50 protein-coding genes, 2 tRNA genes and 12 pseudogenes (1 of these 64 only partly in view) are annotated in these 56532 nt (G+C 69.0%); 30 read left to right on the top strand and 34 right to left on the bottom strand.

Features of this window, described 5'->3' with window-relative positions; translation table 11 throughout:
- A protein-coding gene (locus tag J1792_RS00315; RefSeq protein WP_207246384.1) for a S41 family peptidase crosses the window boundary here: on the bottom strand, positions 1–929 show its 5' end (the start). It extends 1003 nt beyond the left edge of the window; only the first 929 of its 1932 coding nucleotides appear in the window; the start codon lies at positions 927–929; the stop codon falls past the left edge of the window.
- 164 nt (positions 930–1093) lie between these two features.
- On the opposite strand from J1792_RS00315, the gene J1792_RS35640 reads away from it, so the two are divergent.
- Both J1792_RS35640 and J1792_RS00305 read left to right on the top strand, forming a co-directional pair.
- Positions 1094–1588 carry a hypothetical protein gene (locus J1792_RS35640; RefSeq protein WP_372446051.1) on the top strand — a complete coding sequence of 165 codons (495 nt, stop codon included), beginning with the start codon at positions 1094–1096 and terminating at the stop codon, positions 1586–1588.
- Positions 1589–2020: 432 nt separating this feature from the next.
- Positions 2021–2611: an NUDIX domain-containing protein gene (locus tag J1792_RS00305; RefSeq protein ID WP_207246383.1), complete on the top strand. Its 591-nt coding sequence runs from the start codon at positions 2021–2023 to the stop codon at positions 2609–2611.
- Positions 2612–3204: 593 nt separating this feature from the next.
- Here the strand turns inward: J1792_RS00305 and J1792_RS33800 are convergent.
- From J1792_RS33800 to J1792_RS00290, 3 genes are all read right to left on the bottom strand, one after another.
- On the bottom strand, positions 3205–3600 hold the full coding sequence (locus tag J1792_RS33800; RefSeq protein WP_242645400.1) for a hypothetical protein: 396 nt from the start codon (positions 3598–3600) through the stop codon (positions 3205–3207).
- 305 nt (positions 3601–3905) lie between these two features.
- Positions 3906–6779, bottom strand: coding sequence for a toll/interleukin-1 receptor domain-containing protein (locus J1792_RS35280; protein ID WP_307842849.1), 2874 nt, complete (start codon positions 6777–6779; stop codon positions 3906–3908).
- A complete protein-coding gene (locus J1792_RS00290; protein ID WP_242705221.1) occupies positions 6776–7423 on the bottom strand; it encodes a hypothetical protein in 648 nt (215 codons plus the stop codon). Before J1792_RS00290 ends, J1792_RS35280 begins: the two co-directional genes overlap by 4 nt.
- Positions 7424–8112: 689 nt before the next feature.
- On the opposite strand from J1792_RS00290, the pseudogene J1792_RS33785 reads away from it, so the two are divergent.
- From J1792_RS33785 to J1792_RS00270, 5 genes and pseudogenes are all read left to right on the top strand, one after another.
- Positions 8113–8573, top strand: a pseudogene (locus J1792_RS33785) (WGR domain-containing protein); the annotation flags it as partial.
- Between the two features lie 142 nt (positions 8574–8715).
- Entirely contained in the window at positions 8716–9426 is a 711-nt protein-coding gene (locus J1792_RS00285; RefSeq protein ID WP_207246382.1) for a FadR/GntR family transcriptional regulator, read from the top strand.
- Entirely contained in the window at positions 9383–10414 is a 1032-nt protein-coding gene (locus tag J1792_RS00280) for an MFS transporter (protein WP_242645399.1), read from the top strand. Before J1792_RS00285 ends, J1792_RS00280 begins: the two co-directional genes overlap by 44 nt.
- Positions 10323–13841, top strand: coding sequence for a carboxylic acid reductase (car, locus tag J1792_RS00275; protein ID WP_207246381.1), 3519 nt, complete (start codon positions 10323–10325; stop codon positions 13839–13841). The genes J1792_RS00280 and car overlap by 92 nt, the downstream gene beginning before the upstream one ends.
- Before the next feature lie 897 nt (positions 13842–14738).
- A pseudogene (locus J1792_RS00270) lies at positions 14739–15547 on the top strand (IS701 family transposase); the annotation flags it as partial.
- A gap of 328 nt (positions 15548–15875) precedes the next feature.
- Here the strand turns inward: J1792_RS00270 and J1792_RS00265 are convergent.
- Together J1792_RS00265 and J1792_RS33780 are read right to left on the bottom strand one after the other, a co-directional pair.
- On the bottom strand, positions 15876–16418 hold the full coding sequence (locus J1792_RS00265; RefSeq protein WP_207246380.1) for a GNAT family N-acetyltransferase: 543 nt from the start codon (positions 16416–16418) through the stop codon (positions 15876–15878).
- Between the two features lie 130 nt (positions 16419–16548).
- Positions 16549–16967, bottom strand: a pseudogene (locus J1792_RS33780) (IS5/IS1182 family transposase); the annotation flags it as partial.
- On the opposite strand from J1792_RS33780, the gene J1792_RS00255 reads away from it, so the two are divergent.
- Both J1792_RS00255 and J1792_RS00250 read left to right on the top strand, forming a co-directional pair.
- The gene (locus J1792_RS00255) at positions 16946–17308 is read left to right on the top strand and encodes a hypothetical protein (RefSeq protein ID WP_207246379.1); all 363 of its coding nucleotides are present in this window, start codon (positions 16946–16948) and stop codon (positions 17306–17308) included. The pseudogene J1792_RS33780 and the gene J1792_RS00255 overlap by 22 nt on opposite strands.
- Positions 17305–17592 carry a hypothetical protein gene (locus tag J1792_RS00250; RefSeq protein ID WP_207246378.1) on the top strand — a complete coding sequence of 96 codons (288 nt, stop codon included), beginning with the start codon at positions 17305–17307 and terminating at the stop codon, positions 17590–17592. The genes J1792_RS00255 and J1792_RS00250 overlap by 4 nt, the downstream gene beginning before the upstream one ends.
- Positions 17593–17677: 85 nt before the next feature.
- Here J1792_RS00250 and J1792_RS00245 read toward each other — a convergent pair.
- A pseudogene (locus J1792_RS00245) lies at positions 17678–17953 on the bottom strand (alpha/beta hydrolase); the annotation flags it as partial.
- A 202-nt stretch (positions 17954–18155) separates the two neighbouring features.
- Between J1792_RS00245 and J1792_RS00240 the strand changes: the two are divergent.
- From J1792_RS00240 to J1792_RS00220, 5 genes are all read left to right on the top strand, one after another.
- Complete coding sequence (locus tag J1792_RS00240) at positions 18156–18785, top strand: DUF6461 domain-containing protein (RefSeq protein WP_086566873.1); 630 nt, start codon at positions 18156–18158, stop codon at positions 18783–18785.
- Between the two features lie 224 nt (positions 18786–19009).
- On the top strand, positions 19010–20593 hold the full coding sequence (locus tag J1792_RS35275; RefSeq protein ID WP_086566872.1) for a NucA/NucB deoxyribonuclease domain-containing protein: 1584 nt from the start codon (positions 19010–19012) through the stop codon (positions 20591–20593).
- Between the two features lie 290 nt (positions 20594–20883).
- Positions 20884–21450: a hypothetical protein gene (locus J1792_RS00230; protein ID WP_086566870.1), complete on the top strand. Its 567-nt coding sequence runs from the start codon at positions 20884–20886 to the stop codon at positions 21448–21450.
- Between the two features lie 56 nt (positions 21451–21506).
- Positions 21507–21650 carry a hypothetical protein gene (locus J1792_RS00225; protein ID WP_372446050.1) on the top strand — a complete coding sequence of 48 codons (144 nt, stop codon included), beginning with the start codon at positions 21507–21509 and terminating at the stop codon, positions 21648–21650.
- Positions 21651–22117: 467 nt separating this feature from the next.
- Positions 22118–23065 (top strand): helix-turn-helix domain-containing protein, encoded by a 948-nt coding sequence (locus tag J1792_RS00220; protein ID WP_207246377.1) that lies wholly within the window; start codon positions 22118–22120, stop codon positions 23063–23065.
- An 88-nt stretch (positions 23066–23153) separates the two neighbouring features.
- Here the strand turns inward: J1792_RS00220 and J1792_RS00215 are convergent, their stop codons facing one another.
- Together J1792_RS00215 and J1792_RS00210 are read right to left on the bottom strand one after the other, a co-directional pair.
- Positions 23154–24176, bottom strand: a complete 1023-nt coding sequence (locus J1792_RS00215) for an outer membrane protein assembly factor BamB family protein (RefSeq protein WP_207246376.1) — start codon at positions 24174–24176, stop codon at positions 23154–23156.
- Positions 24177–24433: 257 nt separating this feature from the next.
- Complete coding sequence (locus tag J1792_RS00210) at positions 24434–24784, bottom strand: beta-ketoacyl synthase N-terminal-like domain-containing protein (protein WP_242645509.1); 351 nt, start codon at positions 24782–24784, stop codon at positions 24434–24436.
- A 1061-nt stretch (positions 24785–25845) separates the two neighbouring features.
- Here J1792_RS00210 and J1792_RS00205 point away from each other — a divergent pair.
- A complete protein-coding gene (locus tag J1792_RS00205; protein ID WP_307842848.1) occupies positions 25846–26670 on the top strand; it encodes a hypothetical protein in 825 nt (274 codons plus the stop codon).
- 27 nt (positions 26671–26697) lie between these two features.
- On the opposite strand, the pseudogene J1792_RS00200 reads toward J1792_RS00205, so the two are convergent.
- Together J1792_RS00200 and J1792_RS00195 are read right to left on the bottom strand one after the other, a co-directional pair.
- Positions 26698–26865 (bottom strand): annotated as a pseudogene (locus tag J1792_RS00200) (diiron oxygenase); the annotation flags it as partial.
- Between the two features lie 85 nt (positions 26866–26950).
- A complete protein-coding gene (locus J1792_RS00195; protein WP_207246374.1) occupies positions 26951–27991 on the bottom strand; it encodes a vWA domain-containing protein in 1041 nt (346 codons plus the stop codon).
- 385 nt (positions 27992–28376) lie between these two features.
- Here J1792_RS00195 and J1792_RS00190 point away from each other — a divergent pair.
- Together J1792_RS00190 and J1792_RS00185 are read left to right on the top strand one after the other, a co-directional pair.
- Positions 28377–28670, top strand: a pseudogene (locus J1792_RS00190) (transposase); the annotation flags it as partial.
- 18 nt (positions 28671–28688) lie between these two features.
- Positions 28689–29285: pseudogene (locus J1792_RS00185) on the top strand (amidase family protein); the annotation flags it as partial.
- A gap of 272 nt (positions 29286–29557) precedes the next feature.
- Here the strand turns inward: J1792_RS00185 and J1792_RS00180 are convergent.
- The 11 genes and pseudogenes from J1792_RS00180 to J1792_RS35635 all read right to left on the bottom strand — a co-directional run.
- Positions 29558–30417, bottom strand: a protein-coding gene (locus J1792_RS00180; protein WP_372446086.1) for an IS5 family transposase whose coding sequence is annotated in 2 segments (ribosomal slippage) — positions 29558–30051 and positions 30051–30417 — 861 coding nt in all. Because the reading frame shifts where the segments join, the coding sequence is not laid out codon by codon here.
- Between the two features lie 278 nt (positions 30418–30695).
- Positions 30696–31034 carry an HIT family protein gene (locus J1792_RS00170; protein WP_242705218.1) on the bottom strand — a complete coding sequence of 113 codons (339 nt, stop codon included), beginning with the start codon at positions 31032–31034 and terminating at the stop codon, positions 30696–30698.
- Positions 31035–31066: 32 nt separating this feature from the next.
- Positions 31067–31603 carry an AAA family ATPase gene (locus J1792_RS00165; protein WP_242705217.1) on the bottom strand — a complete coding sequence of 179 codons (537 nt, stop codon included), beginning with the start codon at positions 31601–31603 and terminating at the stop codon, positions 31067–31069.
- 5 nt (positions 31604–31608) lie between these two features.
- Positions 31609–32262: an HAD family hydrolase gene (locus J1792_RS00160; RefSeq protein ID WP_207246373.1), complete on the bottom strand. Its 654-nt coding sequence runs from the start codon at positions 32260–32262 to the stop codon at positions 31609–31611.
- Entirely contained in the window at positions 32259–32765 is a 507-nt protein-coding gene (locus J1792_RS00155) for an HIT family protein (RefSeq protein ID WP_207246372.1), read from the bottom strand. The genes J1792_RS00160 and J1792_RS00155 overlap by 4 nt, the downstream gene beginning before the upstream one ends.
- A 21-nt stretch (positions 32766–32786) precedes the next feature.
- A complete protein-coding gene (locus tag J1792_RS00150; RefSeq protein WP_086570940.1) occupies positions 32787–33266 on the bottom strand; it encodes an HIT family protein in 480 nt (159 codons plus the stop codon).
- A 40-nt stretch (positions 33267–33306) separates the two neighbouring features.
- Positions 33307–33795 carry an NUDIX domain-containing protein gene (locus tag J1792_RS00145; RefSeq protein WP_207246371.1) on the bottom strand — a complete coding sequence of 163 codons (489 nt, stop codon included), beginning with the start codon at positions 33793–33795 and terminating at the stop codon, positions 33307–33309.
- A gap of 55 nt (positions 33796–33850) precedes the next feature.
- Complete coding sequence (locus J1792_RS00140; protein ID WP_086574797.1) at positions 33851–34189, bottom strand: MazG nucleotide pyrophosphohydrolase domain-containing protein; 339 nt, start codon at positions 34187–34189, stop codon at positions 33851–33853.
- Positions 34190–34291: 102 nt separating this feature from the next.
- Positions 34292–35359, bottom strand: a complete 1068-nt coding sequence (locus tag J1792_RS00135; RefSeq protein ID WP_207246370.1) for an NUDIX hydrolase — start codon at positions 35357–35359, stop codon at positions 34292–34294.
- 105 nt (positions 35360–35464) lie between these two features.
- A complete protein-coding gene (locus J1792_RS00130; protein WP_207246369.1) occupies positions 35465–35800 on the bottom strand; it encodes a hypothetical protein in 336 nt (111 codons plus the stop codon).
- An 18-nt stretch (positions 35801–35818) separates the two neighbouring features.
- Positions 35819–35977 (bottom strand): annotated as a pseudogene (locus J1792_RS35635) (hydroxymethylbilane synthase); the annotation flags it as partial.
- A gap of 21 nt (positions 35978–35998) precedes the next feature.
- On the opposite strand from J1792_RS35635, the pseudogene J1792_RS00125 reads away from it, so the two are divergent.
- Positions 35999–36888, top strand: a pseudogene (locus J1792_RS00125) (IS5 family transposase).
- 123 nt (positions 36889–37011) lie between these two features.
- Positions 37012–37518 (top strand): DUF6624 domain-containing protein, encoded by a 507-nt coding sequence (locus tag J1792_RS00120; RefSeq protein ID WP_086575498.1) that lies wholly within the window; start codon positions 37012–37014, stop codon positions 37516–37518.
- Positions 37519–37595: 77 nt separating this feature from the next.
- Here J1792_RS00120 and J1792_RS00115 read toward each other — a convergent pair.
- Positions 37596–38355 (bottom strand): annotated as a pseudogene (locus J1792_RS00115) (IS630 family transposase); the annotation flags it as partial.
- Between J1792_RS00115 and J1792_RS00110 the strand changes: the two are divergent.
- Positions 38312–38968, top strand: a complete 657-nt coding sequence (locus tag J1792_RS00110; protein ID WP_207246368.1) for a magnesium transporter CorA family protein — start codon at positions 38312–38314, stop codon at positions 38966–38968. The pseudogene J1792_RS00115 and the gene J1792_RS00110 sit on opposite strands and share 44 nt — an antisense overlap.
- 848 nt (positions 38969–39816) lie before the next feature.
- On the opposite strand, the gene J1792_RS00105 is transcribed toward J1792_RS00110, so the two are convergent.
- Positions 39817–40299, bottom strand: a complete 483-nt coding sequence (locus J1792_RS00105; RefSeq protein ID WP_143587740.1) for a hypothetical protein — start codon at positions 40297–40299, stop codon at positions 39817–39819.
- A 281-nt stretch (positions 40300–40580) separates the two neighbouring features.
- On the bottom strand, positions 40581–41033 hold the full coding sequence (locus J1792_RS33775) for a hypothetical protein (protein WP_242645397.1): 453 nt from the start codon (positions 41031–41033) through the stop codon (positions 40581–40583).
- 1486 nt (positions 41034–42519) lie between these two features.
- Here J1792_RS33775 and J1792_RS00095 point away from each other — a divergent pair.
- From J1792_RS00095 to J1792_RS00080, 4 genes are all read left to right on the top strand, one after another.
- Positions 42520–42804, top strand: coding sequence for a helix-turn-helix domain-containing protein (locus tag J1792_RS00095; protein WP_207246367.1), 285 nt, complete (start codon positions 42520–42522; stop codon positions 42802–42804).
- A complete protein-coding gene (locus J1792_RS00090) occupies positions 42801–44408 on the top strand; it encodes a helix-turn-helix domain-containing protein (RefSeq protein WP_086572001.1) in 1608 nt (535 codons plus the stop codon). The genes J1792_RS00095 and J1792_RS00090 overlap by 4 nt, the downstream gene beginning before the upstream one ends.
- On the top strand, positions 44408–44983 hold the full coding sequence (locus tag J1792_RS00085) for a transcriptional regulator (RefSeq protein WP_086572002.1): 576 nt from the start codon (positions 44408–44410) through the stop codon (positions 44981–44983). Before J1792_RS00090 ends, J1792_RS00085 begins: the two co-directional genes overlap by 1 nt.
- Positions 44984–45050: 67 nt before the next feature.
- Positions 45051–45123, top strand: a tRNA-Met gene (locus J1792_RS00080).
- A gap of 895 nt (positions 45124–46018) precedes the next feature.
- Here J1792_RS00080 and J1792_RS33770 read toward each other — a convergent pair.
- Together J1792_RS33770 and J1792_RS33765 are read right to left on the bottom strand one after the other, a co-directional pair.
- Positions 46019–46279 carry a hypothetical protein gene (locus J1792_RS33770; RefSeq protein WP_242645396.1) on the bottom strand — a complete coding sequence of 87 codons (261 nt, stop codon included), beginning with the start codon at positions 46277–46279 and terminating at the stop codon, positions 46019–46021.
- A 12-nt stretch (positions 46280–46291) separates the two neighbouring features.
- The gene (locus J1792_RS33765) at positions 46292–46525 is read right to left on the bottom strand and encodes a hypothetical protein (protein ID WP_242645395.1); all 234 of its coding nucleotides are present in this window, start codon (positions 46523–46525) and stop codon (positions 46292–46294) included.
- 119 nt (positions 46526–46644) lie between these two features.
- Between J1792_RS33765 and J1792_RS00070 the strand changes: the two genes are divergently transcribed.
- Together J1792_RS00070 and J1792_RS00065 are read left to right on the top strand one after the other, a co-directional pair.
- Positions 46645–46779: an NUDIX domain-containing protein gene (locus tag J1792_RS00070; protein WP_307842846.1), complete on the top strand. Its 135-nt coding sequence runs from the start codon at positions 46645–46647 to the stop codon at positions 46777–46779.
- A 169-nt stretch (positions 46780–46948) separates the two neighbouring features.
- Positions 46949–47560 (top strand): annotated as a pseudogene (locus tag J1792_RS00065) (IS5 family transposase); the annotation flags it as partial.
- A gap of 12 nt (positions 47561–47572) precedes the next feature.
- Here the strand turns inward: J1792_RS00065 and J1792_RS00060 are convergent.
- Together J1792_RS00060 and J1792_RS00055 are read right to left on the bottom strand one after the other, a co-directional pair.
- Positions 47573–47878, bottom strand: a complete 306-nt coding sequence (locus J1792_RS00060) for a hypothetical protein (RefSeq protein ID WP_242705214.1) — start codon at positions 47876–47878, stop codon at positions 47573–47575.
- A 468-nt stretch (positions 47879–48346) separates the two neighbouring features.
- Positions 48347–48817, bottom strand: coding sequence for a TetR/AcrR family transcriptional regulator (locus J1792_RS00055; RefSeq protein ID WP_242705213.1), 471 nt, complete (start codon positions 48815–48817; stop codon positions 48347–48349).
- A gap of 351 nt (positions 48818–49168) precedes the next feature.
- Between J1792_RS00055 and J1792_RS00050 the strand changes: the two genes are divergently transcribed.
- Entirely contained in the window at positions 49169–49657 is a 489-nt protein-coding gene (locus J1792_RS00050; protein ID WP_207246365.1) for a YbaK/EbsC family protein, read from the top strand.
- A 25-nt stretch (positions 49658–49682) separates the two neighbouring features.
- Here J1792_RS00050 and J1792_RS00045 read toward each other — a convergent pair.
- Positions 49683–50292 (bottom strand): annotated as a pseudogene (locus J1792_RS00045) (LysE family translocator).
- Positions 50293–50389: 97 nt separating this feature from the next.
- On the opposite strand from J1792_RS00045, the gene J1792_RS00040 reads away from it, so the two are divergent.
- Positions 50390–50463, top strand: a tRNA-Met gene (locus tag J1792_RS00040).
- Between the two features lie 261 nt (positions 50464–50724).
- Here the strand turns inward: J1792_RS00040 and J1792_RS00035 are convergent.
- The 3 genes from J1792_RS00035 to J1792_RS00025 form a co-directional block, all read right to left on the bottom strand.
- Positions 50725–51102 (bottom strand): nuclear transport factor 2 family protein, encoded by a 378-nt coding sequence (locus tag J1792_RS00035; protein ID WP_180360588.1) that lies wholly within the window; start codon positions 51100–51102, stop codon positions 50725–50727.
- Between the two features lie 156 nt (positions 51103–51258).
- On the bottom strand, positions 51259–51492 hold the full coding sequence (locus J1792_RS00030) for a hypothetical protein (RefSeq protein WP_143587855.1): 234 nt from the start codon (positions 51490–51492) through the stop codon (positions 51259–51261).
- 109 nt (positions 51493–51601) lie between these two features.
- Positions 51602–52627 (bottom strand): helicase associated domain-containing protein, encoded by a 1026-nt coding sequence (locus J1792_RS00025; protein ID WP_242645393.1) that lies wholly within the window; start codon positions 52625–52627, stop codon positions 51602–51604.
- Positions 52628–52959: 332 nt separating this feature from the next.
- Between J1792_RS00025 and J1792_RS00020 the strand changes: the two genes are divergently transcribed.
- Together J1792_RS00020 and J1792_RS36070 are read left to right on the top strand one after the other, a co-directional pair.
- Entirely contained in the window at positions 52960–53499 is a 540-nt protein-coding gene (locus J1792_RS00020; RefSeq protein WP_207246364.1) for a hypothetical protein, read from the top strand.
- A gap of 76 nt (positions 53500–53575) precedes the next feature.
- Positions 53576–54639, top strand: a protein-coding gene (locus J1792_RS36070) for an IS630 family transposase (RefSeq protein ID WP_443742773.1) whose coding sequence is annotated in 2 segments (ribosomal slippage) — positions 53576–54023 and positions 54023–54639 — 1065 coding nt in all. Because the reading frame shifts where the segments join, the coding sequence is not laid out codon by codon here.
- Positions 54640–54670: 31 nt separating this feature from the next.
- On the opposite strand, the gene J1792_RS00005 is transcribed toward J1792_RS36070, so the two are convergent.
- Positions 54671–56065, bottom strand: a complete 1395-nt coding sequence (locus J1792_RS00005; protein WP_207246361.1) for a DEAD/DEAH box helicase family protein — start codon at positions 56063–56065, stop codon at positions 54671–54673.
- Positions 56066–56532 lie beyond the last annotated feature (467 nt).

Below are 56532 nucleotides of genomic sequence, written 5' to 3'. Positions count from 1 at the left end.
TCCTGTGCCCGGAACACACCCGGCATCGAGGTGGCCATCTCACCAGCGCGTACCTCGGGGGCGGCCTCGCCTGCTTCGAGAGCCTTCTTTTGGGCGACGACCTGCGGAGCGAAGAGCATCACCTTGGCACGGTTGGCTTCGTCCATGTCGAGGTCCAAGCCCTCGGCCAACGTGGTGCCCATAGGCGCCTGCTCCTTGACGAAGGGTGGGAGATTCTCCACGATCCGCCAGGTCTCCCGCAGCTCGCGCTTGGTGCCGCTGTCGTCGGTGTAGCTGACGGTCACCCATTCCTCGAACGGAGGAAGATGCATGACGAGCGGCCGCACGGTCAGCGACTGAGTACCTCGGCTGCGGCGGGCTGCGGTGTTGCTGCCCGCGAAACGGGCGGCGTTGAGATCAACGGCCTTGGCGATGGGGATGCCGCTCCAGTGGGTAATCTCGACGCCGGGTTCGAAGCCCGGAGCGGAGAATCCCTGGGCCACATGGGTGACCATGAAATGCTCGCCCTGGTCGTCTTCGTACCGCTCGACGAGGAACGGCAGGAAGGCGACCTTGCGAGCGTAGGGGTCGGGGAGCAGATAGTTGGTGTGGAGGTCCCTGACCGAGTGGAAGATCTCCGACATCTCGGCGTGGAACATCCACTCCGGGGGTTTTGTCGTCTCGGTCTGTCTTTCCAGCCGGCCGCGCAGTACCCGTAGACGCTGCACCGGGTTGACGGCGTGCATCGCCGTTTTGAGCGGCAGATGGACGTAGTTCTGGTCCAGCATGAGCTTCGCCTGGTCCGCGATCAGCCGGCGCTCGTCCAGCGTCAGGGTGCCGGCGCCGGCGAGGAAGTCGGCCAGGCCGGTGGAGGTGGCCAGGTGTTCCCGGACTGGATCGGCGGCCTGTGAGACGAAATCCGGGGCAGAACCGTCGGCTGGTTGGGCCATCGTGTCTCCCGAGGTTGTTGGAACGGGTCTCTGGAGCTTTCGGTCTCAGTTATCGGCCGACGTCCGCAGGAAAGTGAGTGTCACAACCATCATTCGCCTGAAAAGACGTCGAGGCGCCGGAGTGCGCATGGCTGGCGGCAGAGATCTCCCGAATCGCTCCCGGAGTGCAGGCGGAGCACGTACCGGTGACCACGGCGGGGGACCGGTGGAGCGGGCCCCCGGTCGAGCTCGGTGGGAAGGCCGCGTTCATCAGGTCGGTGACGCAGGACGTCCTCGACGGACGCGCGGACATTGCCCTGCACTGTCTGAAGGACATGCCGGGCGATCTCCCGGATCCGGAGAACCTGGTGTGCTTGTACCCGCAGCGGGATGAGGCGGCCGACGTCCTGGCACCCGGGCGGCTGCAAGATCGACGATCTACCGCCCGGCACCCGCGTGTGTACCGAGATCCTCGGCGCCGACCGGATGACGCCCGCGCTCGGCGCCGGCCAGCTGGCCATGCAGCTGCACGGGGACGACGCGGCCACCCTCGCCGTCCTCGCCCCTCTGGCGGACGCCCGCGCTACCCGGGCAGCGGTCGCGGAGCGCTCCCTGCTGAGGGCCCTGGCCGGCCACTGCCACGCTCCACGTATCGGCCGTCGCGGGTGGTGAATCCGTAGACGTGGTGCCAGCTGGTTCCGTTGTCGCTGGACTCCGCCGAGTAGCGGCGTACGCAGCGGCCCTCCACCGCTATGCCACCGAACAGAGAGAGCAGCCGGCTGACAAGCTGCCACGTGAGGAACCCGCAGAACGAGCCGAAGACCGCCAGGAACAGCAGGCCCATCGTGAGGGCTTCGTTCATGTGAACCTCCTTGCATCCGTGATTGCCCGGGACGCACACTGCGGCCCGACTGGATCTTGAACCATGATCGTCACGGGCGCCACTGACAAAAGTCCGGGAGCTCGGGCGCCCCACGCCGCCGGCGACCCGGGCCAGCAACCGTCGCGGCCTGCTCCGGAGAGTCGGACGCGGAGGGAGCAGCAGCCCGTGCTCGGCCGCCACTTTTCCGGCTCCCTTGTTGCCCCCGGCGATCGGCGGGCATGCTGACGGGATGCTGACGCCCGCTTCCCACAACGACGGTCAGCCGACCGCCGCGCCGTCCGCTTGGCGGACGGTGAGCCGGAGGGCGGTGTACGAGGGCCAGTTCATCCGGCTCTTCCGGGACTCGCTCGAGGGCCCGAGTGCCCCGGAGGTCTACGAGCACGTCGAGGTAGCGGATGGGGTCCGCGTCGTCGCCCTCGGCCAGGACGGACGAGTCCTGCTGGTCGAGGACGAGTTCTACCTGCCCGGCCGACGCATGCTCACCCTGCCCGGCGGCGGAGCTGAGCCGGGCGAGGAACCGCTGGTGGCGGCACGCCGCGAACTCGAAGAGGAGACCGGCTGGCGCGCTGACACCTGGCAGCACCTCAGTACGATCCACCCACTGCCCTCGGCTACGGCCGCCCAGACCCACCTCTTCCTCGCCCGCGGCCTTGCGCCCGGTCGGCTCGCTCGTGACACGACCGAGGCGGGAATGACAATGCGCTCGGTACCCGTAGCCGAGGCCGTCGCGCTGGTCCGCTCCGGCGCGATGACGGAGGCTGGCAGTGTCACCGCCGTGCTCCTAGCCGATCAGGTGCTGGCCGTGGAGCGGCTGCGGTGACGTCACCGGCCCGGGACCTGTACTTCGCCCTTCACGACCTGGCTGCCACCCGCATCGTTGGCGACCTCGGCAACCTGGACGCCGGCCCGCCACACGGCTGCCGAGGCTCTACCGGACCTGGCGGTGCTGGACGACAGCCTCGCCACCAGCGTCCAGGCGGTACTCAGCCAGGGGGAGAGCCAAGCCGACCGGAATGCCCTTCTGGCCGCTCTGGACAGCCTGGCCAAGATCAGCGGCGGCGGTCTTCCGCTCCCGCTGCCGCGATTCGGCGATCACCTGCAAGCCCGCCCCAGGACTCCCCCCACAGGGAAGGCCCCGTAGAGACTGCGGAGGCAGCCCGCACTTCGCGGCCGGAGGCCGCCTGACACAGGACGGCATTACGGTCACGGTGGTGACTCCGCCCAGCTCTCCGGTCGCCGCCGCGCCACTCGAAGACCGTCCGTTCAGTGAGAGCCACGCTGTCGGCGTCCTCGTAGCCGGCCTGCTGGACGACGGCCGCGACGTCACGGTCCAGATTCGGTTGTACGAGATGAAAACGTCGTGGTGGGCCCGGAAGCCCGCACGCTCCGTTACTCCCGTCGCGAGGTGCCCGGTCACGAGGTGATGCGGGGGGCACCGGGCGTCAGCCGGTTGCCCTCACGGGTCCAGATAGTGGTCGCGTCACCGCTCGGGCAGCAGTGCGCGTCGTTGGGGCGGTACCACTTCTCGTGCACGATGATCCGGCCTGGTGCGAACTCCGCTCGTGCGAGTGCCGTGTGGTACGCGGTGGACTTCTGCCGTGGGGTGATCGAGCCGAGGACGGCGAGGTCCTTCCCCGCATGCGCGTACACCACGTATTCGACGGCGATGTCTGCGTTCTGCGTGGCTCCGTTGTCGTCGCACCCGACGAAGGCAACGGCCTCGTCGCGGTGGTCGCCGTCGGTGTCGCCATAGAAGACGTTCTTCGTTCGCCTGAAGCGCACCGGTCCCCATGTCCGCGAGGTGGCCATGGCCTCACCTGTGGGGCCGAGTCGCACGAGCCCCGGCACGCCGCAGAACTCGCCAGGGACAGGAACGTCGGCCCAGTTCACGTCATGCAGATCCGCCGGCGCCGGTCCGACGACTGTGGAGGCGTCTGGCGGAGAGTCAGGCGGGGAATCAGGGGCGGAGGAAGTCGGCCGCTGAGCCGACGGGGTGATCGGGGGAGCGGGGTTCGAGGCATCGCACGCGCCGGTCATCAGCAGGATCGTCAGAAACGCGGCGAGCGGGATGGTGCGCTGTAAGCCGTTTGCCACGGTGTCCTCCGTCTCGTGCGTCAGGAGCAGGGTGGGTCGTAGGGCCGGTCCGGGAGATACTGGGCCCACTGGTCGGGGGTGATTCGTGGGGACTCGGCGCACATTTGCCGCAGGATGCCGGTCCGGTCCACCGTCCACAGTCGAATGCCTGTGCTGTCGCTGCCCGCCAGTAGGCGTCCATCCGGGCTGAAGCCCACGGTCGCGTAGGGGTACAGGCCGCCGCCGCTCAGTGCGGTCACCTCGACGGGACGGGCCGGGTTCCTGACGTCCCAAAGGCGGATGCGGCCGTCCAGACCGGCGGTGGCCATGAGTTCCCCGCCGGGATGGAAGGCGAGCCCGGTGATGGCGCCGGTGTGCCGGGTGGAAGCCCCCTGGCGCACAGGACGTCCGGGACGCGATACGTCCCAGGTGCTGATCGTTCCGGTCTCGTCCCCGACGACCAGGGTGCGGCCCTGCGGACCGAATGCCAGCGCGCGGGGCTTCCCCTTCGCCGTGGGGAGGTCGCCCACGGGCCTGGGCGGGGCATGCCGGGCGACCCGCCAGAGTCGTACGCCGCCCGACCGGGACGATGCCGCCAGCAGCGTACCGTCCGGGCTGAAGGCGAGGTCCTGGCGTTCGGCGCCGGCACTGTCGAGCGTACCGAGCAGGGTGGGCCGCGTCTTATCACCGATGTCCCACACCTGCGCCCGCTCGCCAGGGCCGCCCCGTGCTGCCGCCAACGGAAGGACGGGGTTGACGGCTAGACTCTCCGCTCCGACCGTGCGGGCCGCCCCCCGGGTCAGGGGCCGTGGGTGAGTCGGGTCGGTCATGTCCCATGCCTTCAGGGGCATACCGGAGAACAGGGTGCGCCGGTCCATGCCGAAGGCCGCGGCTTGGCCCCCGGGATTGACCGTCTCCACAGTCGACAGGAGACGTGGCGTGCCTGTGCCGTCCACCCGCCACACGGTCGTGGGTTCGCCGCCACCGGCCAGTGTGCGGCTGTCCGGACCGAATGCGGGCGGAAAGCTCCCCTTGGTCGGCAGGGTCGTGAACGCGGAGGCCCGCTCGCTTCCCGACACCGACCACAACCGGACGGTGCGGGGGCCTGTGCCGTCGTCGAGCAGCGTGTCGTAGGCGTCGGCCGAGGCCACGGTGTGCCCGTCCGGGCTGAAGGAGAGCCCGCCCACCGTCCTCGTGTGGCCGCTCAACCGGGCGCCGGAACGGGGGCGCAAGGGGTCGGAAACGTCCCAGAGGGCGACGGTGCCGTCACTGTCCCCGGTGGCCAGGGTCGTCGCGTCGGGGGAGAACGCCACGGAGTGGATGCCGAGCCTGCTCTGTGCGTACAAGTCTGCTCTGGCGACCGGACGGGCGGGGTCTGCGACGTCCCACATCTTCACCCTGCTGTCCTTGCTGGCGATGGCGAGCAGCGGACCGTTGGGGCTGAACACCGCGCGCTGCCGGGATTCGGAGACGTCCACAGGTGGCGAGGCGAGCGTGGCGACCGGGCGTGGCCGGGCGGAGCCGGACACGCTCCACAGCCGCAGGTGTCCCAAGTACGCTCCTTGCGTGTCTCGTTCCTCCGTGACGATCAGATCGCCACCCGGGCTTGCCGCTACTGGATAGTCCGGCAGAGACCCGAGGGACCTCGGCCGAGCGGGATCCGAGACGTCGAGGACGGCGCCGGTTTTCCATGTCATGGCGACCAGCTGCCCGCCAGAGGTGACGACGAGGACGAGGACCTCCCTGCGATCGCCCACCCCGGACGTCTCTGCCAGGGCCCTGGGGCGGCTGCCGTCCGTCACGTCCAGCAGCCGCACCGTGCCGTTCGCGCCGCCGAGGGCCAACTGCTTGCCGTCCGGGCTGAAGGCGACCGCGGTCGCCTGGCGTTTCACGGACTCCGTGAAGATCGGCTGTGTTCCGCGCGCGGGGTCGAACAGCCGCAGACCGTCGTCGTCGGCCACAGCGAGCAGGCCCCGGCTGCTGTATGCGGCCGCGCGCACCAACCCGCGGCCGTGGACAACCCGGGGAATCGCGTAGCTGTCGACGAGCGCGCCGACCGCTTCCGCCGTCGGCGCGAGCCGGTACGCCTGCACCATCAACTGGCGTGCCAGATCCGGTTGGGCGTCCCTGATCGACGAGGCCTCGGCAACCAGTTGCCTGGACTGCGCGACCAGGGTCTGGGCGCGGGCGGTGTTGCGCTGGGTGTAGGCGGTGACCCCGCCGGCCAGGGCCAAGAGGAACAGTACGGTGAGCGCGGCGAGCGTGGCCTGCACCAGACGGCGGGTCTGGCGGTGCCGACGTACATGGTCGCCGATCAACTCGTCCTTGGACCTGCCCGTCAGGGGTGCGACGAATTCCGCGACGCACTCGACCAGCCGGGGGTCGGCCGCACTGGCTTGCTCCGGACTGCGCAGCCAGCGCAGGTCCACCCAACGGGGCTCCGCTTCGAACGCCCGCTCCATCTCCTGCTTCGGCAGGGCGTCCGTACGCGACCAGTCGAATCCCGCCCGTTCGGGGTCCCAGAACAATGTGCCGTCGGTCCAGCCGATGAGCAAGGTGTCCGCAGACCGGTGGGCGAGCCACCAGCGGATCTCCTGCCGCACCCACGGGGACGCAGCTGCCGAAGGGCTCGCCATCACCACGAGCCACCGCGACCGGGTCAGCCCCTGCTCGATCTCCTGCCACAGATGGGGACTTGCCGCGAGATTGGTCTCGTCACGGAACAGCTTCAGGCTTCTCGGCCGGTACCAGGGGCGATCGAAACCCTGCAACGCGATCTGGAAGGCCTTCGCTACGTCCTTGTCCCAGGCGTGGCTGTACGAGATGAACGCGTCGTATTCGCCTGGCTCGCCGCGAGGGGTGCCGCCTGCACCACGCCCGCGGATCCGTCCTATGCCTGTCGCTGGGAGGCTCACCGCGTGGTCCGCCCGTCGCCGCCGGGCGGCGTAGTGCTCCCCTCGGGTCTGGCGTCGGGGGTGCGGGGGACGGGCACGTGCCCGATGAGGGTCTCGGCTTCACGGACACCGGCGAGGCGGGCGAAGCCGATGGCGTAGGCGTGGATGTCGCGCTGCACCCGCTGTAGTTCTGCCCGGCAGGCGGCGTTCTCCGGCCATTCGGACTCCGGGCCGTCGGGGTGGGCCTGCTCGAACTCCCGCAGCCGTGGGTGCCAGTGGGACAGGAACGGCCTCAGCTCGCGGTTCAGCATGGTGATCGCGAGGTACTCGACCGTCTGCCCGCCGGGGACCGGAGCGGAGGGGCGCGCTGCCTTCAGCGTCTCCCGCGTCGTGGCGAACAGCCCGTACATCGATGTGAGCGCCTCCCGGACGACTCCCTCGTCACTGGCCAGGGGCTGTGTCGATACACGGGTCACCGTTTCGACGAACATGCGCCAGGCGACCTGGCGGGAGTCGTTGTTGACAGCGAACGTGAGCTCGCTCAGCTGCGGGATGGTGACCCTCACCTCGGTGAGCTGGGCGAGGCGCCGGTACCACTGCACGGCGAGGACGGTCACCGCACCCAAGGCGCCGCCCGTGACGACGAACAGAATGCGACTGGTCACCTGAGTGAGGCTGAAGACGGCCAGTCCCGTGAGCGCGCCGGCGGCAGCCGCCGCGACGAGTCGGACGACTGAGCCACCCACGCTCCGCCACCGACGGTCCTGTCGTGTACCGGGACGCCCTAAGTGTGCGCTCATCCGCTCCTTCGCCCCCGTCGTGCGTCCGGGCACGGGACCGCCGGCCACGCGCCGCCTGCCGAGTTTCTCACCCGGGTGATGAGAGAAGAACATAGCGCCACCCCGGCATCAATCGACATAGACGAACTCTGTCGGCTGTCATGTACCTCGTCTTTCGGCTTCGACCGCTGGAAGGCCGACGCGGCCCGGAAACGCTGGGGCCACTGGAGGCTCGCCCGGCCCGACGAACGCCCCGGTCCAGGGGCCCGAGACTGGTAAGCGCGCATGTTGAGGTGTCACGTATTCGAGGCTGAAGCCAACCAGTCATCACGTTCAGTGAGCATCTTCAGTCGCCGCCGCACCGGTGCGGGCGTCATCCGGAGGCTGTCCGGAGAGCGAGACGCTCGGCCGGCGCTCGCTCCTACTGCCGAGAGCATCCACTTGCTTGTGCCGCTCCTGGTCCTGGCCAACAGCGTTCTCACTCCCGCCGTCATGATCGCCTTGGCCGCCCGGCACGTCCACCACGTCGGCTCGGGCCGCGGCCAAACCGCCCGACCAACCGCCTGACCACGGTGCGGCTGTCCAAGGCGAGTGGCGCGATCGAGGCGGTGTACGCCTGTGACAGCGCGGTGTACTCGTGTGCGACCTCGCCCGGCGGCCGGTTCGTGTTCGCCGGTGACGCCTCCTCCTCTGTCTACTACCTCGCCCAGGACAGCACGCGGCTGTGGAAACCCGGCTGCACCGTGCCGCCTGCCCGTGACGTTGAGCTCGCCGCCGCCCTGTTACGCGTCCGCGACCGCACCGACGGCGGTGGCCGCGGTGCACGCGGTTCCGGCCGGATCGATCGTCGTCGAGTGCGTCCAGGACGTCGGCCGGCTACATGTCCACGTCGTCTCCGAGGGCTGCGACGCCTCCTGGAACGTCCAGTTCCCTCGCGCGATACGCGAGGCCCGGTACCCGTTACGCCGTGGATGCCCTCCACCCGGCGGCAGGCGGCTTCTGCCGGGTCCGGGGTGACATCCGTCGTCTGTCCTGACCGGGCGAGGTGAGTCCGGTGAGGGAGGCCGTCGGCTGGCGCTTCCGCGGCGAGGGGCCAGCCACACGAAGCGCGGACGTGGCGGTCTGACCACGAGAAGTACATGATGTTCAAATGTCTGATGTTTGTGTAGAGTGCTTCCATGAAACGCATCAGCGCACCGCGGCGGACCGCCAGCCTCTCCGCTCAGCTCGTGGACAGTCTCCGCTCCCACATCGAGTCGGGCGGGTGGCCGGTGGGGACGCGGATCCCGCCGGAGCAGGCCCTCATCGAGGAACTCGGCGTCGGACGCAGCACGCTGCGGGAGGCGATCGGTGCGCTGGTGCACCTGGGTCTGCTGGAGCCCCGAGCCGGCGACGGCACCTATGTCCGCTCATCGAGTGAGCTTCAGTCGGTCATGGTACGGCGGGCGAGTTCCGCGCAGCGGGACAAGGTGCTGGAGCTGCGGACCGTTCTGGAGGAGTACGCCTCCGGAGCCGCGGCCCTGCGCCGCGACGAGAGCCAGTTGCAGCAGCTGCGGGACCTGCTGGCCGACGCCGACGCGGCCTGCGCCGGTGAAGACACGTCCGCGGCCACGAACGTCGACGCGCTGTTCCACCGGGCCGTGGTCCGGGCGAGCGGGAACGACCTGCTGATCGAGATGTACGACTACCTCGGTACGGCGCTCACCTCGTCCTTGGGGGGCCTGCCCTGGGACGCCGTCCACGCCGAGGAGCACGCCCGCCTGCACCGGCGGCTCGTCGACGCGATCGAGGCCCGGGACGCGGGCGGCGCCCGTGCCGCGGCGGCCGCGATCGTCCAGCTCACTCGTGACCACGAGACCGGCGCACCACGAGCAGTGGAGGACCGGTGAGTGCGCGGCCGGCTTCCATGTCCCGTCAGCACTCCGCCGCCGGCCACCGGCCCGCCCCGCCGTGTCGGCCGGGTTCGTCATCGCTATCTGCCTCGTGGCGGCGAACCTGCGCACCACTCTCACCGGTGTCGGCGCGCTGCTGCCGGAGATCGAACACGGCAGCGGCCTGACATCGAGCTGGGGCGGGCTGCTGAGCACTCTCCCGCTGCTGACGTTCGCCGCGACGTCGCCCCTGGTCGCCCGGGCCTCCCACAGGCGGTCCCGGCTCGCCTGGCAGGTCACCCTCTTCATGGGCCTGCAGTCCCTGGCTTTCTACACCGCCGTCACGTGGCTGCCCAGCATACTGATCGACCGCGGTACGAGCGGCACCGCAGCCGGATGGATGCTGTTCTACTACCAGGTCGTGTCTCTGGCGGCCAGCAGCCTCCTGCCCCTGCTCACCCGGAGCCGGCACGACCAGCGCTGGACCGCGGCCGGGGCCTCGCTCCTCGTGGCAGCCGGCTTCACCGTACTGGTCGCCGCCCCCGCGCTGTCCGTCCTGGCGTGCACCCTGCTCGGGCTCGGCGGCGGCGCGTGCCTCGTCCTCGCGCTGACGTTCCAGAGCCAGCGCGCCGACAGCGCCGGCGAAGCCGCCGCGCCGGCAGGCATGGCACAGTCCATCGGCTACCTCGTGGCGGCGGCCGGCCCCTACTCCTCGGCATCCTGCACGACACCGCGCACCGCTGGACGCTTCCGCTCATCGTACTGGCTGTCCTCGGCACCGCCACGACGGTCGCCGGACACGGCGCGGGACAGGACCGCCACCTGCGTCAGCCCTCCCGCTGGCACGAACACCCTGCCCACACGGCAACGCCGCCCACCCGAACAGGCTTTCACGGCCGCAAAGGAGATCACTCGTGTCCCACTCCCGACCCCTCGCCGTCGAACTCGGCGCACGTACCGACCGGCGAAACGCCCACCTGCACGCGACCGACGCGCAGTTTCGTGACACCGCGCCCCTGGACGCCGTCACCGAGGCGATCCGGCGGCCGGGACTGCCGCTCGCCGCCCTGGTGGCCACCGTGATGAAGGGGTACGCGGACCGTCCCGCCCTGGGCGAGCGTGCCACGGAGCAGGTCACCGACCCGCAGACGGGCCGTACCACGCTGCGCCTGCTGAAGCGGTTCGACACGCTCACCTACGGCGAACTCTGGGAACGGGTGGGTGCGGTGGCCTCCGAGTGGCGGCACCACCCCGAACACGCGATGGGACCGGGTGACCTCGTCGCCGTTCTCGGGTCCACGAGCGCCGAATACACCGTGGTGGAGCTGGCCTGCATCCGCTCCGGCGTGGTGTCCGTTCCCCTCCAGGCCGGTGCCTCGGCGTTACACTTGGCCCCCATCGTCGAGCAGACCGGACCGCGCCTGCTTGTGGTGGACGTCCACCACTTGGAGGTCGCGACCGAGGTAGCGGAGAACGCCCCCTCGCTGGGCCGGATCATCGTCATCGGCCACCGCTCCGAGATCACCGCCCACCAGGAGGAGCTGGACTCCGCGCGCGGCCGGCTCGCGGCGCAGGACCGGGGCGTCACTCTGGATACCTTGGCATCGGTCATGGACCGGGGAAGGACGCTGCCGTCGCTCGCCGAGGTTCCCGACGGGTCGGCAGCCGACGCGCTCAGCGCACTGATCTACACCTCGGGCAGTTCCGGTATCCCCAAGGGCGCCATCTACACCGAGCGCTTGGTCAGGCAGTTCTGGATCGATTTCGTACCCGGCCAAGCGGTTCGGCCCTCCATCGTGCTGAACTACCTGCCCTTGAGCCACATGATAGGGAGGGGCGTACTGTTCGGCACGCTCGCCAAGGGAGGCCTCGCCTGCTTCACGGCGTCCAGTGACCTGTCGACGCTCTTGGAAGACCTCTCGCTGGTCCGGCCCACCGAGTTCCTCATGGTTCCCCGCATATCCGACATGCTCTTCCAGTACTACCGGGCCGAGTTGTCCCGCCGGACCGAGCCGGACGGCGATGCGACCGAGCAGGTGATGGAGGAGTTGCGGGAGAAGATCATGGGCGGCCGCCTCCTGTGGGCCGTCAGCGCCTCCGCTCCGCCGAGCGACGAGCTGACAGCGTTCGTCGAGAACTGCCTCCACGTCAGGCTGCTCGACGGCTACGGGTCGACGGAAGCCGGGATCGTCTCCCTCGACGGCCGGGTGCTGCGCCCGCCGGTGACCGACCACAAGCTGGCCGACGTGCCCGAGCTGGGATACTTCGCGACCGACTCACCGCACCCCAGGGGCGAACTGCTGATCAGGTCCGACCGGCTTGTCCCCGGCTACTTCCGGCGCCCGGACGCCACCGCCGAGGCCTTCGACGAGGACGGCTTCTACCGCACGGGCGACATCATGGCCCGCGTCGGCCCCGACGCACTGAGGTACGTCGACCGCCGCTCCAACGTCCTCAAGTTGTCACAGGGCGAATTCGTCACAGTCTCCCGCCTGGAGGCGCTCTTCAGCGGCAGTCCATTCGTCCGGCAGATCTTCCTGTACGGCAACAGCGCCCGCGCCTACCTGCTCGCGGTCGTCGTGCCGACGAAGGACGCCCTCGACCGCGCCGACGGGGACCCCCGGCGCATCAGGCCGGTCCTGCGGGAGTCCCTGCAGAAACTCGCCACCGAGGCGGGACTGAACTCCTACGAGATCCCACGAGACTTCCTCATCGAGAGCGAGCCGTTCACCCAGGAGAACGGACTGCTCTCCGGAGTGCGCAAGCCGTTGCGGCCCGCCCTGACGAAGCGATACGGCGAGCATCTCGAAGCGCTGTACACCGAATTGTCCGACCGTGAGGCCGACGAACTGCGGGCACTGCGCCGGCTCGGCCCCGACCAGCCGGTACCGGAGACCGTGCTTCGGGCCGCACAGGCGCTTCTCGGGCGGCAAAAGGGTGACGTGGAACCCGGCGCACGCTTCCTCGACCTCGGCGGTGACAGCCTCACGGCACTGTCGTTCTCCCAGCTGCTGAAAGAGATCTACCGCGTCGATGTTCCTGTCGACGTGGTCATCAACCCGGTCAACACGCTGCGGCGGGTGGCCGACCACATCGAGCGGGCGCTCGCGTCGGAACACCGCCGCCCTACCGCCGACAGCCTCCACGGCCCTGACGCGACACCACTCGACGCGGCCGACCTACGGCTGGACGCGTTCCTCGACGCGCGGACCATCGCGCGGGCCGAAAGGCCGGCCGGTCCGCTGCCCGCGGCCCGGACCGTGCTGCTGACCGGCGCCAACGGCTACCTGGGTCGTTTCCTGTGTCTCGAATGGCTGGAGCGCGTGGCGGAGCGCGGTGGCACACTGGTGTGTGTGGTCCGCGGCTCCTCCGCCGAGACAGCCCGGGCACGGCTCGACGCGGCCTTCGACAGCGGCGACCCGGAACTCATAGAGCGCTACCGCAAGTCCGCCGCCCGGCATCTCCACGTGATCGCCGGCGACATCGGGGAACCGAACCTCGGACTCGATGACAAGACCTGGCAGCGACTGGCCGACACCGTCGACCTGATCGTCCACCCGGCGGCACTGGTCAACCATGTCCTGCCCTACGACCAGTTGTTCGGTCCCAACGTACGGGGAACAGCCGAACTGATCAGGCTCGCGGTCACCTCCCGAATCAAGCAGTTCACCTACCTGTCGACGGTCGCCGTCTTCGGGAAGGAGGCAGCGGCCGACGAGTCGGCGGACATCCGCACCGCCTGCCGGACACGCGACCTCGAAGGTGATTACGCCGACGGTTACGCGGCCAGCAAATGGGCCGGCGAGGTGCTGCTGCGCGAGGCGCACGAAACGTTCGGGCTGCCGGTGGCCGTCTTCCGCTCGAACCTGATCCTCGCGCACCCGCGCTACCGCGGCCAGCTCAACATCCCGGATGTCTTCACCCGCCTCCTGCTGAGCCTGCTGGCGACAGGCATCGCACCCGGCAGCTTCTACGCCCGGGGCACCGGGGACGGCAGTGCACACTACGACGCCCTCCCCGTGGACTTCACCGCGCGGGCCATCACCTCGCTGGGCGACGACGCACGAGAGGGCCACCGGACCTACAACGTTGTCAACCCTCACGAGGACGGCATCTCCCTCGACACGTTCGTCGACTGGCTGGTGACAGCCGGGCACCCCCTGACACGTGTCCAGGACCACGCCGAGTGGCTCGACCGTTTCGAGACCGCCCTGCGGGGTCTGCCCGACCACCAGAAGCAGCATTCGCTGCTTCCTCTGCTGCACGCCTTCGCCGAGCCGGAGAAGCCACTGCCTGGGTCCGCCCTGCCGGCGGACCGGTTCCGTGCGGCGGTACGGACCGCTGCCCTCGACGAGGAGAACGACATCCCTCGTCTGTCACCGGCCCTGATCACCAAGTATGTGGCTGACCTACGGGCGCAGCGCCTGATTTGACGCAGCCGTCAGCTGACGCAACCCGGCCACCCTCGCCTTGGGCTGGGTCGATACGTAGGACACGCTCCCAGGGGGACTCACTCGGAAGGCTGGTGCCGGTGCGTGGGCGGTGGCGGTCAGGATGAGGACGGCTTGGTCGTCGTTCGTGCCGTCGCCGCCGGCGAAGTCGGCCCTCGGACTGGTGGGCTCGCATGTTGAGGTGTCGCGTTCCTCGGTAAGAGCCGGTCTGGGTGCCACCGTGTGTGGTCGCCGGGGGAGTATTGGGCCCACGTGCCTCCGGCTTCGGTGACCACCGAAACGGGTCGTGCGGCCCAGGTCGATGGAGGTCATCCATAACCTCGCGGAGCGCATGAAGAGGCCCGGGTGAATGACTGGTTCAGTGAAGTTCAAGGGCAACTTCGCACGCGAACCAGATGACGCTCTCGGCCGACCTCGCCGACGCCCGGCACTACCTGTACTTCACCCGGAGTCCGTCTGGGCTCCCCATTACCTCGAAGGCGGTTGCGCGGTGTCGGTAGTCGTGGTTCCAGCAAGGGAGACGTCGGCGACCTTCGCGGTCAGCTTGTCGCTGCTGGCTCCGGCAGTGGTGTCGGCTTCACCCCGCTGCACGAGACGCTCGAGACCAGCAGCCTCGACCACTACCACCGCCTGACCGCCCTGTTACGCCGCCGCAGAGCCGTCACCAGCAACACTTCTCGCCCAGCTCCTAAACGTCACCCGCACCAACCTGTCCAACCAGTTCCAAGACGGCCACCGCCTCCTGGACCTGCACCGCGTCGCGGTCACTCCGCTGTCCGGAAGCCCAGCCCGCACCCTCGCCCAACTACTGGGCCGCCTACCGTCACGCGACAATACCTACACAGATCGATTCTGACAGTTATTCCGACATAGGCCCCGGGCCGGACCGAGAACTGCCAGGTCGGGGTGTTCCTCGCCTATGCCACCGACTGCGGCCGCACCCTCATCGACCGTAGGTTGTATCTCCCGGCCTCGTGGACCGATGACCGCGAACGGTGCCGCCAGGCCGGCATCGACGATGATGTCGGCTTTGCCACCAAGGTGGCTATCGCCAAGGCCATGGTCCGCCGGGCGATCGAGGAGAAGATCCCGTTCGGGTGGGTGACCGCTGATGACGCCTACGGTTTCTCCAAAGGATGGCGGACCGAGCTCGAGCGGGCCGACGTCTTCCACGTCATGGCCACCACCCGGCACGACACGGTCGTGACCCGCTGGGGCCATGGACCATCCCGTTCACGATCTGTTCCACGGCCTGCCGCGGCAGAGGTGGAAGCGACGCTCGTGCGGAACGGGCGCCCACGGACCCCGTGTCTTCGACTGGGCCCGCGTCGAGGTGCGTCCCTGGCACCGGGAAGACCGGCAGCACTGGGTGATCGCCTGCCGCAGCGTGAGCCGGCCGGACGAGGTCTCGTACTGCATCGCCTACTGCCCCGCGGGCACCACCCTGGACCAGCTGCATCGCCGGCGCCAGGTGGGCGGTCGAAGAGTGCTTCCAGACCGCCAAAGGCCAGTGCGGCCTGGAGGACTACCAGGTCCGCTGTTACCCCGGCTGGCACCGCCACATCACCCTTGCCATGGCAGCCCACGCTGCCCTGACCGTCCTGCGGGCTCGGGAACTCGACACCGGGAAAGCAGAAACGGATCCCCCGGCCTCATCCCGCTCAGCCTCCCCGAACTCCGACGCCTGATCCACCGCATCACCAACCGCCGACCCGCCTCGGTCGACCATGTCCTGCGCTGGTCCCACTGGCGCCGCTGCGGGGGAGTCGGCGACCCTGGGCGATGCCGAGCGCAGAAGCCAGACTTCGCTGACTCATGCCCATACGCAACCACAGACGGCACAGACGGATTGCGGGTCGTCCTCCAGAAGCGCCGAAGGCGGCACCTCCAAGGCGGAGACGAGAGCTGGCAGGGTGCGCAGCGCATGGGCAACGAAGCCGGCGGCATCACGACTGCCCACCGTGACTCGCCCTCCCCAGGACATCCGCTGCGAGGCTACCGTCCTCGTGGCCGCCATCAACGAGTGGTTGTGACGTACTGGTCCGACGACAACTCGAACACCCGTACTCGCCGACCGTAGGTGGGATTGACGGTCTCACGGACCGGATGCATTCCCAGTTTGGTCATGATCCGTTCGGAGGCGTCGTTGCCCACTTGAGCGATGCTGACGATCCGCTCCAGCCCTCGCTCTTCGAACCCGAACCGTACAGCGGCCGCAGCGGCCTCGGTGGCCAAACCCTGCCCCCAGTGGGAACGTCCCAGCCGCCAGCCGATCTCAACCGCCGGCAGTACCTCCGGCAAGAAGTCGGGCACTGAAAGGCCGGTGAACCCGGCCAGCTCGCCAGTGGACCGGATCTCCACGGCGAACAGGCCGAAGCCCTGTGACTCCCACTCGCTCTCCCATGCCTGGACCCCGCTGCGAGTCTGCTGTTCGTCACGGACGCTGCCGTCACGGATCCACCGCATGACCTCGCGGTCAGCATTGACGGCAGCCATGGGCGCAACGTCTTCCTCGCGCCAGCGACGCAGGATCAAACGGGGAGTCTCAAGCGTGACCATCCAATCATTCTGGATCACGAATGGGCTCTCCGCCATCCTCACCAGGCACTTACGATTCACGCTCTAAAGATCTTCTCGTAGCCGGGTAACTGTGCTGTGATGGCAAGGGTGTTGTGGCTCCCTGGTCGGATCAGCCGGTGAGGGCGAGGTTGTGCATGTGGGCGACGCTGCTGGTGGCCCAGCGGACGCCGTAGCCCTTGAGTCGGCAGTCGCGGAGGATCTTCCAGTTCTTCATGCGGGCGAAGACGTGCTCGACACGTGCCCGCACCCGCCGGTGGGAGGCGTTGTGTTCCTCCTTCCACCGCTCGAGTCGTTCCTGTCCGGCTTTGCGGCGGTGCAGTCGTTGTGGTTGCCGGGCAGGGGCCGGCCGACGGCGAGCGCGAGCTTGGCGTGGGCCTTGATAAGGACCTGCATGTTCGCCGGGTAGCGGTGGTTCTTCGAGGGGGCGGCGACCGACCGGTCCCGAGTGGGCACCAGCGTTCCGTCCACGACGAGCACGTCATTGCCGCCGGGCCTGCGCTTGGGGGGTGCGAGGGTTAGCAGCGGCCCGTGCCGTTGGGCGATCCGGCCGACCGCTGCCGGGCTGGACGCCGAGGAGAACCGCCGTCGCCGAGCTCGCGCCGGCGTTCGCGGCCGGGCCGGCGCTGGCGTACCTGATGCCGACCTTCCACAATCCCCTGGGCGCGCCGCCGCCCCCGCCGTTGGCCGCGTACGCGCCGCGCGGCGCGACCGTCCTCAGCGTCGGCTCGGTCACCAAGACGATCTGGTCGGGCCTACGGGTCGGCTGGCTCCGGGCCCCCGCGCCGGTCGCCGACCAGATAGCGCGACTGAAGACCCTCGCCGACCTGGGCAGCCCCGTGCTGGACCAGGCGCTCACCGCCCGGACTTGAGCCGGCCCAGGCCGCCGGACACCGAGCCGCTCCGCCGACTGGCCCACCTGGAGGCGGCCCTACGCGCCCGGTTACCCGACTGGCGGTGGCGCCGGCCGGACGGCGGCTCGGCGCTGTGGATCGAACTGCCCGACATGGACGCCCGGGTCTACGCCCAGGTCGCGCTGCGGCACGGGGTGGAGGTCGTGCCGGACGCGACGCACATCCGGGTGCCGTTCACCCTCCCGGCGGCGACGCTCACCGAGCTGGCCGAGCGGCTCGGCCGGCCCTGGGACAGCCGGTAAGTCCCAGGCCCTGCCCTCGACGTGCGGCGTCCTGGCCGACACCGCCTGCCGTTCTACCGTTTGCTGCCGGCCTGACGGCCCGGCCTCACGTCAGGTGCCGGGCGAAGAACCGGGCCGCGTCGTCCACCTCGAACCACGGGGTACCGGCGTGCCCGCCCAGATTGGCGTGCAGCGTCTTCTCCTTGGTGCCGAAGGCGTCGAACAGGTCCAGGGCCGACTACCGTTCCGTCCCTTCGTCCTCGCGCAGGGTGCCGGGCACGAAACCCCCGGCGAAGAAGGCGGCGGCCGAGATACGCGGCTCGACCAGCGCCAGCCGGATGCCGATGGCGGTCATCCCGTCGTACCCGACCGGGCCGCCGACCGGGCCGCCGAGTGGTCGCGGCAGCGGCAGCTGATCCTCGTTGCAGGCGTCCCGCATGTCCGTCGCGGACGTCCGGGCTTGCTGCGGGCGGGCAGTGCAGCCGGCGTCAGCCGGGCGGCGGCGATGGTTCCTCCCGGGCGTCCACGGCCGGTACGATCCCGACCGGCCTGCCCTCGGACGGCCGACATCAAGGAGGTCCCCGGTGAACGACCCGGACCCGCTGAATCTGGTCGAACGCTATGGGGAGGGTTGGTGCGTGACCCTGGCGCACCGTCCGCTCGCCGAGGCGCTGGACGCCATGGGTGTGCCCGCTGAGCGGCAGACCGAGGTGGACGCGCCGAACGGGGAGGGCACGGACGTCGATCCGCCTCCGCTGCTGGCCGCCCGTTCGCTCCCGGACGGCTGGACGCTGGTGGTGGAGACCTCCGGCATGACGGGCTGGAGCGGCGAGCGCGACGACGTGCTGGAAGCACTCACCGAGGAGGGCGGGCGGGCGTTGGCCGTCGTCGTCGACCCCTCGGTCGACGTCGTGCTCTACGCCGAGGACGGCGAGGTGGTCCTGCGCTTCGTGCCCTCGCTCGCGGAGCTGGAGGGCTCCGGGGCCGAGCGGTTCCGGGACCGGCTGGAGAAGGCCGGGTTCTTCCTCGACGAGGACGGCTCGCTGCCCCCGGAACTCGATGACCTGCCGGGTGGCCGGCTCGCCGTCCACGGCGCCGAACTCGTCTGGGGCCGTCGCCTTACCGCCGACATGTTCGACGGCGCGGCCCCCTGGATCGGGGGAGAGCCGATCACGGACACGGTGCCCCCAGCCGAACTGGCCGAAAACGACTGATTGACAACGGCGGGCCGCTCGCCTCCGGCACCTTCGGCTTCGTCTTCCACTAACGTGCTCGAATCGACCCGCACAGGGGGTCGTTGCGAATTCGAAGGCCCCCTTGCGTGTCGAGGCATGTCATGCGCACCTCAAAATTCGCACCCGAGGCCATCCGGCCCGCTCACCCGGACCGGTGAGGAGCGCACTTCACGTCAGTGACGTCAGCGAGACAGGAGTGCACCGTGCAACCCTTTCGCAGAGGCACCGTCCATCACGCCAGACTCACCGTCCGCGGCTCTCTCGCCGCCCTCGCCGCCACGGCGGTCCTCATCGCTCCGACCCTCCTCACGCCCCCCGCGTCTGCCGCTGACGGTCCCGCCACCGCGTATCGCAACACCCTGAACAACAGCGGCGGCCCCAAGCCCATGCCTGCGAACGCGCCGGAGGGCGCGGCCGAGCGGCCCGTGACCATGGACGTCGGCATATCCTCCGAGGACCTCGAGCGCGTCCGCAACGGACAGCGCCCCAAGGGCACCCTCGGCACACAGCCCCTCCGGACGCTCGGCGAGACCGTCCCCGCGGAGTCCTTCACCGAAGCGGCGGCCGCGGCCCGTGCCCAGCTCAAGATGCGCTACGAAGCCCGCTCTGCGGATGACGTCCCACCGTCCTCCCGCCCACCCGCCGAGATCAAGGACACCCCCAACGCGGAGCTCCTGAAGGAGTGTTTCGACGGCAAAGCCGACAGCGACTACGGCAACTACGTCAACCGCTACACGTACTGCCAGAGCCGCAAGATGACCATCCGCTTCTTCGAGATCAGCCCCAACAAACCGCCCAAGTACCACGCCACCACCCGCTTCGTCTATGAGCTCTTCGCCCAGGGCGACAACAAGAACCGCCACATCCGCGTGTTCGGCCGTATGAAGCCGGGTTCGGCGGACTACGACTGGCCCTGGTACGACGACCTCCTCCAGACCCCGAAGATCATCAAGATGACCATGACGGGGGAGTGCGACGCCCCCGAACAGGAATGCAGCGGCCTCAGCGGCTCCCCGAGCCTCCCCTTCGGCTCGTGGAACAGCAACCGGACCTGGTTCGCCTTCGACATCGCCGACAGCTCGGGCTCGGCCGGCACCGCCCAGGGCCGCGACAAGATCTCCTTCAAGCGCTGGTACCTCGGATTCAGCGCCAAGGGAGAGGGCTACGAGACCATGCTCCCCGGTCGCAGCTCCGCACCCCTGATGCGCTGCGACTCCGGCCAGTACTTCTCCCCGGCCCAGAAGAACGCCTGCGTCTTCCCCGGCTCCCTGTCGATCCTGAACTACTACGCCACTCCCGGTTCGCCCACCGAACAGGTCGGCAAGCACATCGCCGACGCCCAGTACACCCCCGACACCACCTACCCTCGGACAGCCCCGGCCGGAACCCCGAACCCCCGCGCCAAGCGCATTCCCGGCGCGTACTTCAACGCCCCGCTGCACCGCATCACCGAGGCCGACCCCGAGTGGAAGACCAACAACGCCCACAAGAACGCGGCCTGCAAGGACCGCGGTGACTACAAGGGCATGGGCCTGCCCCCGGAAAAGCAGCCCAAGAGCGGCCAGCAGTGCGACGAGTACCCCTTCCGCACCACGCTGGAAGGCGCCGCGAGCAAGGACTGGGACTTCTCCGTACGAGCTGTCGACCGCTCCGACAACGCCAGCGCGGGCAGCCGCCTGAAGCTGTACGTCCTGCACGAGCGGATCCTGCGCTGGGACGCCGGCCTCGCCGACCCCCAGCGGTCCAACGACGCCTACTGGGTCAACATCCGCTACTCCACCCGCTGACCTCCGCCCCCGGCAGACCTGGCCGATCCGGCCGTCCCGGCCCGCCCCCGTCCATCCGACGGAGGCGGGCCGGGCATCAGCGACGTCCGCGAGTCCTGTCCGGTGCGTGTGCGCGCAAGGCGGGGAATAACGGGCGTACGAGCTATGCCGGAGGCCGCCGGACAGGCGGAGACGGTGGCGCGGTCGAGGCGCGCGACGGGCCGTGACGGGCGCTGGGCCGGACCTCCGATGCCCCGGAGGGACGCGGTCGGCGCTTCTCCGTTCCCGGACCGGATATCTAGACTGCTGGCATGGTTTCGGGGGGCTGGGGATGGTTTACGACTGTCGCGTCGATCCTGATCGGCCAGACCACGGTTGTGACGATGGGCTTCATCAACAACCGCTCCCAGACCAGGCGGGAGGCGCGGGCCAGGCTGGCCGAGCAGTACAAAGTGATCACGGAACGCCGTGAGACGTTCGAGCTGGCCCAGCTCGTCGAGGTGAACACCCTGCTGCGGAACGCCATGGCGTCCCTCCATGCCTTCGGTTCGGCCAGGCGGCACTACCGGTCGCGCCTGGGGGAGGACCCGGCCGCGTCGCCGGAGACCTACCGGCAGCCGATGCTGGACGCATCCGCCGCGTCGGACGCCGCTCTCGACGCCTTGCGGTCCCAGATCGGCTTCATCCTGGCGGATGACGTCCGGGCGCTGGCCGACGCCGCGGAGAAGGCTCTGACGATGGCCGCGGCGAGCGTCCTGCTCGACCAGTCGATCGACTCCGGCACCCTGGGCGCAAGGGCCAATGCGGCGTACGAAGCCCTGGCCGCCCGGCTCCGGGACATCTACGCGACCCGAGAGTCGGCTATGCCGAGCGCTTAGGGCCTGCCCGACCAGGGGAGTGACAGACCCACCCGAAAAACCCACATGCCGGAGTCATGCTGTCCATCCCGGTCGATAGCGGCCGCCTCGACGAGTGGACCCGGATGATCGGCACCAACATCACCGGCGCCCTGTTCATCATCCGCGCCTTCACCGCCGGCCTCGTCGCCGCAGCCACGGACGGCCGCTCCACCGACTGAACCTTGCGCCAGGTGATGGTCCTGCCGCCCGCCAGGCGTGACGCCCCTCACGCAGAACCGGGCGCCAGCCGTCCTTCTCCGTATGATCAGTGACGATTGGCTGGTGCATCGTCGGCTCGTATATACCGTCTCCGCGATAGGCGGAGGTCACTTTGCCGGTGCCGCCGCGAGCGTAGGCGTTTCCTCCGTTGTACGAGGCGGCGGAGGCCGGTGTCGCGGTCATGAAGGTGACCGTGGCCATCAGCGGCACGGTGACCGCCAGTATGCGTGAAGTTCACAGGCCTGCCTTTCGCGAATCCCTCTGTATGAACCTCAGCAGCTCGCAGCCCGTGGCGTAGCTCGCCCCGGGGCAATGGTTCGAGCCGTCCGGGGCAGGGGGCTGGATGTCCGGCCTGGTCGGGCCACTGTCCGGAGTCGGTCCGGACAGAGAGGTTGTCCGATGGCATGCCCACAGCAACCATGTGGGCATGGGGAGCCAGGGGGAGCCGGATCCGCACGCCGCGCGGGATGCCGCCGAGTTCGTAGCACTGCTGAGGCAGTTGAAGGAAGCAGCAGGCCTGACTTTCCGGCAGGTGGAGGCGCGCGCTGCCGAGTGCGGTGAGGTTCTGCCGCGCAGCACGCTTGCCGATGTGCTGCGGCAGGACGCCCTGCCGCGAGCGGAGCTGCTGGCGGTGTTCGTGCGCGCGTGCGGGCAGGGGGATCATGTACAGGAGTGGCTGGCGGTACGGGAGCGAATCGCCTCACAGCAGATCGCTTCACAGCAGCAGGACCCGTCCCCACCACGTAAGCAGGGTCGCATCGGCAGGTACAGCCGGGCACTGGGCGTCCTGCTGGTGCTGCTGGCACTGGTGGGCGGCGGCGCGTACCTCACGGTAGGGAGGAAAGGCGGCGGCCACGGCACGGCGGAAGGCACGACCGCCTCCAGCGGGCCGCCCGCCCTCGCACCCGGCACGTACCGCATCCGTTCGGCCGTCTCTTCGCTGTGCCTGTCCGAGCGGGACGGTGAGGGCACGGGGAACGTCTACCAGGCGGACTGCCGCAGCAGCATCCCCACGTACGCGCTGGAGGAGGCGGACGGCGGGGCGTACCGGATCCGCAGCCTGCACCCGGTCTTCGGGTACGGGTGCCTGGGTGTGGGGAACGGCAGTTCCAAGCGTGGTGCGCAGATGATGGACGACTACTGCGGTCACCGCGGCGTCGCGGAGAGTTTCCGGTTGCGGCGGGAGGGGACGCCGGCGGGCGGGTACCGCGTCATGCCGCTGCACACGGGGGCGTGCCTGTCGGTGCCCGGCGGCTCGAAGCAGCAGTGGGCGCCGGTGCTGCAACTGCCCTGTGCCGCCGCAGACGCGGGGCAGGTCTTCCGCTTCGACCCCGTCGCCTCCCCGCGCGCGATCCCCACGGTCAGCAGCAACTAGCCAGCCCGCACCGCAGCCCGCTCTCGACGTGACATCACAGGAGCCGCCTCTTGGGCAGCGGCTCTCGTGAGATCCGCTCGGCATGAGCTCAGCCGGGGACGGCCGTCCCGCCGGCCCGGTAGACGTCGATCGTCCGGGCCGCGTGGTCGTAGACCAGGCCGTAGCCTTCGTTGACGAGGGTGGGGGAGACGGGACCGATGTCCGTGCGGAGGTCTTGGCCCGTACGGGCGTCGAGCGTCATGGCCTGATCTACTTGGGCGTAGACCACCCCGTGCCACGCCGCGGTGACGACGGGCGCGACGCGGTGCGCCGACGCGTCGGGCAGGCGCCACAGGACCTGTGCGGTACGTACGTCCACCGCCCATACGACCGCGTCGCCCGAACCGTCGGCCCCGGCGCAGACCGTCGTGCTCCAGCCGTCGTAGCGGCACCTCTCCAGGGACGTGTCACCCGAGTTCAGACGGGTCCCGCCGGTTGCGGGGTCGATGAGCAGGGTGTTGCCCGCCTCGGTCCCGTCGGCCCAGGTCAGTCCGGGGCCCGGGTCCGCCGTCCGGGCCTCGCCGAGTCGAAGATCCCGCTGCCACAGCCGAGTGCCGTCCGAGGCGGACTTGCCCGCGAAGTCACCGTCACCGCGCACACCGACGGCCACCGACCGCTCCAGGTCCACCCCCTTGAAATCGGGGTCGGTCCAGATGACCCGGCCGGTTCGCGTGTCGAGCAGGGCGGACAGGGGCGGAGTCGTCGCGTAGCCCTCCTCGTACGAGGCGACGAGCACATGCCGGGCGTCGGCGCCGACCACATGGGGCACCGCCTCGGAGTCCACGGCGACCGTGTCACCGGCGATCTCGCGCGTCCACAGACTCCTGCCGGTGCCGGCGTCCAGGGCGATGACCGTGATACCGCGCCGGCCGGCATCGGTCCCCTCGCCCCGTTCGACGGTGGCGAAGGCGCCGATCACCGTGTCGCCGACCAGGCGTGGTGCCTGTGCGACGGCGGTGCCCTCCGGTACGGCCGTATGCCAGGCGAGGTCACCGGAGTCCAGCCGGAAGGCGGTGACATCGACGGCGTCCCGGTCATAGGCATACGCCCGGTGCGAGCCCAGCGTCACCACGTCGCCGGGATCGTCCTCGTCGGCCGGAGAGGGCCAGGCCCCCTGGATCCTGGCGCTAGGAGTCTCAGGAAAAGCCCCAGCCGGGACTTCCGGCCTCGTCACCCCACTGTTCCCGGCCGGTCGCCCGCCGCCGCACGCGGCCACGACGCACAGCAAGCCGGCAACAGCGAAGGCCGTACGCAGCCGACGCCGAACAACATGACGCTGAACAACACGACACCGAACGATGTGACGCCGGTTCGCGGAATCCACGGAGCTCATGGACACCACAGGGTGGCAGAAGAGTGATCCCGGCGAAGCCGTCTCCCAGATTGTTCATCGAGAAGGACCGGCTGCACCACCTCCCTCTGCAGGCCGCCGTATGAGGTGCCCGCGTCGTCCAGCGCCTCCACGGCCGGCTCCAGCAGCAGCCGGTGCTGCGGGTCCATGCGGGAGGCTTCCTTCGGGGAGGTCCCGAAGTAGCCGGCGTCGAAGCCGCCGAGGTCGTGCAGGAAGCCTCCCGCGGCGGTGTAGCTCTTGCCAGTGCGCGGCATCGATGTGTCGACGAAGCGACGGGCCTCGAACCGGTCGGGGGGAACCTGGCCGATCTGTTCCCGTCCTTGTTCCAGGGCCGTCCACAGCGAGTTCAGGTTGTCGATGCCCCCCGGGCAGCCGGCATGAGACGCCGACGACCGCGATGGCCCGGCCTGCCGGACCGGTTGCCGGTTGGTGCATGGCAGCCACCTCCCTCACGCGTGCCGGAAGCGATCTCTCCGGCGCCGTGGCGTGGTGAATCGATCCCCCAGGGGACTACCCCCACGGAGGGGCCCGTTTCACCGAAACCACAGGTCGCACTGCTGTCTGAGCAGGACGGCAGGTTGGTTTCCGTCCGGGGTGAGGACCTGGTGACTGCGCCGGGCGCGATGTGAGTGGAATACGTGAACGCCCCTCGGTCCGCCGCGGTCGGTTGATATGACGGGCGGGGTGTCGGGGGAGGTGCCGTGGGAATGAGGCGAAAGACCGCGCACGGTATAGCTGCCATGGTGCTTGTGGCGATGGTCGTGGTGGGTGGCTGCGGGAGCGAGGACCGTGATCCCGCGTCCGGGCCGCGGGGGACCAGCGACGGTTCGGGTGAGGGCATCCCGCCGGTTTCCCCACCCGTCACGCGTGCGTCACGGTATCCGGGGTGGGGTCCTGGGCTGACGGTCGCCCCTTCTGGAGGGGCTGCCACACGGCCCGCGACTTCGCGCCCGACCGCAGGTGAACGCCTGTCCTCGCCCGGAGGCCAGGGAAGTCCTTCTCGCAGCGGCCCGGACGAGGGCATTCCTCCGGTGTCTCCTCCACCGTCCACGAAGAGGCCCGGCGAGTGGAACCCCAACCTGCGTCCCACCCCCACCCCGAATGCCCCATCCGGGCCGGTTCCCCGGCCTGGGGCCACGCGCCCCGCGCCCGCTGGAACGTGACGGGCCATGACCGTCCCCCGGTGCCGGGGCCTGGCCGCTCGACGGCGAGACGTCTGGGCCTGGCGCGCTTTCTCCGCAGCCGCCCCACCCCGCCTCCGGCCCCTCCTCCCCCTCCGGCTGGGCCATCGCTGCCACCGGCGGCACCGATGTCACCGGTGGGACCGCCGCCCCGGCCACCAGATCCCGGCTCCCGATCCGGCGGAAGAGTCGAGATCCTCAACGCTGTCGTGGCGGCAGGTTCGTTCTGTGCCACTTTGATGTTCTATGCCGGCGCGGTGGGCAGCAGCTCCTATTACGCGTATTTCCATGTGTCCTACGCGTCCCTGGGGCTGAGCTTCTCAGAACTCGCGCTCGACAGCCTCCGGCTGATCACGATGCCGGTGCTGATGGGTTTGGCGTTGGTGATGCTGGTGCCGGAGCTGCCCGCTTTCCTGGGCTCTCTGGGCCTGCCGGATCGGTGGGTCTTTCGGGCCTGCCGTCTGGGCCATCTCGCAGCCGCCCGGTACCCCTGGTTCGTAGTGTCCGGTGTGTTGCTGATGGTCCTGTGGCCTTTCATAGCGCCGCTGCGATGGACGGCGCCGCTGCTGGTCGCGTCCGGGCTCCTGCTGGGTCAGACCCGCGCCGCACAACGGGCCGGACGCGGACCGGTGAGCGGGCGGCCGGGCGGAGAAGGGGGCGGGCGGCGGGCTCTGACCGTAGCGTTGGCAGGTTTGTTCGTGTTGTGGGCGGTTGCGCTGTCCTCTGGTCGGCAGGGTGAACAGGAGGCGCGGCAGGTCGAGGAGCGGCTGGTGGAGCGGACTTCCGTCGTCGTACTCAGCACCGATCCGCTGGCTTTCTCCGGCAGCCCTCGTCCTGGGATAGAGGATCTCGGCAGGGAACGGCATTACCGCTATCGCTATACCGGGCTGCGTCTGCTGGTCGAACGGGACAAGCGGTACTACCTGTTGCCGCTGGGCTGGCGTCACCGTACTGACCCAACCTATGTCATCGAGGACGACGACAGCATCCGCATCGAGCTTCACCCAGGGGTGCAGTTGGGCCTCGCAGGGTAACGGGCCGGGGGAGGCCGGGCGGTCGGCTCAGGCCGGCGGGCCAGGGCTCTTCCACAGCCATCGTCCGATGCTCCTCATGAGGCTGATGTCGTCGAGGAAGTCGGTCAGCTGTTTGGCGCCGGCCTGCATCACCTCGCGCCGGTGGCCGCTGGCGCGTACCGGGGCGACGGCCTCGTGGCGGTCGAGGCTGGTGTGTCGCCTCAGGGTACGGGGTCTGCCCAAACAGCTTGCTGTATGCGAAGGAAGCCCCGCCGGTCGGACCGGCGAGGCTTCCAAGGCATCAGTTCATAAGCAACAGCCGCCTGTTCGGCACCAGCTTCCGGTTAACGCTGGTGCTCTGCACGAAGATGGTGTAGTCGTCGTTGTGGTCCGGCTTGACGCGGATTTCCGTGTCCGGCAGGCCGAGCAGGGTTCGGGCTTCGGGCCCCGTGTATACCCGGTCCGTCTTCTTCTCCAGTACCGCGATGTGCTTGCGCGCCTGGATTTTCTCTGACTTGCTCAGCTGGTAGTACGCGCAGCCGGTGCGGTAGGTGTGCCCGCATTCGGTGACCCAGGCCCGGATGGCCGTTTCGCGGTCTACCGGGATCAGCTGGTACTGCGACGGATTCACTGGGGTGAGACCGGCTGCCTTGATGGTGTCCTCATTGACCGCCTGTGCACCCGTGGAGAATACCGCCCGGGATCCGCGGATGCCCTGGGAGCGGCCGACCATGAATTTCTCGGTGGCCTGTTGGATGACCTGCCCGGCTTCTTCCAGGCCTTGTGTGCTGGTGGCGTCCCAGATGGCGATGTTGTCTTTCGGGAAGCCGCACTGCATGGCTTCGCGCTTGCCCATCTGGTCCGGTACAAGGACGGCCAGCGTCCAGTTGTCTTCCTGTGTCTCGGTCATCTTGGCCACGGCCTGCACCAGTTCACGCGGATCCCTGGCAGGGGCATCCGGGCAGCGGTGGCTCGCGTTCTCCTGGCCATCGGTCAGTACGAATGTCAGGAAGCTGTGGTCGCCGTACAGTTGCGCAGTCTGTGCCAGCTCCCGCTGCGACTTCAGCGTGGCCGCCAGCAGTGCCGTCATTCCGCCGACCCGGTACAGCTGCTTCAAGGATGGCATCCGCAGCACGTCCTTGTCGTAAATGACGCACTCCACCTTGTCCGCGAAGACGTACACCGTGACGCGGGTTTCCTGATCGAGTTCCTTCGACCGGCGGGCCAGATAGGCGATCTGCTGGTCGGCGACTTCGACGACTTTGCGGCTCAGGCGTGACATGGACGAACTGGCATCCAGTACAAGAGCAACGTGGTTGATGTAGTTCTGGTTTCCGGACATGACCGCTCCCCCTTTTTCCGACTCGATGCTCAGATCCTCTCACCCACCACTGACAATCGACCTTGGACGCCAGACGGGACGCAGACCGCCAGGGGTGGGGGAGGGGCTTTCTCGCGACGGGGCGGTGGCCATCGCGCCGCGCGCCGGCGTATCGATCCATAGGGCGGTCCACGGTCACCCGGGGGACCGCTCTGTGACCGTGGCTCAGTGCTGCGACGGTTGGGCAGCTTCTGGGGGCCCGCGACGTCGCCCTCCAGCACGCGGCCGACGACGGGCTCTCGGGTGGTCTCCGTAGCCTGATAGGCGTGGCTGCCGCATCAGCGAGCGCTGGTAATCGAGGCCGCCGGTCCCGGTCGGCTCGCCGTGTTATGGAGCGTACTCCGGCCCGGCGGGCCGGACCGGGATCTGCCAGGCCGGGGTTCTTCGCTGTGCCACCGGCTGCGGCCGCACTCGCTTCGACTGCACGTGTCTGCCCGACTCGTGGACCGGAGACCGAGAACGGCACCGCCAGGCGGGCATCGGTATCGCTGTCGGCTTCCCTGCCAAGGTGGCCGTCGCCAAGGCCCTGGTCCGCCGTGTGATCCAGGAGAAGATCCCGTTCCGGTGGGTGAGCGCTGATGTCGTCTACGGCTTCGCCGAAGGGTGGCGGTCCGGGCTCGGGCGGGCTGGCGTCTTCTGAGCTGGGAGGATCCGTTTCGGCCACCGGGTCGAGCCCACCGGCGTGAACCTCGGGGTGAGCTGGGAGGAATTCGTCCTCGCCAACGCCCGGCTGTGGACAGCGAACCTGGTGACATGGATCGACGGCTTCGCCGAGGCGTTCGGCCGCCCCGTCGACGAGACGACCGTCGAGCCCGAGATGCTGGCGAGCTACACCTGGGGACGTCGGGTGAGCGGTGCGGAGTTCGTGCATGCCCTCGATGTGCGCAACCGGGTCGCCCGGTCGATCGGCGCGCACTTCGACCGTCATGACGTACTGCTGACGCCCACGCTTCCCGAACTTCCCGTAGCCATAGGCACCTACCACCACGGCGCGGAGGGGACGGACGGCCGGGGCTGGCTGGAGCACCTGTTCCACAGGTCACCGTTCACCGCGGCCTTCAACGTCGCCGGCACCCCCGCCATGTCGGTACCACTGGCGGCGGATCCGGCCACCGGCATGCCCATCGGCATCCAGTTCGCCGCCGGGTACGGGCGCGAGGACGTTCTGTTCCGCCTCGCCGGGCAACTGGAGAGGGCCGCACCCTGGGAGCGGCGCACACCCCCCGTCTGGGCCGGCACACTCCCGGCCGCCTGACCAGCCGCCGACGCCGCACGCCTGCCAAGGACGCGGACGGGCCTGAGCCGGACGAGAACAAGGACAACGCAGGCGCGCGGCGGTACCGGCCCATCGGCCCGCTACGTGCGTCAAGCACGTCCCGCCTGCCACCGGGCTTCCAGATCGCTCACCCTGTGGCCTCCGACCCCGATGTTCAGCCAGGTCACGGGCCGGTCCGGGTGCCTGAAGTCCCCACTCCCCCCGCGACGCACAGCGGGGACCCGAACCCGAGGCCGTCCTAGGGTCCGTCTTCAAATTGATCTTGCCCAGAGCAGGAGTGATGCGAGTGTGACTGCTGCTTCGTAGGAGGTGGCGGTCTTCTCGTAGCGGGTGGCGATGCCGCGGAAGCCTTTGAGTTGGTTGAAGCAGCGTTCGACGGTGTTGCGGCGGCGGTAGATCTCGCTGTTGAAGCTTGTCGGCCGGCCGCCTCGTCGGCCTCGGTTTCGGCGGTGCCGCTTCTGGTCGTTCTTCTCCGGGATCGTGTGTCCGATGCCGCGTTTACGCAGGTAGGCGCGGAAGCCGCGTGAACTGTAGGCCTTGTCTGCGATCACGTGATCTGGGCGGCAGCGGGGCCGGCCTGGTCCGGTACGGGGCACTCGGATGCGTTCGAGCAGGGGGCGTGCGCAGATGCCGTCGTGTCGTTGGCCCGGAGTGAGCAGGATGGCCAGGGGGCGGCCGCGGCCGTCGCAGGCGAGGTGGATTTTGCTGGTCAGGCCTCCCCGGGATCGGCCGAGGGCGTGATCGTCCGGTTCGTCCGTCCGGTGCCTCCCCCTTTTCGGCCGGTGGCGGCGGCGTGCTGGTGGGCGCGGACGATGGTGGAGTCGATCTGGACCAGCCAGTCGATGTCACCAGCGGCGTCGGCACGGGCCTGGATCCGTTGCAGGGCCCGGGTGAACACGCCGTCGATGGCATAGCGGCGGAAGCGAGTGTAGACCGTCTTCCACGGGCCGTAGCGTTCTGGCAGGTCACGCCAGGAGACCCCGGTCCGGATCTTGTAGACCATCCCGTTGATGACCCTGCGGTCCTCGGTCCGAGGCCGGCCTCTGCTGGCACTCGGTATCAGCGGAGCCAGTAACTCCCACTCGGAGTCGGTCAGTTCATGACGTCGAATCACGACACCATGATCCACCATCGAACGACCATTTGAAGACGGACCCTAGTACTGCAACGGTCTTTGCCGTGACGGTTGGGCAGTTCGGTCGGTGGTCGGCTCATGGGTGGGGAGCTTGCTGATGCCCGGTCGTGGGCATGCCCATCACCAGCGTCGTTACCGCACTGCTGCACGAGCAGACCACCCTCGACGAGGCCGCCACCTTGCTCCTGCAGCGCCCACCCAAGCGCGAGCACTGACCCCGCCGCCGGCTCCGGCCAAACGCCGACGCAGCGCGGTCACAGCTGGCCCGCGCTCGGATCCCCGCGATATACCACGTGGACATGCAGGTGCTTCGATTCCTGGTGGATGCCCAGGTTCGTTACCACCGTGGCCGCGCCATGCTCGTCACACACCCGGGCTGCCACCTCGCGCACCACGGCCATCACCTCGCCGATCACCTTCTCGCCGTGATCACCGAGGTCGATCAGCGACGGCACGTGCTGCTTGGGCACCACCACGAAATGCACCGGGAATGACGGCCGGGTGTGCTCGAATGCGAGCACCGTGTCCGTCTCGGCAACCACCGTCACGGGTGTCCGCCCGCTGAGTGCCTCGTCGCAGTAGAAGTCGCTCACCACGCCTCCCTATGGCTCACTCGGTCCGCGGTTCACCGTGCAGGCTGCTGCTCCAGCCCGGTCTCGGTCATGACGGTGTGGACGGTCTCCTCCAACGAGCTGTGCTGTTTGATCAGCGTCTCGTTCAGGCCGTCGAGCAGATCAGCCGGTCGGAACCAGTCCCGCATCTTGCTCTCGCCGAACTCCGAGGCTTCCGGCCGCGTGGCGTGCCGGCGCAGCGTCTCGGTGAACGGCAAGTCGAAGTAGAAGAACCGACTCGTCCCACGGTGGTCGTCGGCCAGCCGGTGCAGGAGTTCGCCCCACCGGCCGGCCGAGAGGATCCCTTCGAGGATCACGTGGAAGCCCTCGTCCAGGCACTGGCGGGTGATGACGTCGATCAGCCCCGGTGTTGCCCGCACCGGGCCGTGCGCTTCGCACAGGATCTCCCGTCGCACCGTGTCCTGGCTCACGATGGCCAGGCCGCTGCCGTAGCGCGCGCGGACGGCACGGGCGGTGGTGGTTTTTCCGGAGCCGGAGTTACCACGCAGCACCATCAGCCGCGTGGCCGCCGACCCCATGGGTCCTTGCACGGTGGTCAGCTCTCCTTCAGCAGCAGTTCCGCGGCGTCGCGGAAGGTGACGGCCGTCCGGTGCGGCTGCGGCCCATCCTGCGGCAGCGGGCGTCCGTGAGAAATCCACAGGGCGGACAGGCCGGCTTCCAGTGCTCCGCCGACGTCCGCGGTGAGGGAGTCGCCGACCATGACGACGCGCGGGCTCGGCTTGGCACCGAGGGTCGCGAGGGCGTGGCAGAAGATCTGCGGGTCCGGCTTGCGCACACCGACGCTCTGGGAGATCACGACGGCGTCCACGAGGTCGTACAAGCCGGCCTGGCGGAGCTTGGCGGTCTGATTGTCGGTCATTCCGTTGGTGACGACGCCGAGGCGCCATCCGGCCGCTCGCAGCGCTGCGAGCCCCGCGCACACCGCGGGATCGGGCTGGATGAGCTCGGGCATGCGGCGCCGGTACTGGGTGTACAGCTCGGCGACGGTGCCGGGAACGTCGAAGGTGGTCTTCACCAGTTCGAAGAAGGCGATCCTGCGGGAGGAATACGCCGGGTCTGTCCGCAGCAGCCAGCCGAGGGGCACGTCGTGTTCGGCGGAGAACTCGGCAGCCCATCGCGCGTACGTGCCGGCCCGGTCGACGAGGTTGTCGTCGAGGTCGAACAGTCCAACCCGCGTCTGATCGGTCACCGGTCCCCTCCGCTCGCAGAAGCCGCCAGGTGGTCGAGCTCCGCCCCGATCGCGCCCCGCAGAGCCTCGTGCTGCGGGCCGAGCGCATGCTCCTCGTCGCTCCAGCACCCGGACGGGTAGAGCCACACGGGCCGGTGGACGAGCCCGGCAGGCTCCCAGTCGTAGCGGGGCCAGATGTGGGCGTGCAGGTAGGGATCGGCGTTGCCGAGAATCTCCAGGTTCACCCGTCGGAACGCCGTATCGGTGCTGCGGCAGGCCCGCTCGACGGCTTCACCGAGACGGTCCATGCTCTCCAAGGATGCCCGCCGGCGGGCTCGCGGAAGGTCGGTAAGGCGCTGTACGGCCGGGTCGTCGACGAGGAGGACCGAGTAGCCGGGGAGGAACTGCGTGTCTCCGATCACCGCGAAGCCGGCCTCCAGGCGCCGCAGCACGGTGGGGTTCTCGCCCTGCAGGGCACTGCCGATCCGGTCACTGCGCCAGCCGGGGGTCGCCGGTGGGGTCATAGACGTCTCCTTCACGGGGGTTCACGGCTGGTGGGTCAGGGCTTGGCGAAGCCGCGCGACGAGGGCGTCCATGTCTTCCGGCGACGCGTTGATGACGCCGTGCTCGGCCATGAGGGCATGGAACTGCTGGTGTTCGTATGGAGTGCCCGGGGGCAGCCCCGCGACGTGCCAGTGCACGTGGGCGTTGCCTTGCTGGCTGCCGAGCGAATAGACGTAGGTCCGCTCCGGCCTGCAGACCTCTTCCACGGCGAGCGCAACACGGCGGACGAACAGCATCAGCCGCACATACGCGGCCTCGTCGAGGTCCCGGACGACGTGCTCGAGGTGCTGTTTGGGGGCCACGAGGACCTTCCCGGGAACGGTGGGCCACCGGTCGAGGAAGGCCACATGCTCCCCGTCGTCGGCGACCAGGTGGTGCTCGTAGCCGGGGTGCCCGGAGAGGAACGCGCAGATGAAGCACGGCCCAGTGCGGGCGCGCTCGGTGTAGGCACCGAGGTCCATCGGCTCCCGCACAGGACCGAGCCCGTGTCGGGGGGAAGGGTCACGCATATGCGTCCCCGAGGTAGACCGCGCCCCGGCCTGGATCGGCGGCCAGCGCGTTGGTGATGACGGCCGGCAGGCACGGCGGCAGCGTGCGCAGCCCGGCGAGCTTGTCCAGCGGGACCCACTCGACCCCGAGCTGTACGGAGTCCTCCAAGGGCCCACCGAGCACGGGCGGCTCCTGGAGGATGCGGCACCGGAACATCGCGTCGACCCGGTGCCCGGCTCCGGAGAGCATCTGGTGTCCTTCCGGGTGGTTGGTCTGGATGTATTCGCGCAGCACCACCAGGTTCTCGGCCTTCACTCGCACGCCTGTCTCCTCGAACACCTCCCGCTCCACGCAGGCCGCCAGGGTTTCCCCCGCCTGCTGGCCCCCGCCCGGCAGCCACCAGGTCCCCGGGCGCGGCCAGTCCCCACGCACCAGCAGTACATGCTCGTCCTGTACGACCAGGCCGCTCGCCGCGTTCCTGATCCGTCCCTGATCTGTCACCGCGCTCATCCTTTTCATCCGAGTCCTGAGCTCTGCATTCCGGTTGGCCGGAGGGTCACGTCGGCTCGTCCGAGGCGGCCAGCTGGGCCGAGATGGAGGTCTCCAGTTCGTTCATCGTGCGATCGAAGGCTTCGGCCAGGTCGACGCGGTACAGGTGGGCGAGGATCAGCACCGACCACAGGCAGTCCGCCAGCTCGTGCTCCAAAGCCGGCCGCCCTCCCGGGTTCTCCCGCGCCCCTTCCTCCGCCATGACCAGCTTGGCCAGATCGCCGACGTCCCCCACGAACCCGAGCATGAACTCGTCCGGCCGCCAGACGCGGCGGTCGCGGCGGTTCAGTTTGTCGTACAGGCCGTGAATCTCGATCGCCCGCTGCTGCATCTCCTCCAGGTTCACCGCTGCTTCTCCCTGGGTTCTGCCGACTATGGAACCGACGCGAGTGGTGACCGCGCAGTTGCGCGGCAAGCACGCGGCGGTGCGCGTTCTGGACAGGCCTTGCTACCGGGCTGCAGAGCCTTCGGAGAGCTGGCCAGGAGGGAGTTCGGTCAGTGGTCGCGGGATGGGAGCCGGCAGGCCCAGCTTTTCCCGGGCGGTATGGACGGCGGCGAGCTGGTCGGCGGTCTCGTCACCCCAGTCGAAGAGCTCTGCTGCTTGTTCGGGCGTGGCAAGGAGCCGGGTGTAGGTCTGGCCCGTTGCCTCGTCACGGCGTGGCGGCTGCCAGCCGGTGATCTGGGCCGCGTACCGGGCCCGGGCGCACGGTCGGCCCCCGGTTTCGTCGTGGAGGTACCCCAGGAAGTGCGCATCGCTGATGCGCACCCGCGCTTCCTCCCATGCCTCCCTGCGGAGCGTCCGTGCCGGATCGCCGTGGTCGGCCGGCTCGACGGTGCCGCCGGGCAGGCAGGCGGAGCCGGTGTCCTGGCCGATGAGGACGAGCACCCGCCCGTCGTCGGCGAACAGCCAGCCCCAGGCCTGCCTGACCGGAAGCTCCACCGGCACCGGATGAGACGTGTGCCAGCGCCACAGCTGCGGTTTGCGGGGAGTGCGTAGTACCTGGAGGTCGTCCAAAGGGGTCGGGGCCAGGGGGCGGCCGTCTTCGAGGATGGCGGGAGCGGCGCCGTTGATCCGCGCGCGGAGCGCGGCCAGCGCGCGCCGGGCGTTCGCGGGGTCCATGTGGCGCGGCAGGAGTGCCGGTTCGATGCGGCGGACGCCGGTGATCTCACGGCCCGGCAGGCGGACATGGGCGAGGTCGTCCTCGGTGAGCGTGCCGCCGTCGAACACGTAGATCGCCTCACCGGGAAAGCCCGGCGGGTAGCCGGGCGTGCCCGGGGGGATCCAGTCGACGGCCAGGACGCTGGAGAAGCGGCGCGTGAGCCCGAGTTCCTCGTGGACCTCGCGCGCGATGGCTTGTGAGGGCGCTTCGCCGGTGTCGATGCCTCCGCCGGGGAGCAGGCACGTGGGGCGGTAGTCGACGTCCTCGAGGACGACGCGGCCGCGGCCGTCGGTGAACAAGGCTGCCACGCCGCACCACAGCGGGCGGCGACTGGCCACGTACTGCGCGTCGGTCATTCTGGGCGACGGTGAACTCGGTTTCTTGCGGGAATGCGGATGGTGCAGCGCCACGGGCGGTGTCCCTTCGGTCCGGTGGTGTCTCGTCCGACAGGATGGCCGGGCTCAAGGGGTGTGGGGGAGGGCGTGCAGGAGCGCGGCCGCGCCGTCGCGAAGGAGCTGCTCGCCGGCGCGGCGGCCCACGGCGTCGGACTGGTTCGCTGCCCCGGTGGCCTGGGTCCGGATGGCGGTGTGGCCGTCCGGGGCGTACACGGCGGCGTCAACGGTGACGGTGGTGCTGGTGAGTGTGGCGTGGACGGAGGCTGCGGTCGTGCAGTTGCCGTGCAGTGTTGCCAGGGTGGCCCGTTCTGCGGCGAGCGCGGTGGCCGTGGCCGGGTGCGTGATGGGTGTGAGGAGGTCGCGGATCGCCGTGTCGCCGGTGCGGTACTCGGCGACGACCATGCCGGCGCCCGTGGCCGGGAGCCACAGGACCGGGTCGAGGATCTCCGTGGCGCGGTGGGTCTGGCCGAGGCGGTGCAGCCCGGCGTAGGCGACGAGCAGCGCGTCGACTCCGGTGCTGCCGTCGTCCAGACGTGCGATGCGGGTGTCGGCGTTGCCGCGGACGAGTACGGGCTCCAGGCGAGGGTGGCGCTGGTGGAGCTGGGCGACGCGGCGCGGGGAGATCTCACGAACGAGGAATGGGCCCGACTGAAGCCGTATCTACCCAAGTCCGGGCAACACGGTGGACGTTGGGCCAGTCACCGCAGGATCGTCAACGGAATCCTGTACCGGAACCGGACCGGGGTGCCGTGGCGGGATCTGCTGCGCGGTTCGGGAAATGGAAGACCGTGTATGAGCGACATAGGCGCTGGTCGGCGGACGGCACGTGGGACAGGATCTTCGCGGCCGTCCTGGCCGACGCGGATGCAGAGGGCCGCATCGACTGGTCGATGGTGTCGGTGGACTCCACCACCTGCCGGGCTCACCAGCACGCGGCGGGAGCACGCAGGAGGCCCCCGCGAGTGCCGGGAAAAGGCGCACGCCCCGGCAGCACCGCCCCGACGAGGGGCTGGGACGCTCCCGGGGCGGCCTGACCTGCAAGATCCATCTTGCTGGGGAAGGCGGCCGCCGGCCCCTGGCGCTGCTGGTCACTCCGGGCCAGTGGGGCGATGCACCGCAGCTCATCCCTGTCATGGAGCGCATCCGGGCCGGTCGGCCCGGCGGTGGACGCCCGCGTACCCGGCCGGAGCATCTCGGCGGCGATAAGGCGTACTCCTCCCACCGCAACCGCCGCTACCTGCGACGACGGCAGATCAAGCACACCATCCCCGAGCCGAAGAGCCAGCGGGCCAACCGCAAGCGCCCGCGGGAGCCACGGCGGGCGGCCCACCGGCTTCGACAAGACGATCTACAAGCGCAGGAACGAAGTGGAGCGGATGATCAACGCCCTCAAGAACTTCCGGGCTGTGGCCACGAGATTCGACAAGCGTGCCTACGTATTCCACGGCACCGTGATCGTCGCAGCGATCCGGCTCTGGCTCCGGGCATAGATCCATTATCCAGGTGCGGGGAGGTGCCTGTCACCGTTCTCCGGAATGATCTTTACGCCTGATTTGCGCCTTTAGGGTTGCGGTCGACGAGCACAACGCAACGACGTAACCAGGGAGTCGAAAGTGGCGCACGAAGTTGCCGCGCTGACGGTGGAACTCACCGACATGGCTGCGGCCGATCATCAGTCTTCAATCCGCGCGAACAGCAATGACCCGGCCGAGCAGTTGGCGTGGCGGCGGCTGACCACACGGCACGGCGACCGACTCGGCGAGATCATGAACGAGTACGGCTGGCCGACGGCAGAACTGGTCGGCGAGGAGGCCGCACGCGCGGCGTGGCTAATTGCCCAGCACGCTGACCGGCAGCTCGACGTCCAGCGTCGCGCCCTTCAGTTGATGGAGCAGGCGGTGTCGGCAGGCTCGGCTGGCCCACGCGAGCTGGCCTTTCTGCGCGACCGCACGCTGGTCAATGAGGGCCGTAAGCAGGTCTACGGCACTCAGATCGCCGGCGTGAAAGACGGGTCACCCGTTCCGTGGCCCTGTGAAGAGCCCGACCGCATGGACGAACTCCGTGCGGAAGTCGGCATCGAGCCCTTCGACGTGTACGTCGCCAAGTTCGCCATGCCTTGACGACCCGTCTCCAATCGCGTCCTGCGGATCACTGCCCGAGCCCACCTGCCGTGGGGCAATGATCCGCCGGACAGGGCCTAGTGATCTGAGTCGGAGATTCGTCGGCAGTAGGCGGTGACTTTGTCGAGGATTTCGTCGGCTGTCTTGGTCCAGATGAAGGGTCTGGGGTGCTCGTTCCAGTCGGTGAGCCAGGCTCGGATGTCGCGTTCGAGGGCTTGGACGGAGCGGTGGGCGCCGCGCTTGAGCTTCTTCTGGGTCAGCTCGGCGAACCACCGCTGGATCAGGTTCAGCCAGGACGCGTTGGTCGGTGTGAAGTGCAGGTGGAACCGTGGGTGGGCCAGCAGCCACCGCTTGATGTCGGGCGTCTTGTGGGTTGCGTAGTTGTCCGGGATCAGATGAACCTGCAGATCAGTCGGGACCTCCTTGTCGAGCTTCGCGAGGAACCTCTTGAACTCCGCTGCCCGGTGGCGGCGGTGCAGGGAGCTGATCACCTTGCCGGTGGCGACCTCAAGGGCGGCGAAGAGAGTGGTCGTGCCGGCCCGGACGTAGTCGTGGCTGCGGCGTTCGGGAACGCCGGGCACCGTCGGCAGGACCGGCTGGGATCGGTCCAGGGCCTGGATTTGCGACTTCTCGTCCACGCAGAGGACCAGGGCCTTCTCCGGCGGGTCGATAGAGACCAACGACGTCGCGGACCTTGTCGATGAACAGCGGATCCGTCGACAGCTTGAACGTCTGCGACCGGTGCGGCGCCAGGGCGAACGCCCGCCAAATCCGCGAGACCGTCGACTGCGACATGCCCGTGGCCGCAGCCATCGACCTCGTCGACCAGTGGGTCGCGCAGGTGGTCGACAGCTACGCTCCGGTCGTCGCGGAACTCGAACGTGATATCGAGCAGATCGAGGCGACGGTGTTCTCCGGGGAGATCGCCCCGACCGAACGGATCTACTTCCTGCGCCGCGAGGCCACCGACTTCTACCGCGCCGTGCACCCGCTGCTCGCCGTGCTCGGCCGACGGCTGCAGCCGGGCAGGTCGCCGGCCGGTCTTCAGCCCTACTTCCGCGACGTCCATGACCACCTGCTGCTGGTCAACGAGGAGGTCGCGGCCCAACGGGACCTGCTGGCCACGGTCCTCGAAGCGAACATCGCGGTGATCTCCGTCGAACAGAACAAGATCAATCTCCGGCAGAGCGCCACGATGGAACGGCTCACGATCCTCGCGTCCGTGTTTCTCCCGCTGTCCTTCGTCGTCGGCTTCTTCGGGCAGAACTTCGACTGGCTGGTCACCCGCATCAGCGGTTTCACGGCGTTCCTCGTCCTTACCCTGTGCGGACTGCTGCTGCCCTGCCTGCTGCTGTTCGTCTGGCTGTACCGAAGGGACCGCGGCATGCCACCGCCTATGCCGCACATGACCAACGCCGTCCACCGCACCCCGGCAGCCCCCGGGCGCTGAGCGGTCCCGCGTGCCGATGACCGAGCTGGCTGCCCGGCTGGGGTGTGTCTACGAGGGCTGCAAGGGACGACAGGACTTTCGGTAGCGACGACGATCCGTACTACGCCTGGTGGGTTCGCGTGCCGGCGGCCGAGTATGCGCGCCGGAGCCCGCGGGGCTGGCCGGTCGCTGTGGAAGAGCTGCGGGCGTACCTGGACCGGGAGTACGCGGACAACCATCACTGGCATGTGTTCGTGGACGAGCGAGGGACCTCGGCGTACGGACCAGGGCTGGCAGTGCCTTCGCCCGCCGCCTGACTCCACCGCACCCGGGCTCAGCCGTCCGGAACCGCCGTATCGGCCAGGGCACACGCGGCGAGTCCACCCCTCGGCATGCTGCTCCAGTCCCGGCTTCTTCTCAGAGGCCAGCTTTCTCACCCACCCCGGTCTCATACTCCCCGAGCCCGGATGCGGCTGTTTCGAGTGAACGAAGCCACCGACTCGATGGCTGGGTTGTGGATGCTGTCTCAGTTTCGTGAGTTCTGAGCCACTGGCTGGTGGGTGGTTGGTGTGATCGATGGATGGACCTGGAAGAGCATCATCCGGCCTCGGAGGGGTTGGACGGCGGTTCGAGCGTTGCGGGGCCCGGCAATGTGCCGGCTGTGGGCCTGCGCCGTGTCGCCTGGCTTCACCTATGAGCAGGCCGCGAACCGCCTTGGCCAGTGCAGTCCCAATGGCTTCACCTACAGCTACCACTTGCCCGGCTGACGCCGCTGCTGAGGTCGGGGCCGGCCCGCTGGCCCCGATGCGACGGCACCGGCTCCAGGGCCTAATGGATCCGGTCGGGCGCCCCCGGCCGCTCGCGAAGCGTCAGAGGGAAATGGTCTTGCCCTGGGCGAAGTCGGTGCCCGCCTGGCCGTAGACGGTGATCTTGTAGCGCGTCTTGGGGCCGGCCAGGTGCTCGCCCACGGCGAACAGCGTCATGGTGTTGGCGTCGGAGTTGAAGTAGAAGAGGGTGGTGCTGGTCTGGCCGTCCCCCGAGCTGGTGTGCAGCACCCGGTGGTTCTTGAACTTGTAGCCGCCGGTGGCTTTGCCGTCCCCGTTGAAGGCTTGGTTGAGGGCCTGCTTGAGGCTCGGCTCCTTTTTGAGCTGCCGTTGGTCCTTCAGGACGTTGACCATGTACGACTCGGCCTGGGGCTGCGCCATGGGCCGGGTCTGTCCGCCGCCGTCCCGCTTGTCGATGATCATCGACCTGCCCGCGGCCGCCGAGGGCTCGATGTTCGCCGAAGCGGCCGCGAGGGCGATGCCCACTGCGGCGCCGGTGCGTATGGCGGCTCGGCTCAGTTTCCTCATCGTGGTTCTCCTTCTCACAACGGAGCTGTTGTGCGGTCGGGAACACGATGCCGGCGAGTGATCGCCAGGGGATTGGCAAAAGATAAATGTACCTGGGTGCGTTCTCTCAGTTTCGTGACAGCGGTGACACCCGCTCGCCCCACCCGGCTCCGGCTGCTCCTGTGCTGGTCACCCGCGCCGGCAAAGCCGCTCCCGCGAGCGCATACCGCCGTTTTCAGTATTCCTGCCACGAACGACTGCCGTATCAGCTAACAGCCGATCTGCCCCTCGGCGCAGCGCTCTCAGCTGTCGTCTTCCTGCCTGCCCGCGGTCGGCATCTCCCGGAGCGCCTTGACGGGCATGTCCACCCACCGGGCCACCTCTTCCAGAGGCACCCCGCCGTTCACAGCCATCACTGCGGTCCGTTTCCAGGCGTTCTCGATCGGACCGGCACTGTGACCGAGCCCGCGCAGCAGCCGCCGGGCGACGTCGGAGGTCTGGCCGGTCTGCACCCCGCGCAGCTGCAGCAGCTGCTCTTCGGCGCTGTCGATAGCGCTGGTGATGAGCCGACGCTGCTCGGCGGGTACCGCCGCCCGCCACATCGTCCTCGAGCCCGGGGCCTTCTTCTCTTTGCCGAGGACCCGCAACTGCCTGGCCATGGACGCCGGCTGATGTTCCCGCCGCACCCGCCAGGGATCGTTCGCGTACCCGGGCGGGCCGCTGGCTCCGCGGCGCTGGCGGATGACGCTGCCCATCCAGGCGATCAGCGGACCGCCGTGATCCGCCGCTGCCAAGGGCCCAGCCACGTGCGCCCGACCCGCTCCCCGAGCCGGCGGCAGAACACCCCGTAGGCGGGCAGCGCCCGCGGCCGCCCCGCACCACTGTCCACCCACGCAACGCGCCGGCGACCACCACCACCTCGGGGAAGACGACCGCGTCCCGCCCCACGACCCGCCACCGCTCCAGATCACCTCCGGCGTCACCGCCCCCCACCGCTCCAGATCACCTCCGGCGTCACCGCCCGCGACCTCGTGCAGGCGCCGCGGCCAGATCGTCTCTCGCTCCCAGCCAAGGGCCTGTTCCCACCAACGGGCCACCACCGCATACGCTAGAGCGAACACCCTCTCCGGCTCGGCCCCGGCCCGAACAGCGCGCGGCGCCACACCCGCCCACCGCTGCTGCGCCGCGGTGCGTCCGCGTCCAGGAGCCACCTCCTGTGACGGACACACACCCGGGACCAAAGCGGTGCGTACCGCACGACCCGTAGGGCGGTTCCCGTACGTCGGGCGGTCACAGGCGGCAGCCGAACGCCACCGGTCCGGCGACCGTGCCACCGATCCGCCACATCGCCGCCGGCCATACCGCCGGCCGCCTCGGCCGGTGCCGCCGATCTCGCCCTGGGGCAGCAGCTCGCACACCTGCGCCGCCTGGTGGTGGTCCTAGCCGTGATGGTGGCGGCCCTGGCCGCCGGGGTGCTGCTGTACGTCCTGGTAGCCATCCCCGGCTCGTGGAACCGCTGGGGGCTGGGGCAGCGCCCTGGCGGGTATCGCTGGCGTTGTTGCCCTGGGGGCGACGGTCTGGCAGGCCTTGCGGCCCGGCGGCGCCTGACAGCCGGGCGCGTCACCCGGGCGCGGCGTCGGATGCTTGATCCCCGTTGACCCCGACGCCCAGAACACTCGCTGCTGGAACGGCTGGACGGTCTCACCTGACCACGACCCCCGGGTGGGCAGCGCCCGGCTTGCAGGAAGAGATGCGGCCGGGGCTGGCTCAGAGCTGGCCGCAGGCGGTCGCGAAGAGGACCGGCCAGGGGCGGAGTCGGCGCGACCGGTACGCGATCCGCTGGCCTGGGCCGGGCGCCTCGTACCGGGCGTAGACCGCAAGCCGGCCCGCGCCCGGATGCGGCTGCGCCGGGTGGCAGCCGGCGCTGATGAGGGCGGCGGGCGTTGTCCGCAGGTTGGTCGGCCGGGCTTTGCGGCGCTGGGTGCCGGATGTGGTGTGCCTGGGGTGCCTGTCTGGCCGGGTGGTGGAGGGAGTGCGCCAGGCGGAGCGGGAAGCGCGTGGGGCAGGCCGCTGGCCTGTGCGTGGGCGGCACCCGGACCGCTAACTGCCGGACCGGGAGGGATGCGGGGCTCTGTCCGGGGCCCGCACCCCCGTTCCGGAAGTCAGGCGCTAAGCGCATCTCAGCGTTCTATTGCCGAACCCTGATGCATAATTTGCATATTCTTCGAGTATGGTGGAGTCATGGGATTGGGTTTGGAGGAGTCGTTGCGGTTGACGGTGGCCGCGTTGATGCAGGCAACGGGGGATTCGCAGCGGGTGATCGCTGCGGTGCTCGGGCTGACGCAGACGCAGGTCTCGCGCCGGCAGTCCGGGGCTACCTCGTGGACCTTGCGTGACGTCGATGTCCTGGCCGGGCACTACGGGATCGCTGCGCTGGATCTGCTGGCGGGTCCGACCCGGGCGTGTGAGGCGCTGCCCGCCGCCCGGCGCCGCAACGCCAACGCGGAGAAGGGAATGGCCCGGTGAGTGACTTCGATGCGATCGACTCGCTGCTCGCCGCCGTCGGCCCGGAAGCCGAGCTGCCCTCTCCCCAGGTCCGCCAGGAGCTGCGGGAGCGGGCCCGGTTGTCCAAGGCCCAGGTGGCGAGGGCGCTGGGCGTGAGCCCGAGCACGGTCACCGGGTGGGAGGGCGGCCGGGACCCGGTCGGCGAGACGCGGACCAAGTACGCGTACCTGCTGGACGGGCTGGCCGCCAAGTTCGCCGCCGACACTGCCCAGCTCACGCCGCCTGCCGCCGAGCCGGCAGTGGCGCAGGCCCCTGTCGCGGCCGGGACTCCTCCGGCTTCCCCGGCACCCAAAGTGGCCGGTGAGGGTGATGAGGTGGAGGTCCTCGCTGTGCCGGAGGCGTGTGTGCTGTGCGGGCATCCGGCCGGGACCCGGGTGGCGGGGTTCGCCCAGCACCTGGACCCGGCCGACTGCCAGGCCACCGCTGCGGCGCCCGACAAGCCCGCTGCGCCGCCCGTCCAGTCCGGGACCGCTCCGGCCGGGAAGCCGGCGACCACAGCGCGTACACCGCGCACGCCGCGTCCTTCCGAGCGTTCCCAGGAGCCGGCCCGGCGTGCGTTCCAGGAGCCGTCCGGCCCGGTCGATCTGATCGGTCAGGCGGTCCAGGGGGCGCTTGCCGAGCATCAGGGGGACGTCGACGCGGCCACGGCCGCGTTGCTGAAGCGGGCGATTCCTGATGCGATGCGGTTGCTGGACGAGTGCCGCAAGGGCGCTCGTTACGACGTGATCGCCCACCCCTGGATCCCGGACATCCTGCGTAAGCAGAGTGCGAAGGGCACGGACCAGATCTGGGAGGCCCGCCCCAAATGGACCCGCCTTCATCTCCCCGCGGGCCGGCACGAGGTGACCGCGCTCGACATCAACGGCGCTTACCTGTCCGCTCTCAAAACCCATCTCCCGCTCGGTCAGCTCGAGCACTCCACCGGCCTGGCCCATGACCGCCGCCGCGCCGGGGTCCACCTGATCACCCCGCCTCCTTGGGAGCACGAGGCGGTACTGCCCAACCCGATCGGCCAGCGGGACGAACCAGGCCCTCTGTGGGTCACCGAGCCGACCCTGCGCCTCCTGCTGCGCCTGTCCGGCCCTAAATACGGCCTGTGTGAACCCCCGCTAGTCCACGAGTCCTACACCTCCGGTGCCACGGAGAATCTCCTGGAGAAGTTCCGTATCGCTTTGAAGGATGCCCGTGACACCGCGATCGCCGCCGGCGATACGGTGACGCTGGAGTATGTGAAGGCGATGTACTCGAAGTTCGTTTCCACGATGGGGGAGTCGAACTACAACAGGGAGCTGTACCGCCCGGACTGGATGCACATCATCCGCTCCCAGGCGTTTGCCAACCTCTGGCTCAAAGCCCTCAAGGCTCACGACGAGGGCCTCATGGTCGTCCGCGCGATGGGCACCGACGAACTCCACGTCATCGGCGACTGGCGTCGTGTCTTCCCCGAGGGCCGGGGTGTTAGCGAAGTCAAGGTCAAGGACACCTACACCGCCACAACCGACACCGACACCGACACCGACGCCGACACCGGCGCCGGCATGGTTGTGGGGGAGGAGCACCAGTAATGCCGGAGCGGAATCTCGACTTCGGGAAGTACGGCGCCCGGGGCATCAAGGGCAGTGACGCCGTCGCCCGCAAGCTTGACGAACTCGCCGGCGGCATCGCCACCCCCGTCACCGCGAAACGCGGCCTGATGGCACGTCTGCACTACCTGACGAGGTCGGACAAGAGCCGTCAGGCGGCCCGTCAGGCCGGCCTGACGGTCACCGACCGCACGCTGAAGGCATGGCTGGAAGGCAAGCGCCACCCGTCGAAGGCCAACCTGGAACGCATCGAGAGCGCCTACTGGGCGGTGCGCCGCCGTAATGTGGCCCGTCATCTCCTGGCCCGCCTCAACCGGGACGGACGCGGGACCCGGGTGGAGATCCATCCCTTCAACCAGTCCGGCGTGCCGCGCCAGCTGCAGCGGGTGGTGGAGTACCGGACGATGAACGTGCGCCGCTGGGACCGTATCGTCGCCTCCTGGGCTGCCGGTGACGACCAGGGCCTCGACGACACCTGGACCACCGACGTCCTGCCCGACCTGGGCAGCCAGTGGGGCCAGTACGAATACGTCACCAACATCGGCTTCGCCGCGTAGAGGCCGGCGCCGGGCGGGAAGTGGTCCACGGCGCTCACCCGCGCGGCATACGGTGGTGTGTCCCGGTGCGGGGTGGAGCAGCTCGGCAGCTCGCCGGGCTCATCACCCAGAGGTGGCAGGTTCCCATCCTGTCCCCGCTCCTGCCGAAGGGGGCCTGGATCCCACTGGATCCGGGCCCCCTTCGGCGTCGTTGGGGGCTTCCTGCTCCTCACTCCTGCCGGTGTTGGCCGGCCAGCGGAAGCGGCGCTGGCGCTCCACGTCCCGCACCGGGGAACCACCGTCTGGTGTGGTGGCAGCAGGAAGCGCACCGGTGATCCGCGCGGCGTTTGTCCTGGAGAGCCTCAAGCGGTCGAGGCGGGGCCAGGGTCTGGGTGATTCGAAGGTTCTGCCGCGCCCTGGCGTCTGCGTTTCAAAGGCAGTTTGGTGATCTTGCTGTTGGTTTCGCTGGAACGCGCGACGGAAGGGGGATACTGGCGCGTGACCGGGCCGTACGTTCCCGGGCTCTCAGGTGAGGACGCCGACGCGTGCGGCGAGTCCGCCGGAGTTCGGTGGTGGTCCGCCCGGAGACCGCAGGGCAGTCCGGAGACGAGAGACTTCACCGTAGGCCGCGCGTGTGTCTCCTCGGGGGCGTGGTGTTCGGCGGCCGGCAGCGCGCGGACGCACTCGCCGCAGCCGGTCCCACCGGCCGAAGGCGGTGGCGGTGTCGGTGTAGTAGCGGGCCCGCGCTCGGTGCTGGGCAGGCTCGCGGGCGCCGCCGCCTTCGCGGCGGTGAGTGCGGCACAGGGGGCGCCGGCGGAGTTCTCGGCGGAGATGCGGTGGAGCTGGACGGTGGTGGGGCTGAATCCTCCGCCGTGGTCGCGCAGCAGTACGGCGGGGCCGAGTCCCTTGGCGACGGCTGCGGCCTGGTCGGTCAGCTCCCGCATTCGGCCGTGTCGTCGGCGCGGGCGGCGATGCAAGCGGCGGTCTGGATGAGCAGGCCGCGCTCGGCCGCGAGGGCCGGACCGCCGCCGCGGAGGCCGGGATGGTCGGCGGCCGTCAGGGCGAGGACATCGCCTGTTCGTGCCAGTCGGCTTTGCGGGCGAGGACGGCGAGCCGGCGGGTGGCCTCGGCTACCAGGAGCGGGTCTTCGGCGGCCCCGGCGCTCTGGCGGGCACGATTGGCGGCCATCCACCCGAGCTGCTGCTCGTCGAGCTTGATCAGCATGCGGGTGGCCAGCAGATAGCTCTGGGCCAGCAGCGCCACGCCGCCGCTGGCGATGCGCGCGCGGCCGGCCTGGACGAGGCGGGGCAGGCGCACAGCAAGACTGCCCTAGCGACAGCTGTGGAAGTTGGTGAGGGCGCACGCGAGGCCGCCGTTCAGGACTGCGGCCGACGGAACGGCGATGTCGGTGCGCAGGCCGAGTATCGCGTCGCGAACGCGGCCGACAAGCACCTCGCCGAGCGCGGCCTCATCCACCGTCGTCCTGCCGCCGGGCGGGAAAGGGGCACCGGCTGCCGTGGCGGCCGTGACCGCGAGGTTCGCCGGCAACTGCCTGCGCCGCACCGGATCCTCACCGTCCCTACGAGCCGTCCCCGCCACCCTAGGGCCGGGAAGGCGAGGCTAGTAGCCGGTGGTGGGCCCGATCGCGTGCCCATGTCGAACCTCTGGCGCCGGATGGCAAGGTGCTCCTGCCGCACCGGCCGGCCGATGACTACCTCGGCGGGTTATGGGAGCTGCCCTCCGGAGGCGTCGAGGGCGGTGAGAGCCTGATCGAGGCCTTGCGGCGCGAGGTCACCAGCTGCGGCAGCATCAGCTAAGGGACCGGCCTGACTGTGGCCAAGGGCAGGCACTACCTTGGCCACTTCGGCTACCGTTCCGGCTGGCGTACAACTTCACCACCACCGTCACCGGGTACACGGTGCGCCTCAGCGAGCATGACGCCCATCTGTGGGCCGGTGACCCCAGAAGGCCCAGGTCTCCAGCGCCGTCCAGGCCGATGCCGCTGGAGACATCGACTGGTTGGTGAGCGTGGACTCCACGACCGTCCGCGCCCATCAGCACGCCGCCGGCGCCCGTAGAAAAAGGGGCTCCCGCGGGAGAACCCACCGATCACGCCCTCGGACGGTCCCCGAGGAGGCCTGACGATCAAGGTTCACCTGGCAGCCGACGGCCGGTGCCGCCCGCTGTTCGTGCTGGTCTCAGCCGGACACTGCCCCGATTCCCTGTTCTTCGAGACCGTCATGGCCGGCATCCGCGTGCCCCGAACCGAAGGCGGCAGCCCCAGAACACGGCCGGACAGTGTGAGCGCCGATCATGCGTGCTCCTCCCGCGCGATCCGCACTCACCTGCGCCGTAGCGGCATCACGGCGGTGATCCCGGAACCCGCTGACCAGATCGCCAACTGCAAGCGCCGCGGCTCACGAGGCGGACGCCCACCGAGCTTCGGCCGCCAGGCAGACAGGCACCGCAACACCGTGGAGCGATGCATCAACCGGCTCAAGCAGTGGCGCGGTATCGCCATGCGCACTGAAAGGCTCGCGCATCCACTACCTCGCGGCACTTCACGTCGCAGCGGTCTTCCTCTGGGCTCGCTCCTGATGAGGAGGCCGGTCACCTCTGCCAGGCAAGCGCCTCTATCGAGGCGATGTCACCCGCAGCCAGAAGTCCAAAGAGCCGAAGGATCTCCTCGCGGGCGACTTCGCGCATCTCCCCGGGAGCCATCACATCGTCCTCGGTGTTCTCCCAGATCAGAAGGCCACTGCTGAACGCGCTGAGACACCACCCGGCCTCATGGGACAGCGACACATCGGGGTGCTCGTCGTCGGCGTGCGCAAGACCGTCCAGCACCCGCCCCATCGTCTCCGCGTCAGGGTCGTCGACCGTCGCATCCATGACGTCGTACATGAAGTAGCTCACGCGCCAATTACCTCACACAGTGATCCACGGGACACGGCTTGACCATCCCGCCGGGAGCTGAGGCCGTACACGAATGCCTTCCAGCCTCGAGCCCGCTGCGACCTCGAGCCCGCTGCGACGCCGTCGACCGCCCCCGCTCGTCGTGCGTTGCGCCCGGACCGGCAGCGCGCAGTCGACAGCGCAGCACGCCACCTGAGTACCTGTTTTCCGAACCAGGAAACTGCAGGTCAGCGCCACGAGATGGGAGCGGCTGGCGGCCGCCGCCGTTCGCCTGGTGGTCACGGTGACGCAAGCGCGAAGGGAAACGTCGTGGCGGGCGATGCGCTGGGGCAGAAACCAGGTTCTCTGTGGAGGCTTTGGCCCAGGCGCTCGGCTTGGTGGCCGGGAAGACGGCTCGGGGCCCGTCTCCTCCGCGGGTATCGCGGCGCCAGCCCGGAGGTTTGGGCAGCACGTAGTGCGTGCCGGGGGTCAGCGTGCGTGTACTCCGTTGATGGCGATGGCAAGCAGGAGGCCGGCCTCGGTGGGGCCGTCGGCGTCCTGCTCGGTGGCCGGCGCGATGGCGCCGACGAGTTTCAGCAGCTGGGTGATGGTGATGTCAGGGCGCACGGTGTCTGCCGCTTGGGCGCGTGTGAGGAGGGCGTCGCCGGCCTTGGTGATCATGTTGTGGCAGGTCTCGCCCAGTGCCGGGGCTCCGTCGCGCATCAGTGATGCCCCCAGGACCCGGTTGCCTACGGCATGCGCGCCGACGGCGTGGAGCCAGGTGGCCAGTGCCTGGCCCGGGTCGGGTTCGTCGAGCAGATTGCCCGCCCTCGTACACAGGGTCTCCACCCTGTCTTTGAAGACGGCCTCCAGGAGGGCCTGCCGGGTGGGGAAGTGGCGGTGCAAGGTGGCCGAGCCGACTCCCGCGCGGCGGGCGATCTCCTCCAGGCCGCCCTCCACGAGAAGTGCAAGACCATCGCGTCCGGGGTCTGCCCGCACCTGTCCGGTCCCGTCTCCGGTCCTGTCACGCGGGCGGTGCCCCGGCGGGTCACGCGTGAGGAGATCAGCGTCGATGGCCGGCCGCTGTCCGACGCCGGGCCCTCGGACCCCGATTTCCCCCAGCAGCGGAGGATCCGGTGACCACCGTGGCCCGTTCCCTCTCCCCGCCCCCTGAGCGCCGCCCGGCAGGACCGTTCTGTGCCCGAACCGGGGAGGAGCGGCCGTAAAGAGACCCGTCGCCCGGCATACTCATGCATACTGAAGCTTCTTTGCCATCAGTCAACTGCCAGCGCGCACAGGGGTTGTGGAAGCATGGGTTCGCACGAGACGTACGAGAAGCTGCTCGCTCTGCTCGATGAGCACAGTGCCCAGTACCGGACGATCGAGCACGAGCCCGAGGGCGGCACGGAGGCCGTGAGCCGGCTGCGCGGGCACGAGCTCCACCAGGCGGCCAAGTGCATCGTCGTGATGGTGAAGCTGGGCAAGAAGGTGACGCGCTACGTCCTCGCTGTCGTTCCCGGTGACAGGCGAGTGGACCTTGCCGCGATCAAGGCCCTGCTCGGCGGAACCTACGTGGGGTTCGCCGAGCAGGACATCGCCGAACGGCTCTCGGGCTGTGCCAGCGGCACGATTCTGCCGTTCTCCTTCGACCGGCAGCTGGAACTGGTCGTCGACCCGGCGCTGCTGGAGAACCCGGAGTTCTTCTTCAACGCAGCACGTCTCGACCGGTCCCTCGCCCTGGCCACGCGCGACTTCGTCAAGATCGCCGAGCCGCGCGTCGAGGCCATCGCGCTCGCCTGACCTCACCGGGTGACCGGTGCGGGGCTCACTGAGTGGTCGGGGTGAGCGCGAGGGCCACGCCGAGGCCGACGAGCACCGTGCCGATCACCCTGTTCAGAAGGATCTGGCTGCGCAGCATCTTGGCGCGCAGCCGGTCGTTCGAAAAGAACAGCGCCGCCAGGGAGAACCAGGCCAGGTGGGCCAGCGACATGAACAAGCCGTAGCCGATCTGGCGCCACAGCGCCGCGTCCTGATGGATGACCTGGGTGAAGGTGCTGAGCACGAACAGGGTGGTCTTCGGGTTGGTCAGAAATCCGGTCCGCAGCGCCTGCATCCGGGAAATCGCCGCACCCGAGGAAAGATCGATGTCCATCTGGGTACGCTTCGCGAACGTCCTGCAGCCGATGTAGACGAGGTATCCGGCGCCGGCCAGCTTGATGACCGTGAAGGCCGACGGCGAATGGGCGATCAGAATTCCGACGCCCAGGACCGTGTACGTGACGTGCACCAGCACTCCGAGCGAAATTCCCACGGCGGAGAGAATTCCGGGGGCGCGTCCGTACAGGTAGCTGTTGCGTACGGTCATCGCGAAATCCGCCCCGGGGGCTGATGACAGCCAAGACAGTGATGAGGTGTGGGCACGGGCGGCACCGAATTCTGCTCGAACGTCGGCTTCGGGGTCCTGGAAGAACCGGTCCTGGCAGGAAGTGGTCCGCGGTGCTGGTTGTGATGGCGTACTGTGGGGATCACCGACGCGGGGTGGAGCAGCTCGGTAGCTCGCTGGGCTCATAACCCAGAGGTCGCAGGTTCAAATCCTGTCCCCGCTACTGCTGAAGAGGGCCCGGATCTACGGATCCGGGCCCTCCCGCATCTCCGGCCACCCCTATCGGGGACTTTCCTAGTGCTGTGACTGTGAAGGTTCGCCGGGTTGGTGGTCGCGACGGTTGGATGCGCGGAGACGTCCGATCCGATCGCTGGAGGCGCGGTGGCTGAGCCTGCCCATGTACGCAGACTGACCGACTGCGAACCGCAGCCCCCGAGCGCCGAAGGGGGCAAGTTCAGGAGACGGACAGCGACAGAAGGATGACTCAGGAGGCGAACGGCTCGATCTCCCCCGCGAAGACGATGACCTGATCGATGAGGCTCCGTCGCAGATGGACGACATCCGTTCCCGCCAGGCGGGGGCCTCCATCCGGCGTGGTGAAGACCCACTGGTACCGGGCCCATTCGTCAGGCATGTCCACCGCTGAGCAGCGCACCATCGTGCCGGTCCCCGCCGGGTGGCGCCGGATGTCCAGCACGAACCGCTCGACCGCCGCGATTCCTTCGCTGCGGCCCAACGGTCCCCAGAAGACCACGTCTGAGGTCAGGGCCTGGGAGAGCAGGGCAGTCACATAGCTGTCGTCCGAGGCGTTGAACGCGGAGATGAATGTGTCGATCGCGGAGCGTGCGGTCTCTTCCTGCATGCCCCAGTAATACCAGCCGTTTCGCGTGCGCTCGTCCCGCGAGCCACGTTCCGACCACGGTGAACCATCCCGGCCACAGCACTAGCTGGGCAGCGGACCAGTACATGCTCCCGTCGAGGTCCTGGCACGCGCCACGCCCAGGTCTCGACCATGGTCCTACCACTTCGGTACTTCCTCGCGTGCTTTCCGGCGCAGCTCACTGGCGCGTATGGACTGCCGGAAGCGCTCCACTTCGCGCAGCTCGGCGGCCCTCTTTTCCTCCGCGCTAAGCCCTTTGCCTTTGCGGTTGACTTTGGGCTTTTTCTTATCTTTTGGCCCGCTGTGGTCACCGCTGGTGAGCTGGACGCGCTTGGCGGAACCGTCCCAGTGCTGTCTGCCACGGCTGGTCATGAGTGCCACGGTAGGCCCGGCTTCGGGTCTCTCACATGCCTTGTGCAGTACTGCCGGGAAGGCCCGGAGCCATGTGGCCCTGGGTCCTGCCGCCGTTCCCGACCGCTCTCTACCGGGTGCTCCTGCTGGTTGCGCCGCTGGTCCAGCGCATGCCGAGTTGATCGAGGTGCGCGCGGCGTTGTTCGGTGAGCTTGTCGGCGCGTTTGCGAATGTTGTCGAGGACCATGCCGAGCTTCACCGCCAGGAGCTCCTCAGCGCCCTCCCGGCGGCCTTCTGGCTCCAGGTGCTCGACATGCTTCCGGGGCACGTTCAAGTGGCCCTCGCGGGCGTGGAACTGGCGTGCCGCCCGGAGATTGAGCGCCCACTTGTCTTCTTGCGTGCGTTTCACGGGCCGCTCGTGCTCTTCGGCGGGGGCGAGGCCGAGGACGTTTTCGAGCATCCACTGCTGGACCGGCATGAGAGCGTCCCAGCCGAGGCGGGATGCCTGGGCCCAGCGGCCGAGGTCTTCGCCCTGCACGATCACCTCGCCCGGCACCGTCGGTACCGCCCCGCCGCCTTGGACGTGAGCTTGCGCGAGGCGGAAGCAGCGCTGCCATCCGGCATCCCACACCGGGCACCAGCCCGGGTCGATCTCGTCCAGGGCTTCGCGTCGTGCCTGGGTGAGTGCTTTGGCGCTGGATTCGACGCGGAGGCCGGCTTCGCGGCGTTCGACGATGGTGTCCGCGATCCGGGCCGCGGTGCGCATGTTCTTGGCCCAGGTCCCGATGGGGTAGCCGTCCCAGACGGCGGTGGCGGGCGGGAGGAAGTGTCCGTGGGCGGCGGCCCAGGCGCAGGCGGCGGTGAGTCCTTCCTCGAAGGCGACGTCCTGGTGTGACCAGACCATCCCGAGCTCGTCCAGCTCGCCAACGCGGGCCGCAGTCAGGCGTCCGGCCTTGTTGAACCGCCGCTGATCCGCCAGCCAGGTGCCCAGAGGAAACCCGGCCGGTACCCAGTCCTCGGGCGTGACGAAGCCGTACGGCACCCGCAACTGCTCCGCGCCGGTCTCCTTCAGATACCGCACGCACGCCTCGATCCCGCGCCGCCAGAAGGCGTTCTCGGGCTCGATCACCCGCAGCTTCACGAACCGGGCCAGCAACGCCGGATCCCGGGGCGTGCTGAACCTCAGCAGCTCCCGCGCAGGCGCACTCGGCCCCTGCTCCCCCTCCGGCCGCGCCCGGCCGCCTTCACCGACCTCCTCCTCCGGCTGATACTGAACTTAAAAGCGTGATGTCGGTCAGGTCTCCAGGGCAAGGCCGGTGCCGGCGAAGCAGCCGTTCGCCGGCTAGTAGCAGGCCATCCCTGCCCTCGAAACCCGCCCGGAACCGCGACCATCCTCCCGTCGGAGGACTCGATACCCCTCGCGGGGGTGACCATCAGATACTGCTTCAGGGCGATCCCCGGCGCCGGCCGGGCAAGGAAGATCGGCCCATGCGATTCAAGACGCACCCGTCCCCGACGGTCGGCAACACTGCACGGCCGGTCCCCCCGTGGGCCATCCGCGTGGCCCGGGTCATACCCCTGGCCGTCCTGCCATCGTGCATCTGGCGCCTGCCGTTCGCATTCAACTACGAGATGGGCCAGGTCTACGCCGTCCACAAGACGTGGCACTGGTGGGTGATCCTCTACGTCTTCGGGCTGAGTCTTCTCTCCGAGGGGCTCGCCTACATGTCCTTCGGCCTGGTGGCCGGATGGGGCGAAGTGGTTCCTTCCTGGATCCCGTTCATCGGCGGCCGACGCGTTGCGCCGCTCGCGGCGATCATCCCGGCCACCTTGGGCGCTCTGGGGCTGATCGCACTGTGGGACCAGCTGCCGTTCGGCTTCCTCAACGTCGGCGGGTTCCACATGGTCGGGTACTCCAGCGGCTGGTGGAAGGCCCTCGCGGCAACGGCCACACTGCCGCTGACTCTGTGGGGCCCGCTTCTCCTGGCTTTGACATACGCGTACTACAAGCGGCGCCGCGGAGAGTGACATGTGATCAACTTGATTGGGTGGAGTCGGTGCCGTTTGCCTGACAGCCGGCAGATGCTGTCGGTAGCCCTGTGCTGTGAGGTACGCGCAGGGCGGTGGTTTGACCGACATGGAGAGGGCCGCGCGGGAGCGGATCCGGCGGCAGGCTGTGGAACGCTTCGAGAGCGGGGACCGGAGCAGGGACATCGCGGCGGCACTGCGGGTGAGCGTGCGTTCGGTGGAGCGCTGGCGCCGGCAGTGGCGCGAGGGCGGTGCGGCAGAAGTGGCCTCGAGGGGCTCACCCGGTCGTCCCAAGCTCTCCGATGCCCAGATCGCGCGGCTGGAGCGGGAGTTGGAGCGTGGTCCGCTGGCCCACGGCTGGGAAGACCAGCGGTGGACTCTGGCACGGGTGAAGACGCTGATCGGCCGGCTGTTCCACGTCTCCTACACGGTGGAGGGGACGTGGGTGTTGCTGCGGCGCCACGGTTGGTCCTGGCAGGAGCCGGTTCGCCGGGCCATCGAGCGCGATGACGCGGCTGTCGAGTTGTGGAGGAAGGAGACGTGGTCGCGGGTAAAAGCACCGCGGCGGTCCGCGGGGCCTGGCTGGTCTTCGAGGACGAAGCCGGGCAGTCGATGAGGCCGCCGCGTGCCAGGACCTGGGGCAGAGTCGGCTGCACGCCGGTCGTGCGGGTGCGCGGCCGGGGAGCCGGCCGGGTCTCCATGGCAGGGCTGAGCTGCTACAAACCCGGTCAGCGCTCCCGAATGCTGTACAGCTTCCACGTGTACCGGGGCCGCAAGGGCGAGAAGAAGGGCTTCACCTGGCAGGACTACCGGGACCTGCTCATCCGCGCGCACATCCAGCTCGGCGGCCCGATCGTGCTCGTGTGGGACAACCTGCGTGCCCACCTGATGCCGCCGATGCAGGAGTTCATCGAGGCGAGCAAGGACTGGCTGACCGTCTTCCAACTCCCCTCGTACGCACCGGACCTCAACCCGCAAGAGGGCATCTGGTCGCTGGTCAAGCGCACCATCGGCAACCTCGCCGCCGCCAACCTCGACCAGCTCGCCCGAGCCGTCAAGCGCAGCCTGAAGCAGATCCAGTACCGACCCCACCTCATCGACGCATGCCTCGCCACCACCGGCCTGATCATGGACGGCTGACCACCCTCAGACCGACATCACGAATTCAAATTCAGTAGCTCCCGCTGCGCACGCGGGGGTCGGCGAGGGCTTCGACGGTGTCCGTATCGTGCGCGCGGAGTGCTTCGAGGATCTTCGCCAGGATTTCGTAGGCGGGTGAGGTCAGTATTTCGTCGGGGTTTTCACCTGGCGCGAGGAATACTGGGACGATCAGCGATGCGATTTCCCCTTCGCCCGGTTTCATACGGAGGGCGCGGCCGACCATTTGCACGATGTCGACCATTGATCCCCTGGCGTCGCAGAAAGCGACGGAATCACAGTTCGCTGTATCGACGCCTTCGCCGAGCACCTTCACGGAGCTGAGCACGCGCAGTGCGGCCGGCTGCAGGCCGTCCCGGTCCTCGATGACGTCGGAGGCGAACTCGGTGAGGACGGCGCGCCGGTGGCTGGGGGCATGGCCGCCGTAGAGCCAGTCGGCCCAGACCCGTTCCGGCGCCGGGAACCGCCGGGGATCGTCCTGCCAGAGCCGCCGCGCGACGTCGATGACACCTACGGCCATGGCCTCCGCCTCGCTGACCTTGCTGTGGAACGCCAGCACCTTCCGCAGCTCCTCCCGCGCTGCTGCGGTGAGGACGCCGGTCTGCAGCGCTGCGAGCCTGGCTCCGCGTACCGCGTCCGAGCCGGGTCCGGCCGTCTGCTGCGCCTGGTGGAGTTCGGGGTCGGTAATGTCGATGCACACGACCTGGTAGGGGGCGACCAGTCCGCGGCTGATGGCCTCGGACAGGGTGAGCTTGAACGCCACGGGCCCGAACAGCGGAGACTCCGGGTCCATGCTCGCGATCAGCCGGGGCGCTTTGCCGCAGCGGCCTTCGGCCGCCTCCCAGATTCTGGCGGTGGCGGTCATGTAGAGCCGACGGCCCGTCGGGATCTTGCCCTGGTCGTGCACGGCTGCCCAGGGCTTTCCCGCGTCCCCGCTGGTCCGGTGCGCCTCGTCCACGACCATCAGGTCCCACACGCCCAGGCCCTGAGCATGGGCGCGCTGGAGAATGCCGAGGCCCACGGCGGCGTAGGTGGCGAACACCGTTACCCGCTCCAGCCCGTTCGCCCAGGCCACGAGCTCGGCCGGATCCGTCGTACAGGGCATGCCGTCAGCGTCCTCAGCCGTTAGACGGCAGACCCCGATCATCGCCCCGGTACGGCCGCCCTCCCGCCATGAGGCCGCGGCCTGGGTCAGGAGATCCAGAGTCGGCACGAAGACCAGGACCCGCCGGGCAGCGAGCTTTTGGGCGGCCTCGGTGGCGATCAGTGTCTTGCCCGAGCCGGTCGCAGCGATGACCTGGGTCCGCAGCCCCTCGGCCGGCATGTGCCCGTCGGCGGGCGTCTGCAGAACACGGAGGATGGCGTCGACCGCTTCCACCTGATGCGGAAACAGTTCTTTACCCGGCATGCTATTTTCCTTCGTCGTATGTGACTGACGTGTTCTCAGGGCCGCTGTAATCTGGGTGTGCTGGAATTCTGGAGTTGGGTAGTGGGTGTTTATCCAGCTTTTGAGGGGCGGTTTCCAGGTGGTTATTTGTGGCCTTCCGGTGGCTCCGGAGATGGTGGAGGTGGTTTATCTCTCCATAAGGTAGCGGGTCTGGCAAGATGACGCATACGGTTGTTGGAAGCGTTCTGTTCCGTTCGTTTCTGCTATCCGTTGCGGTGAGCGTTTGTTCATCGCTCCGGTCCGTGCCCTGCTCTAATCGCCGTGCGGAGCGGGCCCCTTGAATCCCCATCAGTCCCGAGCTGCAACCTCCTTCCCTCTCTGCCAGCGTCAGGAACGCGCGGAGCGTGTTCCATCAGGCCGGATCGCGGAGCGATCCGAGCCCAAGGCCAACGGAGTTGGCCTCCTGGGCCACGGAGTGGCCCAGATTT

The organism is Streptomyces triculaminicus (genome assembly GCF_017349075.1).
Classification (GTDB): domain Bacteria; phylum Actinomycetota; class Actinomycetes; order Streptomycetales; family Streptomycetaceae; genus Streptomyces; species Streptomyces triculaminicus.
Note: the sequence above shows the minus strand (reverse complement) of the source record. Positions and strands in the feature narration are given on the sequence as shown.

Bases quoted from the DNA above. Each gene is read 5' to 3' on its own strand.
- J1792_RS00265 (WP_207246380.1), bottom strand. From the start codon at position 16,418: ATGGTCACGCTTGAGACTCCCCGTTTGATCCTGCGTCGCTGGCGCGAG.
- J1792_RS00135 (WP_207246370.1), bottom strand. From the start codon at position 35,359: ATGACCGACGCGCAGTACGTGGCCAGTCGCCGCCCGCTGTGGTGCGGC.
- J1792_RS33775 (WP_242645397.1), bottom strand. From the start codon at position 41,033: ATGGGCAGCGTCATCCGCCAGCGCCGCGGAGCCAGCGGCCCGCCCGGG.
- J1792_RS00035 (WP_180360588.1), bottom strand. From the start codon at position 51,102: ATGCAGGAAGAGACCGCACGCTCCGCGATCGACACATTCATCTCCGCG.
- J1792_RS00105 (WP_143587740.1), bottom strand. From the start codon at position 40,299: ATGAGGAAACTGAGCCGAGCCGCCATACGCACCGGCGCCGCAGTGGGC.
- J1792_RS00155 (WP_207246372.1), bottom strand. From the start codon at position 32,765: ATGACCCCACCGGCGACCCCCGGCTGGCGCAGTGACCGGATCGGCAGT.
- J1792_RS00150 (WP_086570940.1), bottom strand. From the start codon at position 33,266: ATGGACCTCGGTGCCTACACCGAGCGCGCCCGCACTGGGCCGTGCTTC.
- J1792_RS00085 (WP_086572002.1), top strand. From the start codon at position 44,408: ATGCCGGAGCGGAATCTCGACTTCGGGAAGTACGGCGCCCGGGGCATC.
- J1792_RS00230 (WP_086566870.1), top strand. From the start codon at position 20,884: ATGGTTTCGGGGGGCTGGGGATGGTTTACGACTGTCGCGTCGATCCTG.
- J1792_RS00285 (WP_207246382.1), top strand. From the start codon at position 8,716: ATGAAACGCATCAGCGCACCGCGGCGGACCGCCAGCCTCTCCGCTCAG.
- J1792_RS00110 (WP_207246368.1), top strand. From the start codon at position 38,312: ATGCCCGTGGCCGCAGCCATCGACCTCGTCGACCAGTGGGTCGCGCAG.
- J1792_RS00195 (WP_207246374.1), bottom strand. From the start codon at position 27,991: ATGTCCGGAAACCAGAACTACATCAACCACGTTGCTCTTGTACTGGAT.
- J1792_RS00225 (WP_372446050.1), top strand. From the start codon at position 21,507: ATGCTGTCCATCCCGGTCGATAGCGGCCGCCTCGACGAGTGGACCCGG.
- J1792_RS00030 (WP_143587855.1), bottom strand. From the start codon at position 51,492: ATGACCAGCCGTGGCAGACAGCACTGGGACGGTTCCGCCAAGCGCGTC.
- J1792_RS00095 (WP_207246367.1), top strand. From the start codon at position 42,520: ATGGGATTGGGTTTGGAGGAGTCGTTGCGGTTGACGGTGGCCGCGTTG.
- J1792_RS00020 (WP_207246364.1), top strand. From the start codon at position 52,960: ATGCGATTCAAGACGCACCCGTCCCCGACGGTCGGCAACACTGCACGG.
- J1792_RS33800 (WP_242645400.1), bottom strand. From the start codon at position 3,600: ATGGCCACCTCGCGGACATGGGGACCGGTGCGCTTCAGGCGAACGAAG.
- J1792_RS00130 (WP_207246369.1), bottom strand. From the start codon at position 35,800: ATGGTCGTCGCCGAGTACCGCACCGGCGACACGGCGATCCGCGACCTC.
- J1792_RS00005 (WP_207246361.1), bottom strand. From the start codon at position 56,065: ATGCCGGGTAAAGAACTGTTTCCGCATCAGGTGGAAGCGGTCGACGCC.
- J1792_RS00050 (WP_207246365.1), top strand. From the start codon at position 49,169: ATGGGTTCGCACGAGACGTACGAGAAGCTGCTCGCTCTGCTCGATGAG.
- J1792_RS00220 (WP_207246377.1), top strand. From the start codon at position 22,118: ATGGGGAGCCAGGGGGAGCCGGATCCGCACGCCGCGCGGGATGCCGCC.
- J1792_RS00305 (WP_207246383.1), top strand. From the start codon at position 2,021: ATGCTGACGCCCGCTTCCCACAACGACGGTCAGCCGACCGCCGCGCCG.